This is a genomic window from Qipengyuania sp. GPGPB31, from assembly GCF_038396345.1.
Classification (GTDB): domain Bacteria; phylum Pseudomonadota; class Alphaproteobacteria; order Sphingomonadales; family Sphingomonadaceae; genus Qipengyuania; species Qipengyuania citrea.
The window spans coordinates 1,287,591-1,343,468 of sequence record NZ_CP149572.1 but is presented as its reverse complement, the minus strand read 5'-3'; the positions used below and the strand labels follow the sequence as shown (position 1 = coordinate 1,343,468).

The following is a 55,878-nucleotide window of genomic DNA, read 5'->3' as shown; positions in this document are numbered from 1 at the left end:
GAGCGGGAACCTCGCGGCCCCCGGATCGAGGCTGAGCAGCAGCGCGACCGGGCCTTCGCCCACCGGCAGTTCGATCACGCCGACATTGCGCACTTCGACCAGCCCGGCGGTGTGGGGCGGGGGCGATCCGTGCAGCCGGTCGCTGCGGCGCGCGATGGTAACGGCATCGTCGCCCACCAGCACCGCGCCGCGATCGATCAGCGCCAGCGCCAGCGCGGACTTGCCGGCGCCCGGCGGGCCTTCGATCAGCAGGACCTGTCCGTCCACGACCACTGCGCTCACATTGGCAAGGACCTGCGTGCTCATCGCTTTTTGGGCAGGCCGAGTTCGAGGCACGCGCCGCTCTGGCCGTCCCTCCGCGACGTCGCCAGCAGCGTGCCGTCATGCGCTTCGGCGATGGTCCGCGCGATGGCGAGGCCCAGGCCCGAATGGTTGCCGAAGTCTTCTTCTGCCGGGCGATCCGAATGGAAGCGCTGGAACACTTTCTCGCGCTTTTCCTCGGGGATGCCCGGTCCCTCGTCGCAGATGGTCAGCGTGATCCAGTCCTCGCGCTGCACGATGTCGGCCCAGATCCGCCCGCCCGGCGGCGAAAAGGACACGGCATTGTCGAGCAGGTTCTGGATCACCCGCTCGAGCCGGACGGGGACGCCCATGACCCTCGCCGGGCGGTCGGCGCCGGATATCTCGAGCTGACGCCCTTCGTTCTCGTCCCGCGCGGCGCGGTTTTCGGCGATGGTGCACAGCAGCTGCGCGAGGTCGACCGGTTCGAACTCGGTGCGAGACATTTCCGCGTCGATCCGGCTGGCATCGGAAATCTCGGTGACCAGCCGGTCGATCCGGCGGACGTCATGCGTCGCGATCTCGAGCAATTGCGCGCGCAGCGCCGGGTCTTCGACCTTGCCCAGCGATTCGGTGGCGCTGCGCAGCGATGCGAGCGGGTTCTTGATTTCATGCGCGACGTCGGCGGCGAAATGTTCGACCGCGTCGATCCGCTGGCGCAGGGCAGCGGTCATGTCGGAGATCGAGCGCGCGAGCATGCCGATTTCGTCGCGTCGCTGCGGCAGTCGTGGCACTTCGACCTGCCGGTCGCGGCCCTGCCGCACGCGCACCGCGGCCTGCACCAGTTCGCGCAGGGGCCGCACGATCGTCTGCGCGAGGAACAGCGACAGCAGGGTCGAGATAACCAGCGCCAGCAGCACGATCAGCGCTACCGTCGAACGCGCCTGCCGCACGCTTTCGGTGATATCGACCGGATTGCGCGTGAGCAGCAGTGTGTCGCCCTCCAGCCCCACCGGCGCGGCGGCATTGATCACATGCGTCCCGTCGGGGGCATCGCGCAGCACGATCTGCGTGAGGCTGTCTTCGCGGGCGCGGGTCAGTTCGGGCCAGTCGGCGGCGTCATCGGTTTCGGGCTCGACGTAATCGGGCAGCGAGGGCGCACCGACCACGCGGTCGAACCAGCGGTCGAGCTGCAAGGCGAAGGCATCCTGGTCGACCTCCTTGGCCTGCGGCAGCGTGAAGCTGGGCGGGGCGAGCCTGAAACTGTCGGCTTCGAGCTTCCCGTCGGGGCCGTAGACGCGCAGGCGCAGCCGCTGTTCCTTGCCGATCTGGATCAGCAGTGCTTCCTGCCGCTGCGGGGTTGCCCCGGCCAGCGCTTCGGCAGTGATCTGGGCTTCAACGAGGGCCAGCTTGAAGCGTTCGTCGAGCAATTGCTTGCGATAGGCGTCGACATAGATGACCCCGCCGCCAAGCAGCACCAGCGGCAGGACATTGACGAAAAGGATTCGGCTGGTGAGCGACAGGCGGCGCGACCAGCGCAGCTTCTCGATCCGCGGATCGCCTTTGAGGACACTGCCGGTTTCGGACATGGTGGGCGTCCGGATCAACCTTCGTTGAAACTGTAGCCTGCGCCGTACAGCGTCTCGATCGCGGAAAAGTCCGGGTCGACGCTGCGGAACTTGCGGCGCATGCGCTTGATGTGGCTGTCGACCGTGCGGTCGTCGACGAAGACATCGTCGGGATAGGCGGCATCCATCAGCTGGTTGCGGCTCTTGATCACGCCGGGGCGTGCCGCGAGCGCTTCGAGCAGGAGAAATTCAGTCACCGTCAGCGACACCGGTTCGCCGTCCCATGTGGCATGGTGGCGGGCAGGGTCCATGAACAGACGCCCGCGTTCGAGCACTTCGCCGGGCTTGTCGTCGAACTGTTCCGACAACAGCAGCGGGTGATCGCCGCCGCTGCGGCGCAGGATCGCGCGAATGCGGGCCAGCAGCAGGCGCAGGCTGAACGGCTTGGCGATGTAATCGTCCGCGCCCATTTCGAAACCGGCCTGCTCGTCGGTCTCGTCATCCTTGCTGGTCAGGAAGATGACCGGCAGCGGCGATTGTTCGCGCAGCCGGCGCAGCAATTCCATCCCGTCCATCTTGGGCATCTTGATATCGAAGATCGCCAGATCGGGCGGGTTCGACAGCAGTGCGCCCAGCGCGGCTTCGCCATCCGAATAGACGCGCGTGTCGAAGCCTTCGGCCTGCAGCGCAATCGAGACGGTGGTGAGGATGTTGCGATCATCGTCGACCAGCGCGATGACGGTGCGGTTTTCGTCGCCCCTGGGGGCCGTTTCTGCGCCGGTGACTTCCATCGTTCGGACCTAGCCGCAATGGCCGGGCAAGACAACGCGGCGCGAATTCTTCGCCGCTACTCGCGGTGCGGGCACCGGTTTGACGTCGAGGCCGGGGATGACTATTGCCTGCCGGGAACCTCACGCATTCGTATGCGCGAGCGATTCCCGGACGAACCCGCATCCCGCGCTGGAGAATTCAGTGACCTTTTCGCTTTCCCATTCGCTTGCCGACCAGGGCATCGAGACTTCCGCCACCATCCATCCCAACCTGACTTCGGAAGAGCTGACCGCCGCCGCGCTGGAGCGCAGCGAGGGCCGCCGCGCCAAGGACGGTCCGCTGGTGGTCGAAACGGGCAAGCACACGGGCCGCAGCGCGAAGGACAAGTTCATCGTCCGCAACGCCGAAACCGAAGACACCGTATGGTGGGACAACAATGCCTCGATGACGCCGGCGCATTTCGCCGCGCTCAAGGAAGATTTCCTCAGGGCGGTGGCGGACAAGGGCGAGCTTTTCGTCGCCGACCTGTTCGGCGGCTCGCAGCCCGAGCACCGGGTCAACGTGCGCGTCATCAACGAACTCGCGTGGCACAACCAGTTCATCCGTACGCTGCTGGTACGTCCGACCGAAGCCGAGCTCGATGGTTTCGTGCCCGAATACACCATCATCGACCTGCCCAGCTTCCAGGCCGACCCCGAACGCCACGGCACGCGCAGCGAGACCGTGATCGCGGTCAATCTCGAAGAGAAGCTGATCCTGATCGGCGGCACCAAATATGCCGGCGAGATGAAGAAGAGCGTCTTCGGCATTCTCAACTACCTGCTGCCCGCCAAGGGCGTGATGCCGATGCACTGCAGCGCCAACATCGGCCCCGACGGCAAGACCGCGGTGTTCTTCGGCCTGTCGGGCACCGGCAAGACCACGCTGTCGGCCGATGCCAGCCGCACGCTGATCGGCGATGACGAGCATGGCTGGTCGGATACGGCGGTCTTCAACTTCGAAGGCGGTTGTTATGCCAAGATGATCCGCCTCAATCCCGAGGCCGAGCCGGAAATCTACGCCACCACCAAGATGGAAGGCACCGTGCTCGAAAACGTCGTGATGAACGATGCGGGCGAAATCGATCTCGACGACAACAGCCTCGCCGAGAACACCCGCGGCGCCTATCCGCTGTCGTCGATACCGAACACCAGCGAAAAGAACCTCGGCCCGATCCCGTCTAACGTAATCATGCTGACCGCCGATGCTTTCGGCGTGCTGCCTCCGATCGCGCGGCTCACGCCCGACCAGGCGATGTATTATTTCCTCTCGGGTTATACCGCCAAGGTCGCGGGCACCGAAATCGGCGTGACCGAACCGGAAGCGACTTTCAGCACCTGCTTCGGCGCGCCCTTCATGCCGCGCCACCCCAGCGTTTACGGCAACCTGCTCAAAGAACGCATCGCCAAGGGCGGGGTGCAGTGCTGGCTGGTCAACACCGGCTGGACCGGTGGCAAGTACGGTACCGGCAGCCGGATGCCGATCAAGGCCACCCGTGCGCTGCTCAATGCGGCGCTCGACGGGTCGCTCAACGACGCCGAATTCCGCAAGGACCCCAACTTCGGTTTCGAAGTGCCGGTTGCGGTCGCGGGCGTCGATACGGGCATTCTCGACCCGCGGTCGACATGGACCGACAAGGACGAATACGATCGCACCGCGACCAAGCTGGTGCAGCTTTTCGTCGACAATTTCGAACCCTTCGCAGCGCATGTCGACCAGGGCGTGCGCGATGCAGCGCCGAGCAAATCGGTCGTTGCCTGATCCGGATACACCCCGCTTGGGGGTGAACGAGTTGGAGAGGAGACCCCCGGCCGCGGCGACGCGGACCGGGGGCTTTAATTTGCAGCGGCGCAGGCGCGCGCAAGAACGCGAGCGCCTGGACGGGTTGGTGCCTTGCTCAGTGCAGCTTGGCGCGGATGCCGCGCGAACGCCTCCGCCGGCGCATTACTCTGGCCGATCCGCCTCGTCGCCATCCTCTGCCTGCTGCGGTTCCTTCTCGGCCACGGACCTGGCGATGGAGCTAAGGGCCCGGGTCAGATCGACAACCGGCTGCCGCCGCCACGGCGTGCCTTCTTCGGCGTTCTCCAGCTGGTCGAGCAGCACCTGCGCCTGCCGAGCAGCGCTGCCACCATGCGGGTTGGCTGCGACCGGTATGAGATACTGGCGCGCGGCCGCGATATTGCCGATCTTCGCATGCATCAGCGCCGCATTGACTGCCAGACCGTGATCGAACGGCGCAAGCTGCGCCGCGCGGTCGAGCGCGTGCCTGGCGGTCTCGCTGGGCTCCACTCCGCGCTCGGTGAAGCTGCGATAGTAATGGATCAGCGGTAGCGGGTGGTCATTCTCCAGGCGGTTGAGCGCCGTGAAGGGCTTCATCGCTTCCTTGTAGGCCGCCGTTTCGTCCTCGGCGTCCGCGGCCTGGGTGAACAGTGCGTAGCCCTTCTGGACATAAGCGTTCTTGCGCGCTGGATCGATCGCGATCGCCGCATCGGCCGCTGCGATGGCGGCATCAAGATTGCCCGCGTCGTACTCGGCTTCCGCCAAGGCCGCCAGCACACCCGCGTCTCGCGGATAGTCCGCCGCAACCTCGCGCACATCGGGGAGCAGTTCGAGCGCCTCTTCACGGCCGACACCACGCTGCGAACGGATACGTAGCGGCATCATTTCGGCCTCGCCATCCGACAGGCGGCGGACCGTCACTGGATTGGTCGGCAGCATATGGGCCGGCAATGTGTACACCTTCATCCGCCGCTGAGCGATATAGCGATCCAGATCCTTCTGCAGCGCATCCAGATCGCCGAACGCCGCCACTGCCGCCTCGGTCTGTTCGGAGCCCGCCATTATCAGACGGAGGTATTCGGTCATTTGCCCGGCGCGATCCTTGGCAAAATAGAGGTAGTGAAACAGCGCCCATGCGCGGCCATAGTAGGCGTCGAAGCGGCGGCTTTTGTTTTTCGCATACAGTTCGGGATCGATCAGCTCGTGAACGCTGACGTCGTTGGCAAGGTAGAGTTCTGCAGCGCGGTGATAGGCTGGGCGACCGATCGCGATCCCGCCATCGTTATCGAATTTTGCCGAGGCATAGAATTCCGCCGCGCCTTCATTGACCCAGCGCGGCAGTGCGCTCGATGTGCGCGACATGAGATAGTGATGCGCGTATTCGTGTAGCAGGATGGTGACCGAGATGTCGGTCTCGCGCCCACGCATGCTGATCCTGGGCACGAACGCACGCGAAGATCCCGCGCGCGGAATATAGAAGCCCGCCACATTGTTCGATTTGTCGCTGGCCAGCTTGCGGAGCCTGCCCTCGCTGCCGACGACGAAAATGGTCAGCCGGTTGGACGGGCTGGGGACCGTGTTCTCGCGCATCTGAAGCACGTTGAGCGCCGCATGATAGCGCTCCAGCGCTTCCCCGAATTCCTGCAGGTCCTGCCAGCGATCATCGGCATAGATAACAAAATGATCCGATTCGGCGACATGCCAGTCGGCCTGTGCAGGCAAGGCGAAAGATAGCGCTGCGATGGCAGCGACAAGTCTGAACATGGTTGCGACCCCCTGTCGTGTTGTTGCTGCCGTCAGCCTAGCGGCAGGGAGCCGCATTTCCATGACAAATGCGTCAGCTGCGTGCTGCCGCGATATAGCGGTCGACGTTCTTTTCGAGCACATCCAGCGGCACGTTGCCGCCGAGCACGACCGCGTCGTTGAACGCTTTGAAATCATAGGCCTGGCCCAGTTCGCGCTGCGCCCGTGCGCGCTGGTCGACGATACGGCTGTGTCCCAGCTTGTAGCCGGTCGCCTGGCCCGGCCAGCTACAATAGCGATCGACCTCGCTCTCGACCTCGGCGGGCTTGCTGCCATTGCGCGTGACGAAGAAATCGACCGCCTTCGCGCGGCTCCAGCCCTTGGCGTGCAGCCCGGTATCCACCACCATGCGGCAGGCGCGAAAGGCGAGGCTTTGAAGATAGCCCAGCCGGCCGACCTCGAACCCGTCATAGGCGCCCAGTTCGTCGGCGATCTGCTCGCCATAGAGCGCCCAGCCTTCGCTGAACGGGTTGAAGGCGAGAATCGAGCGGATCAGCGGCAGCCGGTTGGAGTATTCGCCTTCCCAGACGTGGCCCGGGATCGTCTCGTGATAGGTGAGGTCGGCGAGGTCGTATTTGCGGTGCAGGTCGGTGGTGCGCAAATTGATCCAGAACCGCCCGGGGATGCTGCCGTCCTTGCTGCCCGCGCCGCCATAGGCGCCCGGCGCGCCGACTTCTTCGGCCGGCGGGATGCGGCGCACTTCCATGTTCGGATCGACCAGCGTGTTGAAGGCGCGCGGCATCTGCGCCTTGATCCACTCGACCCGCTCGGCGATGAAATCCATGATCTCGGTGCGGCCCGGATCGCCCTCGGCGAACTTGTAACGTGGATCCTGCGACAGCGCCTGCATGCGCTCGCCCACCGAACCGCTGGTATAGCCGATGCTGCGCAGGATCGGGTCCATGCGCGCGTGGAGCGCGGCGAGTTCGTCCAGCCCCTGCTCGTGCACCTCGTCGGGCGTCAGCCGCGTGGTGGTGCTCGAACGCAGGGCCCAGGCGTAAAATTCGTCGCCGCGCGGACGCGCGGACATGCCCGGCGCATCGCTGGCGACCGCGCGTTCGGCGCGCAATTCCTCGAGCTGCCGCGTCAGCGCTTCGGCAATCGGTCCGGCTTCGAGGATCGCCGCGCGATTGGCGTGGCTTTCGGGCATGCCCGCGGCCTGCAGCTTGCTGCGCAGATCGGCGGCGAACAGTTCGCCCTTGCCCGCGCTGGCGATGGTCTGCTGCATCTGCCCGATCGCCTTGTCGAGCAGGAAGGCAGGCGGCACCACGCCCATGGCGCGCGCCGCGCTGATGCGCGCCAGTTCGCCGTCGAAGGTGGTGGGCATCTGCTCCATCCGTTCGATATAGGCGTCGGCATCGTCGCCGTTCTCGACCTTGTGGTTCGACTGCATGAAGCGCGGCAGCGCCAGATATTCGCCGACGTTCTGGATCACGACATAAGGCGCGGTGCGCCAGTTGCCGACGGGCGTATCGCCATAGGGCAGGGCAAAGCCGTCGAGCGCGAGATCATAGGCGCTTTCGACCACGTCGAGGCTGGTCAGGGTTTCGCTGTCTAGCCCCTCGCGCGGGAAGGAGCGGACATGCGCGAGGTCCTGCCGCAGGGTTGCGGCATAGGCCTGCTGGCCGGCGGGCGACTGGTCTTCGAGCCGGCCGCGCAGATAGGCATGGCGGCCCGTGTCGACGCCCAGTGCGGTCGCCCGCTCGGGTTCGTGTTCGAGCAGGTTGTACCCCACGACTTCGAGCAGGCGCTGCGCCCCGATGACACGCGCCTGCGCAATCGCTTCGGGACGCGCGCTGGCGGCGCATCCGGAAAGCGCCAGGGCGGAAGTGGCGCCAAGCCCTGCGAGGGCCTGGCGACGGGTGATGGAAAGGCTGGTCTGGGTCATGCGCGAAGGTGTGCTGCCCGCGCGCAAGCCTGTCAAATCAATCGCGGAATTCGGCAGGTACCTGGCCGCCATTGGCGCCGAGTTCGTTCATCACGCGGCGGTGCAGCCAGACATTGTCTTCGGCGCTGCCGGTGTAATCCACGCGGCCCAGCTCGCCGGCCAGCGCCTTGCGGCTCTCGTAATCGGAATCCACCCCGATCAGTTTCATCAGGTCGACGATCGACGTGCGCCAGTTGAGGCGGTCGGCCCCGGGCATGTTGTCGAGATTGCTCTCGATATCGACCATCGGGCGGGCCTTCGGCTCGACCACCGGCGCGTCGGCCCAGGCATTTCCGGTCGGCTTGGGCCGGGGCGTTTCCTGCGCCTCGGCATCGCTGCCGAAAATCGCGTCCTTGATTCTGCCGAAAATGCTCATCGTGCCGTCTCCTTTGCTATTGCGAACGGGCCAGTCCCCGGCCTGTTCCGCGGAGACGGCGTGCAGTGGCGGCTTGCAGTAGAGTGGGGGCCGGGTATGGAACCGCCATGCTCGATGCCGTCCTCTCGATTACCGTCCTCGCTGCCATCCTGCTGGTGATCGGCGCGATCTTCCTGTGGCGGCGGACGGGGGCAACGAGGAACGCGCTGCTAATGGTGCTCCTCGCCGTGGTAGCGCTGGCGAATGTGGCGATCTGGGTGCTGCCCGACGCGGGCGGCGACGCCCCGCTCGACAAGCTCGAGCAGGGCTCCCGCTGAACAGTCGCGGCTATTCGGGCAGCTGCCACAGGACCGCGCCGTCGTAACTGCCGGCGACAGCCTCGCCGCCGGCACCGCGCGCGGGTTCGAACCGGGCGCGCTTTGCCACCAACTGGCAGGTCGCCGTATCGAGTTGCGCATGACCGGTCGACCCGGTCACGGTGCATCCGGTCACGCGCCCGTTCGCGGCAATCTCCAGCCTGAAGCGCGCCAGCCCGGTCATTTCGCGCCGCATCCATGCGGGGCGATAATCGGCAGACGAAAGCCAGGCGGCAGGATCGTTGCGCGGCTTGGCGGCGACGGGATCGAAGCCGGGGACCGCGCCGGGTTTGGGCAAGTCGAGCCCGAGGCCCTGGCGCGGGCTTGGCAGCGGGGGGATGATCAGTGGGGCGGTTTGGAAGCGCGGCTCGGCAATCACCAGATCGCGCGCGGGCTTGGGCGCATGGATCACGGTATCGTTCTGCTGCGCGGGCCTGGGTGCGGCCGGCTCGGGCGGTTTCGGGGGCGGCGGCGCGACCGGAATGTTGGTCGCCCCGATCCTGGTGACGATATCGGGCACCGTGCCGGTAACCGTCAGTCCCGCGACGAGGATCGCGCCGATCGCGGCATGAACCCCGATCACCGCGGCCATGCTGGCAGGCGAGGGCCGGTGGCTGTGGTCGACATAGGACATGATGTTGCTCCTCTTCCATTGCGGAAGGCTTGACCGCCTTCTCATGAAGAGAATGTTACAACATAACGGCCGTGCGCCAAGCGGTTTCGCGTTGCATTACGCAACCTTAGCCGTTTCGAAGGCAGGGTGCGGCCCGTCTCGAGGCCGCCGGGATCACTTGATCGGGCAGCTCGGATCGAGGCGGAAGTCGAGGTAGTTGTCGACCGACTTCATCAACTCTTCCTGCTCGTTTTCGAAGAAGTGGTTTGCGCGCGGGATTTCTTCGTGATGCACGGTGATGTGCTTCTGCGTGCGCAGTTTCTCGACCAGCTTGGTGACCGCCTGCGGCTGCACGACCGTGTCCTGCGCGCCGTGAACGAAGATGCCGCTCGCGGGGCAGGGCGCGAGGAAGGAGAAGTCGTACATGCTCGCCGGTGCGCCGATCGACAGCCAGCCGCGAATTTCGGGGCGCCGCATCAGCAGTTGCATGCCGATCAGCGCGCCGAAGCTGACCCCGGCAACCCAGGTGACCTGTGCTTCGGGGTGAACCTGCTGGACCCAGTCGAGCGCGCTTGCCGCGTCGGACAGTTCGCCCACGCCATTGTCGAAGCTGCCCTGGCTGCGCCCGACGCCGCGAAAGTTGAAACGCAGCGTGGCGAAGCCGCGGTTGACGAAGGTCTTGTACAGACGCTGCGTGATCTGTTCGTTCATCGTCCCGCCGCCCTGCGGGTGCGGGTGCAGGATCATCGCCACCGGCGCGCGCGGGCGCGGGGCGGGAGAGAAACGGCCTTCGAGGCGGCCTTCGGGGCCGGGAAAGATCACGGTCGGCATGGGAGGTGTACCCTAAGCAAATGTCGAAGCGCTTGCGCCGGATAAGGCTTTGCGCGAGGTCGCGCGCTATATAGGGTTTGTCCATCAAATCGCAATCATTTCGAGCACGTACCATCGCGAACCGCATCTATCTCGATCACGCCGCCACCACCCCGCTGCACCCCGCGGCGCATGCAGCGATGGAGGAGGGGCTGGCGCACTGGGCCAATCCCTCGAGCCCGCACGCCGAAGGGCGCAAGGCACGCCGCTTGCTGGAAGATGCGCGCGAGCGCGTGAAGAAGGCGCTGGGCTGGGACGGCGAGGTCATCTTCACTTCGGGCGCAAGCGAGGCGGCAGCGCTGGCGCTGGGCCATGCCAAGGCGGGCGCGCGGCTCGTCAACACGGTCGAACACGATTGCATCCTCCAAGCCGCACCGCAGGCGGAGCAATTGCCCGTCCTGGGCAACGGCGCGGTCGACCACGAAAACCTCGCCGAAGCGGTGTGGCGCGAACGACCGCTGGTGGCGGTCCAGCACGTCAATTCGGAAACCGGCAACCGTCAGGACCTGGCTGCCATCGCCGCGATCACCCATGGCGAGGGCGGTTTGCTGCTGGTCGATTGCGCGCAAAGCGCGGGCAAGTTCGATCTGCCGCCGTGCGACATGGCGATCGTCTCGGCGCACAAGTTCGGCGGGCCGATCGGCAGCGGGGCACTGCTGGTGAAGGATTATGCCATGCTCGAACCCTTGGGCGGGCAGGAACGCGGCTACCGGCGCGGGACCGAGAACATGCCTGCCTCGCTGGGCATGGCTGCAGCGCTCGAAGCCTGCGCCGATGGCTATCTCGCACCCGATGTGCTCGAACCGCTCGATGCGCTGGCCGGAGAATGCCGCCGCATCGGCGGGACATGGCTGTCCGATCGGCTGGCGGATCCGACCCGCTACATCCGCGCGATTGCCATGCCCGCGATGAGCGCCACTGCGCAGGTCATGCGGTTCGACATGGCAGGCATCGCGATCAGCCAGGGATCGGCCTGTTCGAGCGGGACGATGAAGACCAGCCGCGTGCTCGAGGCGATGGCGCTCGATCCGGCCATCGCCGCCAACACCATCCGCGTGTCCTTCGGCTGGAGCACCACCCGCGCCGAGGTGGAACGCTTTTGCGCGGTCTGGCTTGAACTGGCGGATGCCTAGCCCGGGCCGTCCTTGCAGCGAAACGTCGGCCCGGCGGGGCCTGCGCAAGGACATCCGGGCTCGCTTCGCTTTGTCCGCAATCACTGTATGAGACCGCAATGATCTACCTCGATTACCAGGCCACCACCCCGCTTGCGCCCGAAGCGCGCGACGCGATGATGCGCTGGCTGGACGGGCCGGGCGGGACCGGTTTCGGCAATCCGCACAGCCCGCATCGCATGGGACGGCAGGCCAAGGCCGCGGTCGAAATGGCCCGCGACCAGGTTGCCGCGCTGTTCCCCGCGGGCGGGAAGGTGATCTTCACCAGCGGCGCGACCGAGGCGATCAACCTGGCAATCCGTGGCAGCGGAACGCAAGGCACCGTCTCGGTTTCGGCGATCGAACACGCCGCGGTGCTCGACACCGCGCGCGATGCCGGGCCCTGCCATGTCCTCAATGTCGCCAGGGACGGGCAGTGCAACACCCGGCAGGACCTGCCCGCAGATACGCGGCTGGTCTGCCTGATGCAGGTCAACAACGAGATCGGGACCATCCAGCCAACGGTCGAATGGCACCGCAAGGCGAAGGAGAACAACGCGCTGTATTTCTGTGATGCGGTGCAGGCCTATGGCAAGATCGAAGTGACCGGCGCCGACATGATCGCGGTTTCGGCGCACAAGTTCCACGGCCCCAAGGGGGTCGGCGCGCTGTGGGTGCGCGACGGGGTCGACCTGCACGAAGTCCAGACCGGGGGCGGTCAGGAATTCGGGCTGCGTTCGGGCACGGTGTCCCCCGCGCTGGTCGCCGGTATGGGCGCTGCCGCCGCCGAGGCGCGCGACCGGATGGCGCAGGATGCCGACCATGTCGAGGCGCTGTGGCACCGCGCGTGCGAACTGTTCGACGGCTGGGAGTTCAACGGCAGCGAGGACGCGCGCTGGCACGGCAATCTCAACATCCGCCGCGACGGGCTCGATGTGAACCGGCTGATGAGCGACGTGCGCGACGTGATGTTTTCCGCCGGGTCCGCCTGTGCCAGCGGATCGGGCCGCACCAGCCATGTGCTCGAGGCGATCGGCTGTTCGAAGGCGCAGGCCAAATCGTCGATCCGGCTCGGCTTCGGGCGCTACACCACCATGGAAGAGATCGAGGAAGCGGCCGGCAAGATCAACGCCGCGGCAAAGGAGCAGGGACTGTGAAGGTCGAGTTCGAAACCGCCCGCGGCGAAACGGTGACAGCCGAGGCGCAGCCGGGCGACAATCTGTTGCGCGTCGCGCAGGCGGCAGGCCTGCCGCTGGAAGGGACCTGCGAAGGCCAGATGGCCTGTTCGACCTGCCATGTGATCGTCGCGGACGAATGGTTCGCGCGGCTGGACGCGGCCAGCGAGGAAGAAGAGGACATGCTCGACCTGGCCGCGGGCGTTGCGCGGACGAGCAGGCTGTCTTGCCAGATCGATCTCGCGCCCGATCTCGACGGTCTGAAAGTGCGGTTGCCTGCCGAAAGCTACGACATGAGCCGCTGACCCAAGCGCGCGCTTGGGCCTGCGCCTCCTTGTACAGGGGGTTCTAGCCCTGCGCTTCGTCTGCGCGCGTCAGGTCCATCCGCACTTCGCGTTCGCGCGGGAAATAGGCGGGGGCCGGTTCGCGGTCCGCCCCTGCATCGAGTTCGGAGGCCACCTGCAGCATCCGTTCGCGCAGGCGGCAGTGCATCGCCCAGCCGCACTTCGGATCGGCCGCGCGGGCCATGAAGCGCACCGTCATTGCGCGCGCATTCTGCGCCACGACTTCGCACTGGGAATCGCCTGGATCGATCACGTCCTCGTCATTCTCCACGAAGTCGCGGAACGGCTCGCGCAAGGCGTCGACATCGGCCCGGTTGTCGAGTTCGAGTTCGACATGCATCATCAGGCTGGCGTCTTCCTTGGTCCAGTTTTCAAAGCTGTCATTGGTGAAATCGCTGACCGGTGCGATCAGGCGGCGTTCGTCCCAGGTGCGCAGGCGCAGGTGGGTGAAACCGATCTTCTCGACATAGCACCATTGCCCGTCATAACGGATTGCATCGCCGATGCGGGCGGTCTGGGCAAAGGCGATCTGGACGCTGGCCATGATGTCGCCCAGCACCTTGCGCGCGGCAAAGGCCAGCACGAGGCCCAGGATGCCCGCCGATGCCATGATGGAAAAGCCCAGCGTGCTCGACAGATTGCTCGCGACGAGCAGGAAGCCGATGCCGGCCAGCAGAATCATCACCGTGATGATGCGGCGGATCGCGCTCATCTTGGTGTAGAAATTGCGATCGGCGTTGTTGTCCGGCGCTTCGAGTTCGTCGGTACGCTGCGAAGTGGCGAAATCGAACAGCGCTTCGATTACTGACAGCGCGATCCCGATGATCGCGGCAATGATCAGCACCAACTGAAGCGGGTCGAGCAGGTCCTTCACCGGCCCCGACAGGCGGAAGAAAGACAGGCGGACGAGCGCGAAAGTCCCCGCGAAGGCCAGCAGGGTCGCGGGCAGGTGGATCGCCTGGAGCACGCCGTAAAGCTTGGAATCCTCGTCCTGCCGGCGGCGCAGCCGGCTGATCGCGAGATAGGTCAGCGCAGCCGCCAGCGCGCCCGCGAACAGGATCAGCGGCAGCGCAATCACTTCCCACCAAGCGAGCGTCCAGAACGCCTGCTCGCGCAGCGCCGGCGGCAGGCTCTTCTCGAACTTGCTGGGGCCGTAGACCGCATAGAGCGCGGGAACATTCTCCACCGTCTGGCGGCTGAACACCCACACCGGTTCGCCGCCCGGGGCCTGCACCCGCGCCAGCCGGATCGGGACCGTGCGGTTGGACAGTTCCAGCTGGCCGATGGTGAGCGAACGCCGCGCGACCCCGGACATCGGGTCCTTCGAAGTCGTGGTGGTGTCGACTGCATCGGGGCGGTCGGGCAGGGTGGCCCAGTCGAACGCGACCGAGCGGTGCATCAGGTCGTAAAGCTGCGCGGTCAGCTGTTCGGGCTGCCGCTCTGCCGGGTCGACATTGGCCAGGTCCAGCGCGGCGCCCGCGCGGGCCCAGTCTTCCTTCTCGCCCGCGCGCATGAAGCTTTCCATCAGCCCCATCGGCGTATCGAGATCAAGCGGGGTCTGTGCGGACCCGGCCGCGTTCTGCAGCTGCTCGACCTGATAGACGAAGGGTTCGGAATCGGATGCGACCGTGCGGCCCGACTGCGCGGCGGCCTGGACGGCAAACAGCGCGCAGATCAGCATGACGAGGGCGCGAGTGAAGCTGATGTGATGTTTCCCCATGCGGCCCCAATGCATCACGCGCGCGATCGGTCCCGGCAAACAAAACCCCGCTGCGCGAACGCAGCGGGGCCATGCTGTTGATATCGGATGGGTTTAGGCGGCTTCCAGCTGCCCATCGGCGACGCTTTCGCCCAGCATCTCGATCAGTGCCTTGCTGAAGGCGGGAATGTCGCCGGGGTTGCGGCTGGTGATGATCTTGCCGTCCTGCGCAACTTCCTGGTCGACCACATTGGCACCGGCATTCGTGAGGTCGGTGCGGATCGAAGGCCAACTGGTGACGGTCTTGCCCTTCACGACATCGGCTTCGGCCAGCAGCCAAGGCGCATGGCAGATCGCGGCGATCGGCTTGTCGGCCATCGCGAACTCGCGCACGATTGCCACGGCGCGTTCGTTCATCCGCAGGATGTCGGGGTTGATCTGGCCACCGGGGAGCAACAGCGCGTCATAGCCTTCGCAATTGGCGACATTGTCGACCGTCTTGTCGACCGCGACGCTTTCGCCCCAGTCCTTGTCGTCCCAGCCGCGGATCGAACCTTCCTCGAGGCTGACGACCTCGGTTTCGATACCGGCCTTCTCGAGATTGGCTTTCGGCTTCATCAGTTCCGACTGTTCGAAGCCATCGGTGGCGAGGATCATTACGCGCTTTGTCATAGGTAAACTCCGTGATTTGGTGTTGCCCATGCAACGCGTGGGGAAAGCGCACCGTTCCGTGCTTCTAGGCGGGCCGTGGCGGTGATAGGGCAGATCGCATGGCCGCCAACGACACCACTCTCGACAGCGAGAAAGACCCCTTCGACGCGATCGTCGATGCGCCCTTCGACAGTGCGCTTTCGGAACGCTATCTCGTCTATGCGCTCTCCACCATCACTGCCCGGTCGCTGCCCGACCTGCGCGACGGGCTGAAGCCGGTCCACCGCCGGCTGCTGTGGACCATGCGCCAGCTCAAGCTCGATCCTTCCAGCGGCTTCAAGAAATCGGCCCGCGTGGTGGGCGAGGTGATCGGCAAGTACCACCCGCATGGCGACACCGCGGCCTATGACGCGATGGTCCGCCTCGCGCAGGATTTCTCGCTGCGGTATCCGCTGGTCGAAGGGCAGGGCAATTTCGGCAATATCGACGGCGATAACGCCGCTGCCTACCGCTATACCGAAGCGCGCCTGACGAAGACCGCGATGCGGCTGATGGAAGGCCTCGACGCGGGCACGGTCGATTTCATCCCGACCTACAACAACGAGGAAGAAGAGCCGGAGATCATGCCCGGCCTGTTCCCCAACCTGCTGGCCAATGGCGCCAGCGGCATTGCAGTGGGCATGGCGACCAATATCCCGAGCCACAACGTCGCCGAGATCGTCGATGCCACGCTCGAGGTGATCGACAATCCGCATGTCGAACACGCGCGGCTTATGGAACTGTTCAAGGGGCCCGATTTCGCCACCGGCGGGATCGTCGCCGAAAGCGCGGCTACAGTCGCCAATGCCTATGAAACCGGGCGCGGCAGCTTCCGCGTCCGCGGGCGCTTCCACGCCGCCGAAGCCGAGAAGGCCGAGGATCGCGAAGCGGGTATCGAACGCACCGGCGGTGGCCAGTGGCAGCTGGTGATCAGCGAAATCCCCTACCAGGTGCCCAAGGGCAAGCTGATCGAGCAGATCGCCGCTGCGATTGGCGACAGGAAGCTGCCGATCCTCGAGGATGTGCGCGACGAAAGCGACGAGCAGATCCGCATCGTGCTGGTCCCGCGCAGCCGCAATGTCGATCCCGACCTGCTCAAGGAAAGCCTCTATAAGCTGACCGATATGGAAACGCGGTTCGGGCTCAACCTCAACGTGCTCGACGCCAGCCGCACGCCGATGGTGATGGGGCTGAAGGAACTGCTGACCAACTGGATCGGCAGCCAGATCGACATCCTGCAGCGGCGCAGCCAGCACCGGCTCGACCAGATCGCGCGGCGGCTGGAACTGGTCGAAGGCTATATCACCGCCTTTCTCAACCTCGACCGGGTGATCGAGATCATCCGTTACGAGGATGAGCCCAAGGCGGTGATGATGGAAGAGTTCAGCCTCACCGACCGGCAGGCGGAAGCCATCCTCAACATGCGGCTGCGGTCCCTGCGCAAGCTGGAGGAGATGGAACTGCGCGGCGAGAAGGACGAATTGCTCAAGGAACAGGACGGGCTCGAGAAACTGCTTTCCAGCCCGGCGCGCCAGCGTACGCGGCTGAAGCGCGAGCTGGGCGCCCTGCGCAAGGAATACGACCCCGATACCGCGCTGGGCCGCCGCCGGACGTCGATCGAGGAAGCCGCCCCCGCAGTCGAATTCAGCATGGACGCGATGATCGAGAAGGAACCGGTCACGGTGATCCTGTCGCAGAAGGGCTGGGTGCGCGGCGCCAAGGGGCACCTGCCGCTGGACCAGGAATTCAAGTACAAGGAAGGCGACGGCCCCGGCTATGTGCTGCACGCGCAGACCACCGACAAGCTGCTGCTGGCGACCGACAAGGGCCGGTTCTTCACGCTGGGGGCGGACAAGCTGCCCGGCGCGCGCGGTTTCGGCGAACCGGTGCGCAACACGCTGGATATCGATGCCAGCGCCCAGATCGTCGCGGTGATCGTCCACCGGCCCGGCCAGCGGCTGCTGTTGGCCGCCGATACCGGCAAGGGCTTCGGCGCGACGACCGACGACCTGCTGGCGGAAACCCGCAAGGGCCGGCAAGTGGTCAATCTGAAGGGCGATGCCCGGCTGGCGGTGGCGCGGGTGATCGACGCGGCGCACGATCACGTCGCCGTGGTCGGCGACAATCGCAAGCTGGTGGTCTTCAATCTCGAGGAGCTGCCGCAATTGTCGCGCGGGCAGGGCGTGACGCTGCAACGGTACCGCGATGGCGGCTTGTCCGACGCGATCACCTTCACGCTCGACGAAGGGCTGAGCTGGACGATGGGCGGCAAGGAAGGCCGCACCCGCACCGAAGGCGAGATGTGGCAGTGGAAGGTCGCGCGCGGCGGGGCGGGGCGGATGCCGCCGCAAGGCTTCCCGCGGGACAATACGTTCGATTGAGGTTGGTCGAGTGCCGCAAGCTGGCGGCGCACGCCGCTAGCGCACGCAGAACAGACCTATCCAACAAAAAGCCGGAGACGATCGCTCGTCCCCGGCCTTGTTGCGACCCGGTAAAGGGCTACGGAATTATTCGCCGGTGCTTTCGGCAGCCGGAGCCGATGCGGCCATGGCGGCATCGATCTGTTCGTTGGTCAGCAGCGCCATCAGGCTGCCGTCGGGGGCCGCAGCGAAATGTTCGCGCAGCAGCGTGATCTTGTTGGCTTCGTCACCGCCGCGGGCGATGATGACATTGTCGCCTTCGATCTCGAGCACGGTGCCGAGCGGGGCGTTCTTGGCAGTCACGGCTTCGGCGCCGACAACCAGCGCGGCGTCGCGCTTGGCCATGGCTTCCTGCTGCGCAGCCTGCAGCATGCCGACGATCTGCGCCTTGGTGGCGTTCAGCGTCGCGCCGTTTTCACCGGTGCCGAAAGCGGCAGCGGGAACCGGGGCCTTCATGCCGTCGACCACAAGGATGGCGGTTTCGCCGTCCACGGTTTCGACCGTGCCGATTTCTGCGCCGTCATTGCCGTAAACGGTGGTGCCGGCAGCGACGCTGGCTGCAGCTTCCTGGGCGACGGCCACGCCGGGGGCGACCGCGGCGGTGGTGGTGAGGGCGGCAGCGGCAAGGGCCAGCTTCGCGATTTTCATACTGCAACTCCAAGGCTTGTTTTGTGGATTACGCGGTTCTCCCACACGCGAGACGCGCGATCGAACCGATCAAACTGGAAAGAGCTGGCGAGAACGGGGTCCTGCGCCATCGGTAATTCCCCGCTGGGGAACCGGGACTCTATTTCACGGTCGGCTTTTTTTGCAACCGCGTGGCCCTTATGCTGCAATGCACCTTAAGCCAGGCTGAAGTCGCCGCGGGGCCCGCGTTCAGCTGCCCGCCAGTGCCCGGTCGAGCAGCTCTTCCACCCGCGCGCGCGGCGGGAAGCGTTCTTCCACCCACAGCGCCTCGACCTCCTGCAGGATCCGCGCGACCTCGGGGCCCTTGGCGACCCCGCGCGCGACGATCTCGCCGCCCTTGAGCGGGAAGGCGGGCGCCTGCCAGCCAAGCATGGGTGCCGGATCGGCGCCCGTTATCAGCAGCCGGTCGAGCGCGCAGTCGGCGCCCACGCGGTAGGCGAGGCCGCGCGGATGTGCGCCATCCTGCGCGCTGCGACGAGCGACGCAGACCAGCCGGTCGCGCTGCTTGCGCGACAGGCGCAGTCGGGCGGCAACGGCTTCGGCGACGGGAACGATCGGCGGCAGCAGCGCGGCGAGGCGGCGCATCGGGTCGGCCGGGATGCCAGCGCTATCTTCGGCTGCGATCAGCCGGCCGAGCTGGTCGATCTCGCGCGTGCCGCATTCGGGGAGCACTTCGGGCAGGACACCCAGTTCGCGCATGCGCGCCGCAGTGGGTGCCGGGTCGGGCAGCGCCAGCAGGTTCTGCAGCTCCCACCCTACGCGTTCGCGGCTCAGCCCCTTCAGCGTCGGGGCGAGCGCGGCACAGGCGGCACTGGCTTCGGCGTCCCAGTCGTCGCCGAAGCGTGTGGCGAAGCGGAAATAGCGCAGGATCCGCAGGTGGTCCTCGCGAATGCGGGTTTCGGCATCGCCGATAAAGCGCACGCGGCGTGCAGCCAGATCGCCCAGCCCGCCGAAATAGTCGTCGATCGCCAGCGTTGCGGGATGCGCGTAGAGCGCATTGATGGTGAAGTCGCGTCTTGCGGCATCATCCTTCCATTCCTCGCTGAAGGCGATCGTCGCGCGCCGGCCATCGGTCTCGACATCGCGCCTCAGCGTGGTGATCTCGACATTGCCGTCATCGAACATGGCGGTCACCGTGCCGTGGTCGATCCCGGTCGGGATCGTGCGGATGCCGGCAGCCTTGCAGCGGTCGATCACGGCGGCGGGCAAGTGGCGCGTCGCGGCATCGATATCGTTGCTGGCGTGGCCCAGCAGCGTATCGCGCACGCAGCCGCCCACCCAGCGGATATCCTCCGCGCCCAGCGCCGCCACCAGCCGGGCGAGGCTGTCGCGCCGGGTCCATTCGGCTTGGGGCAGGTGCGTGGTGGTCACTTACGTATCCGTTCGAGGCTGGCCGGCTCGCGGCGTGGTGTGCGCGCCGATTAGGTCATGCACGGCGCGGCCACAAGCGCGCGGCGCGACGCGGGAGGCAGGCGCTCAATCGAACCAGGCCACGCGGCGCGACAGGTTCCAGCAGATCGCCGCGGTGACGCCCCAGATCCGGTAGCCGTCATGGTCCATTTCCAGATAGTCGCGCTGCGCGCCCTGCCAGAACACCGAATTGCGCTGCCACAGCTGCGCGTCCATCAGCTTGTCGAGCGGGCATTCGAACCAGCTTTCGACCTCGCGCGGGTCGGGGCGGATGGGCAGGTCGTGCGGCACCGTGGCCAGCACCGGGGTGATATCGAAGCCCGTGCCGGTCTGGTAACGGTCGGTGGTCCCGATCAAACGCACCTGTTCGGGTGCGATCGCCAGTTCTTCCCACGCCTCTCGCAGCGCGGCCTCGACCGCCGTTTCGCCGTGGTCCAGCTTGCCGCCGGGAAAGGCGACCTGCCCGGGGTGGTCGCGCATGGTGCGCGGGCGCTGGGTCAGCAGGACGGTGGGGCGGGGCTGTTCGGTCACCGCGATCAGCACCGCGGCATCCGCGGTGCGATCGGCATCGGCAAAGCGGCTATCGGTCAGCAGGTCATCAAGGTCGCGCGTGTGGCCGTATTCGAACAGCCGGGTCAGCCGGTCGAAGATCGCGCTCATGCGGGTCGGAGCGAGAAGGTTTCGCCGCCGCTGGTCACTGTCCAGTCGTCACCGCGCTCCAGCGCGATACGGGCCAGCTGTTCATAGGTCGAGCGGTTGAGCCGCGCCTCGCAGCCGCGGCGGACATGCAGGTACAGCGCGGGGCTGTCGGGATCGCCCGATGCGCGGATGCGGTTGTCGGGGCCCGCGACCACCAGTTCGTCGGTGTTGAGCCGGAAGGCCAGATCGCCTTCCGCCTGGCTGACATCGGTGGCGATGAAGCAGGCATCCTCCACCTCGATCGAGAGCTTCTGGTAAGGGACCACGAGCCAGTAGCCGCCATCCTCTTCGCGGTTGAGCAGGCCGGCGAAGGCGCGGACCATGGCGGGGCGTTTGATCGGCGAACCATCGTGATACCAGGTGCCGTCCGCGGCGATCCGCATGTGGCTGTCGTCGGCCGCTTCGGGCGACCATTCCTCGACCGGGGGCAATTTGCGATCGGCCACCGCCTGCGCGATCTGCGCGAGCGACATTCGGGCGAGTTCGGGGGGCGGGGTGTAGGGCACGGTACGAGCGATGGCAGAACACTCCCGCTCACTCAATACCCCGTCGCCCCCGCGCAGGCAGGAGCCCAGAGGGCTTCATGTCAGCTCATCCGGGGCGGCTATCTGGATCCCTGCCTGCGCAGAGATGACGGCGCAAAGATGGCGTCTGTTCGCGGCTGACTGCGTCAGACGCTGCGCAGCCGAGGGAAGCGCGGGTGCGCTTCATGGCCGCATCAGGAAGGCCACGGCCCCAGCATGCCTTCATCGGGCAGGATCGCCGGATTGCCCGAGCGCGCCAGCAGGCGGTGTTTCTCGTACGGGCCGGGGCAGTGCCAGCCCTGCGTATGGTCGGCGATGAAGCCCCAGCGGTCGTAATAGTCGGGATCGCCGATCATCACCTGCGGCAACGGGGCCGCGCCCTCTTCGAACCCCGCGTCGATCGCGCCGAGGCTGGCGGCCATCAGCGCCTTACCGAAGCCTTCGCCCTGCCGGCCGGGCATGACCGCGACGGGGCCGACCATGATCAGCGGGTGCGCGCGCCCCTTGGGGTCGGTCAGCGCCACCGGCCACAGCTGGATGGTGCCGACGAGGTAATCCTCGTCGTCGAGCGCGGCGAAGCTCAGCGCCTCGAGCCAGTCGGCGCCTTCGCGGATGCGATAGGCGGTACGCGCATGGCGGCCCTCACCGAAAGCGGTGTCGAGCAATTGGTCGACCAGCGCGGGATCGATCGCGGCAAGGGGGACGAGCGTCGCCATGGGGCGCGCCGATTAGGGGCGCTGGCCGGCCAAGTCGATATAATTCGCCTTAGCCGGGGCGAAGTTCGAGCAGTCGGCCGCCGTCGCCATCCTCGAGCACCCACAACGCGCCATCGGGTCCTTCGACGATCTGGCGGATGCGTTCACCCATGTCGTAACGCGCCACTTCGCGGGCGCTGTCGCCATCGGTCGCCACGCGGACGATCGCCTCGCTCTTGAGCCCGGCGATCAGCAGGTCCCCGGCCAGTCCGTCGAACAGCGTGCCCGAATAGAAGACCATGTTGCCGGGCGCGATCACCGGGGTCCAGTTGACCGCGGGCTTGGCAAAGCCGTCATCCGCCGAATGGTCGGTGATCGGATCGCCGTCGTAATGGACGCCGTTCGACCGCTGCGGCCAGCCGTAATTGGCGCCCTTGCGGACCACGTTGAGCTCGTCGCCGCCCTTGGGGCCGTGTTCGATTTCCCACAATCGGCCCTGCGCGTCGAAATCCATGCCCAGGATGTTGCGGTGGCCCATCGACCAGACATCGTCCAGCGCCCCGTCGATCGCGCCGTCGCCCGCGGGTGTCCCGTCGAGCTCGAGCCGGACGATCTTGCCCAGATGGCTCTGCCGGTCCTGCGCGGGTTCCATCTTCTGGCGGTCGCCGCTGGCAAGGAAGATGTGCTGCCCATCGGGGCTGAAGGCGATGCGGTGCGAATAATGCCCGCGCCCGGTCACCTTGGGGGTCTGGCGCCAGATCACGGCGAGATCGTCGATCCGGCAGCTGTCGGCCAGCGGGCAGGACAGTGTGCCGCGCCCGAGCGCCGCGCCGCGCGTATCGCCTTCGCCGGCTTCCGCCCAGGTCAGGTAGATCGTGCGCGTGCCGACGGCATTCGCGCTTTCGCCGGGCAGGAAGGCGACCTCGCCCAGACCGCCCTGGCCGCCATAGTCGACTTGCGGCAGGCCGCTGACAGTCATCAGCCGGTCCTGCGCCGTATCGTAGACCTTGGCCGTTCCCGGCTTCTCGGTGATGAACAGCATCGACGTGCCGGGAATGAAGGCCGAGGCCCAGGGTTCGGAGAAGCTGCCATGCTCGGCAATCGCGAAATCGCCGTCCCATGCGCCCGCCGGGTCGCCCGCGGCAGCGCCCTGCGCAGGCGGGCTATCCCCTGATCCGGCGTAGCCGCAACTTGCGGCAAGCAGCAGGGGCGATAGGGTGAGGGCCCAGAAAGGTTTTGGGATAGAGGTCCGTTTCATGTTCAGTGCAACTCCCCAGAATGGACTTGGTGCCGCGCCGTTGGTGGTGGGCGTCGACGAGGCCGGGCGCGGCCCGCTGGCAGGCCCCGTTGTCGCAGCCGCGGTCGTGCTGTGCAAGCCATGTCCGGGCGGGCTGGACGATTCCAAGAAACTGTCGGCCAAGCGCCGCGGCGCGCTGGAACCGCAGATCCGCGCGCGCTGCGCATGGGGGCTGGCCGTGGTGGAACCGGCGGAAATCGACCGGCTCAACATCTTCCACGCGACCATGCAGGCAATGACGCTGGCGGTGACGCGGCTGGTCGATGCGCTGGCGTGCGAACCCGATGCGGTGCTGATCGATGGGAACATGACCCCGCACGGCCGCAACCCCGCATGGCGCTGGGCGCAGGCCCGGCCGATCGTCGGCGGCGACGGGAAGGAACGCTGCATCGGGGCGGCCAGCATCCTGGCCAAGGAATATCGCGACCGGCTGATGCGCGAAGCGGCGCGGCAGCACCCGCATTACGGGTGGGAACGCAATGCCGGCTACGGCACGGCGGAGCATCTCGAAGCGCTGCGCACGCGCGGACCCACGCCGCTGCATCGGCGCAGTTTTGCGCCGGTGGCGCAAGTCGATCTGTTTGCGGAAAGCGCGGCCTCGGCGGCCTAGGCGCTCGCTTCGGCTTCTGCTTCGGCGGCCTTGGTCGCGGCAATCTTGCGGCGCTGTTCGGCCACTGCGCGGGCCTGGTCGGCAAGCGCCTGCCAGGTCGCTTCCGAGCGCAGCGCACGGTCGCGCACATTGCTCAGCGTCGCCGCCTCCGCATCGGAGGCAGCCTCTGCCGCACGCGCGGCATAGAATTCGTAAGTCTGGCTGGCCATTGGCGTCTCCGGAGGGGGTGCGGCGGGAAGGGGGCGTAAGGTGGTGCGCGCGCCGCGGCCCGTTGTGGGGCCGGCGGCGCGCGAACCGGAATGGAATCAGTCGGCAGCCGAGAGATTCACGGCGCTGGCCTTGCCATTGCGGCCGGTTTCAACTTCGTAGTTGAGGCGCTGCTCTTTATCGAGCGAGTGCATGCCGGCGGCCTGGACGGCGCTGATGTGGACGAAGCTGTCGTCCGAACCGTCGTCGGGCTGGATGAAGCCATAGCCCTTGTCGGTGTTGAAGAACTTTACGGTTCCGGTCTTGCTCATGATGGTTCCTTTCGAGAACGCGAGAGGTTGCCGCGCCGCGACATGCGGTGCGGTCGTGCGTCAAATCGTCCGATGAAAGGAAGTCGTCGTCTGGTTTGCGCCGGGGCCACTGAAGGCAAGCGGCGGTCGTCAAAATCCGAAGTCCGTCGCAAATTTCGACGTCAGCGGCATCCTTGTAGCAGACATGTGCGGCATTCCCTAATCATTTAATCCGCTGCCCGATTGAGTCCTGCGCGCCACACCGCACCATCTAGAGTCCTGCGAATCCACGGGGACTCAATATCTTGTGACGGGCACCTTCTGTTCTTTCTGCAAAGCCGGCGAACCCGCTTCGCGCCGTCCAATTTGGCGCTTGACCGCGACTCCGTTTGGACTCACCCTGTGGATAAGTCAGGACAGGGAAGCATATCATGGGGGTCATCGAGACCACGAAGAGTCGCGTCAAAGCGGCTGTAAAACCGGCGCAAACGCCGAAGGAACTGCTCCCGCTGGGGCAGATCCTCGATGGCGATTGCGTGGCCGCCATGCGCCGGCTTCCCGATGCGAGCGTGGACCTCGTCTTCGCCGACCCGCCCTACAACCTTCAACTCGGGGGCGATCTCAACCGGCCCGACGGCAGCCATGTCGATGCGGTGACCGATCACTGGGACCAGTTCGACAGTTTCAAGATCTACGACGATTTCACCCGCGAATGGCTGACCGAGGCCAAGCGCGTGCTCAAGCCCGATGGCGGGCTGTGGGTGATCGGCAGCTATCACAACATCTACCGCGTGGGCGCGATCCTGCAGGACCTGGGCTTCTGGATCCTCAACGACATCGTCTGGCGCAAGTCCAACCCGATGCCCAATTTCCGCGGCACGCGCTTCACCAATGCGCATGAAACGCTGCTGTGGTGCAGCCAGGGCGAGAAGGCCAAGTACCACTTCAACTACCGCGCGATGAAGACGCTGAACGACGAATTGCAGATGCGCAGCGACTGGGTGCTGCCGATCTGCAACGGCGCCGAACGGCTGAAGGAGGGCGGCCACAAGGTCCACCCGACGCAGAAGCCCGAAAGCCTGCTCTACCGCGTGCTGCTCTCCACCACCGAGCGCGGCGACGTGGTGCTCGATCCCTTCTTCGGCACCGGCACCACCGGCGCGGTGGCCAAGCGGCTGGGGCGCGAATGGATCGGCTGCGAACGCGAAGGCAATTACCGTGACGCCGCGATCAAGCGGATCGAGAAGGAACTCCCGCTCGATGAAAGCGCGCTCACCACGATGCAGGCGGGCCGCAGCGCGCCCAAGGTGGCCTTCGGCGCGCTGGTCGAAAACGGCTTCATCAAGCCCGGCACCAAGGTGTTCGACAAGAAACGCCGCTGGACCGCGACCGTCCGCGCCGACGGCTCGCTCGCGCATGAGAAACAGACCGGCAGCATCCACGGCCTCGGCAAGGAACTGCAAGGCGCGCCCAGCTGCAACGGCTGGACCTTCTGGCACTACGAAGTCGAAGGAGAAGCCAAGCCGATCGACGCCGCGCGGCAGCTGTATCTGCTCGCGGTGGAGGACTGAGAAGTTCCGGGCAGGGTCGGCAAGCGGCTGGGCGGCGAATTCGAACTGCCAGCCCGGGTAGATCGAGAAGATCCGGCTGCTCGTGGGCAAACAATCCAGCTGTTCGTCGCTCCGGGACCCCGCTTTCTTGCGGGCGGGCGCGATGTCTGCATGGAGCGGGACCCCGGATCAAGTCCGGGGCGACGGCGGTTGGAGGGCAGTGGATCAGCCGGCGCATCAGACCAGCGTTTCGAATAGGTCCTCCCATTCAGGATTGGTCTTTTCGATCAACTCGAATTTCCACTGGCGGCGCCACCGCTTGATGCGCTTCTCGAAGGTTATGGCTTCGTCGATGGTATCGAAGCGCTCTGCCCAGACGAGGCGGTGCAGCCCGTAGCGCTTGCAGAAGTCCGATCCGATGTCTTCGCGGTGCTGCGACACTCGAGTGGCGATGTCCGAGGTGACCCCGACATACAGCGTGCCCCGGTAGCGGTCCGTCATTATGTAGACCCAGCCGCCGAATGGTCCGCTATCCATATGTAAGGGTTGAATAGAGATGCGCCGGGTGGTCAAGGCAGAGCGATCAATTGATCGTCGCCCCGGCCTACGAGCCGGGGTCCCGCTTTCTTGCTTTTTGGTCGGAGCTCGGAAACGTAGCGGGACCCCGGATCAAGTCCGGGGCGACGACAAATTGCGGCGTGACGTCTGTCCTACTCCTTTCCAACCCGCTAACACCTTGCGCATGATCCAGCGCTTCAAAGCTTCCGAGCCGCTTCGTCTCCCGGCGCACAACCACTCCGCGCCTTTTTTCACATTGGACCGTGTAACACCCGGTCCATGTCGCGGTGTTTGCCCTGGGGAAGTCCAACAATGAGCGGTCAGGTCTACATTCGCCCCATCGGCTTCGTCCCCGGTCCGCAGTCCGAGCACGGCAATGCCATCCGGCTGGCAGGCACCATGGTCTATGCCAGCCGCTTCGCGGTAATCCAGCGGCGAGACGGCGAGGTGGTCGAGCGCTGGCTTGCCGCGCCCGATACCATGGCCGAAGCGCTCGGCCGCCTGCCCGAAGAGCTTGGCGCCGAAGGCGAGGCGCAATGGGCCAATCTGACGCTCGCGCATCCGCCATTGCAACTGGGGGCGCGGACCGTACCGCTCGACCAGCCGCAGGTGATGGGCATCCTCAACGTCACGCCCGACAGCTTCAGCGACGGTGGGCGCTTCCTCGACGATGCCGAGGCAGGCCGTGACCACGCCGCCGCCATGGTCGAAGCGGGGGCAGCGATCATCGATGTGGGCGGCGAAAGCACGCGCCCGGGTGCCAAGCCGCTATGGGAAGGCGACGAGATCAAACGCGTCGTTCCCGCGATCGAGGCCTGCGCCGGCATGGGCGCGGCGGTCAGCGTGGACACGCGCAAGGCGGCGGTGATGGAAGCCGCGCTGGAAGCGGGCGCGCATCTGGTCAACGACGTCTCGGGCCTCGCGCATGATCCGCGTAGCGCCGAAGTGGTCGCACGCGCCGGCTGCCCGGTGTTGCTGATGCATGCGCCCGGCGCGGCGGGCGAGGACCTGCATGCGGGCGGGGACTATGCCAGCGTGGTGTTCGACGTGTTCGACGCGCTGCGCGCACGGCGCGATGCGGCGCTCGAAGCGGGGATCGCGGCGCAGCACATCCTGCTCGATCCGGGCATCGGCTTCGGCAAGAGCCTGGCGGAGAACCTCGCGCTGATGAACGCGCTGCCGCTGTTCCACGCGCTGGGCCACCCGCTGCTGCTGGGGGCCAGCCGCAAGCGGATGATCGGCGCGCTGTCGAAGGAAGCGCCGGTCGAGCAGCGGCTGGGCGGCAGCGTGGCGCTGGCGCTCGACGGGCTGCGCGCGGGCGTGCAAATGGTGCGGGTCCACGATGTCGCCGAGACGGTGCAGGCGCGCAATGTCTGGCGCGGCCTGCGCGATGCCGCGCTGACCGACTTCGCCGACTTGCCCGCCTAGGCGCCCGTCTAGCTTCCGGGCGAAGCGGCGCTGCCCGCGAGCAGGCCGCCGTCGAGCGTGAGTTCGGCGCCGGTCATATAGCCGCTGTCGGCGCTGGCGAGGTAGACGCATGCCGCGGCTACCTCTTCGGCCGTGCCGAAGCGCTTTAGCGGCGTGTCGGCGACCAGCGCGGCCATCTTCGCGTCGCGGTCTGGCCCGTCGCCCAGCATCGGCTCCCAGATGTCGGTGAGGATCGCGGCGGGGTGGACCGAGTTGCAGCGGATCGCCCAGCCTTGCTGCGCGGCGTAGAGCGCGACCGACTTGCTGTGGTTGCGCATCGCCGCCTTGCTCGCGGCATAGGCCGCTGCGCCGGGAATGCCGACGAGGCCCGAGCGCGAGGACATGTTGATGATCGACCCCGTGCCCTTGGCCTTCATCGCGCGCAGGGCATAGCGGCAGCCGAGGAAGCAGCCGTCGGTGTTGACGCCGTGCACGCGGTGCCATTCGGCCAAGCTGGCGTTCTCGGGGTCATGCGGCGCGGGGCCGTCCTCGAACCCGGTGATCCCGGCGTTGTTGACCAGCACGTCGATCGCGGGGAAGGCCGCGGCCAGCGCGTCCCATTCGGCTTCGCTGGCGACGTCGAGGCGGTGGAAGCTGCAACCGAGCCCGGCGGCAGCTTTCCTACCTTCGTCTTCGTCGATATCGGTCAGCACGACGCGCGCGCCTTCGGCAAGGAAGGCGGTGCAGATCGCCTTGCCGATGCCGCGTGCGCCGCCGGTGACCACGCACAGCATGTCGTCGAGCTTGCCCATGGCTACGGGCTAGTCCGCTCAGGCGGCGCTGTCGATGCCGAGTTCGCTGAGCTTGCGGTAGAGCGTCGAGCGGCCGATGCCGAGCCGGCGCGCGACTTCGGTCATCCGCCCGCGGTAATGGCCGATGGCGAGGCGGATGATGTCGGCCTCGATCTCTTCCAGCGGGCGGACGTTGCCGTCGTCGGTATAGAGCAGCAGGCCAAGGCCGCGTGCCCGGCTTTCGCCGCGGTCGACCTCGTCACCCAGCATCTCGGCCAGCTGCGGGAAGCTGTGCGCGGTCAGCGCCTCGCGCTGTTCGAACACGCAGGCACGGAACAGCGCGGCCTGCAGCTGGCGGACATTGCCGGGCCAGTCGTAGCCTTCGAGCAGGCTCAGCGCGCTGTCGGCGATCGAATGGTGCTTGAGCCCGGGCTGTTCGCCGAACTTGGCGAGGAAATAGCGGGTCAGCGCGGGGATGTCGCCCAGCCGCTCGCGCAGGGGCGGCATGCTGATCCGCGTGGCGGACAGCTGGTCGAACAGCGCCTGCGAGAACTGGCCCGCCGCCACGCGGTCCTCGAGCACGTGATCGCTGGTGGCAAAGACGCGCAGGTCGATCTTGAAGCCATGCGCGGCGCCGGTCGGGCGGACGATCCCGGTGGCCAGCACTTCGGCAAGACGGTTCTGCTGCTCTTCGGGAATGCGGTCGACATCGTCGAGGATCAGCGTGCCGCCGTCGCATTGTTCGATCAGTCCGCTCTGGCGGTCGAAAGCGCCCGCGAAAGCGCCCTGCTCGTGGCCGAACAGCAGCGATTCGAGCGATGCTGCCGGCAGGCCGCCGCAGCGCACCATGCGCAGCTCCGCCTTCGCGCGGGTGCTGGCGGCGAGCATCGCGCGGGCGACCATGTCCTTGCCGGTACCGCTTTCGCCTTCGACCAGCACATGGGCATGGCCGCGCGCCGCAGTCGCCGCCTTGGCCAGCGCGGTCCGGAACGGGGCGGCGGTGCCGACCATGCCGTCGAAATCGACCGGGTGGGGCAGCTTCTCGGCCAGCGGCTGCAACTCGGCGTTGGGCCGCGCGCCATAGGTGGCATCGGCCAGCGCAGCGAGCAGGCGGTCGGGATCGACCGGCTTGATGAGATAGTCGGTCGCGCCCGCGCGCATGGCTTCGACTGCCAGCAGCGGCGAGGTGTTGGCCGTGAGCATCAGGAGGGGGACATCGGGGCGCGCCGCGCGCAGTTCGCGGATCAGTTCGCACGCCTGGTCGCCCGGCACCCACTGGTCGAGCAGGATGGCGGTAACTTCGCCGCCGCCCGGCGATGCCAGCATTTCGAGCGCGTCTTCGCCTGTCGCCACGGTCAGCGTACGCCATCCTTCGCGCGCGGCAAGCGCCGACACCAGCCGGCCCTGGGCCGGCTCGTCGTCGATCAGCATCAAGAGGCGCGATCGCTGTGTCGCCATATCTCTCGCCATTCTCCCCAGGGACATGCGGGCCTGAAGCACGTCCGCGTGAAAGCCCATTACCCCGATAGCGTAAAGAGGCGATTAAGCCTGTCCCATCGGGGACGCGCAAACAGCGGGGCTTGAGCAGCGCGCACCTCCGCGATAGACCCGCCGCGATATCAATTCCACACAGGGAAATCGCATCATGGAATCCGCCAACGACCACAAGGCGCACAACCGGACCTACGGTTCGTTTATCAGCATGCTCAAATGGTCCGTCCCGCTGATTGCTGTCATCACGCTGATCGTCGTCATCTTGATCGCCGAATAACCGGATGGCGCTACGCATCGCGGTTCTGAGAGAGCGCGCGTCGGGCGAGAGCCGGGTCGCGCTGACACCCGAAACGGCGAAGAAGTTCGTCGCTCTCGGGGCTGTGGTCGCAGTCGAGGAAGGCGCTGGTCTGGGCGCCGCCCTCACCGATGGCGCCTTTGCCGAAGCGGGCGCCGAAGTCGGCCCCGCCGCTGCAGTGGTGAAGGATGCGGATATCGTGCTGGGCGTCCAGGCGCCCGACACGGCCGCGCTTGCCGGAGCAAGACGGGGGGCTTGGGTGGCGGCGACATTCGATCCGTTTCGCGAAAGCGCGCGGGTCGCGGCCTATGCCGAGGCGGGCTATGAGGCGCTGAGCATGGAATTCATGCCGCGCATCACCCGCGCGCAGAGCATGGATGTCCTCTCCAGCCAGTCGAATCTCGCCGGCTACAAGGCGGTGCTGACTGCGGCCAATGTGTATGGCCGTGCCTTTCCGATGATGATGACTGCCGCCGGCACCGTGCAGGCGGCCAAGGTGTTCGTGATGGGCGTGGGCGTGGCGGGCCTGCAGGCGATCGCGACAGCCAAGCGGCTTGGCGCGCAGGTCTCCGCCACCGATGTCAGGTCGGCGACGAAAGAGCAGATCCAGTCGCTCGGCGCCAAGCCGATCTTCGTCGAGAATGTCGCGGGCATCGAAGGCGAGGGCTCGGGCGGCTATGCCACCGAGATGAGCGACGAGTACAAGGCCGCGCAGGCAGAGCTGGTCTCCAGCCATATCGCCAAGCAGGATATCGTCATAACCACTGCGCTGATCCCGGGCAGGCCCGCGCCGCGGCTGATCTCGGATGCGCAGGTCGCGAGCATGAAGCCCGGCAGCGTGATCTTCGACCTAGCCGTTGCGCAAGGCGGCAATGTCGAAGGCTCACGTCCCGACGAGGTGGTCGAGAAGCACGGGGTCAAGATCGTCGGCTATTCGAACACTGCCGGACACCTGGCAGCCGATGCTTCGGCGCTGTTCGCGCGCAATCTCTACAACTTCCTGTCCGCCTTCTGGGACGAGGAGGCCGGCAGGCCCGTGCTCGATGAGGAAATCGGCGATGCCGTGCGGCTGACGCAGGGCGGCAAGATCGTGAACGAGAGACTGACCACGACGTAATCCGGGCCCGGGGAGGGGCCGCACATGGACTTCATTTCGATCCTGTCGATCTTCGTGCTGGCGTGTTTCGTCGGCTATTACGTGGTCTGGTCGGTCACGCCCGCGCTGCACACGCCGCTGATGGCGGTGACCAATGCTATCTCGAGTGTCATCATCGTCGGCGCGCTGATCGCGGCGGCCGAAGCCGGTAGCCCGGCGGCGAAATGGCTCGGGCTAGCGGGTGTCGTGCTGGCTAGCGTCAATATCTTCGGCGGCTTCGCGGTGACCGCGCGCATGCTCGCCATGTACAAGAAGAAGGAGAAGAAGTGATGCGGCTTGCGCTCTTCTCCGTACCCATTGCAACGCTATCTGCGCCTGTTCAGGCCTGTATCGATATCATGAACGATGGGGGTATTGCGATCCGAGCAATCCGAATTCCCAGTTCGCCGAGGGGGCAAGAGTCGCTGCTATGCATGCTGCGGAAACCCAAACGGCAGCGGTGAACCCGTGGGTGGCGCTCGCGTATCTCGTATCGGGCGTCTTCTTCATCCTCGCGCTGCGCGGCCTGTCGTCGCCCTCGACCAGCCGGACGGGCAACCGCTTCGGCATGATCGGCATGCTAATCGCGGTGGTGACGACGCTGGTGACGCATGTGCCGACCTCGGACCTTAGCGACTATGAGGTCATCAGCGTCTTCGGCCTTGGCGAAATTCTGATCGCCATCGCCATCGGCGCGATTATCGGCATCACCATAGCCCGCCGCATCGCCATGACCGCGATGCCCGAGCTGGTCGCAGCGTTTCACTCGCTCGTCGGTCTCGCCGCAGTGCTGGTGGGCTGGGCGGCCTACCTCAATCCCGGTGCGTTCGGCCTGCTGGTCGATGGCGGCATTGGGGCGGTTTCCAAGGTCGAGATGGGCCTCGGCATCGCCATCGGCGCGATTACCTTCTCCGGCTCGGTCATCGCCTTTGCCAAGCTTTCAGGGCGGATGAGCGGATCGCCGATCCTGCTGCCTGCGCGGCACGTCATCAATCTCGGCACGCTGGCGGCGATCATCGTGCTGACCGCGCTGTTCGCGATGGCCGGCCCTGCCGAGACCATGCCGCTGATCGTCGCGATGACCGTGCTCGCCTTCCTGATCGGCTTCCTGCTGATCATCCCCATCGGCGGGGCGGACATGCCGGTCGTGGTGTCGATGCTGAACAGCTATTCGGGCTGGGCCGCGGCGGCGATGGGCTTCACGCTCGGCAACAGCGCGATGATCATCACCGGCGCGCTGGTGGGCTCTTCGGGCGCGATCCTCAGTTACATCATGTGCCGCGCGATGAATCGCAGCTTCCTCAGCGTAATCGCGGGCGGCTTCGGCGCGGAGGACGGCGGGGCGGCAGGCGGCGAACCGCGCGAACAGCGCCCCTACAAGCAGGGCAGCGCGGCGGATGCGGCCTTCATGCTCGAACAGGCGGAGAAGGTCATCATCATCCCCGGCTACGGCATGGCGGTGGCGCAGGCGCAGCACGCGCTGCGCGAGATGACCGATATCCTCGAGGAAAAGGGTGTCGAGGTGAAGTTCGCGATCCACCCGGTCGCGGGCCGCATGCCCGGTCACATGAACGTGCTGCTCGCCGAAGCATCGGTCGATTACGACAAGGTGTTCGAGCTGGAGGACATCAACAGCGAGTTCGCGCAGGCCGATGTCGCCTTCATCATCGGTGCCAACGACGTGGTCAACCCCGCGGCGAAAACCGACAAGTCCTCGCCCATCTACGGCATGCCCGTGTTCGACGTGGACAAGGCCCGGCAGGTCTTCTTCATCAAGCGCAGCATGGGCGGCGTCGGTTATGCCGGGGTCGATAACGACGTCTTCTACATGGATCAGACGATGATGCTGCTGTCCGATGCGAAGAAGATGGTCGAGGAAATCGTGAAGGCGCTCGACTGAGGTGAAACGCATCCTGATCGTTCTCGCGCTGCTGGCCGTCGGCGGGGTCGCCCTGTGGGCGACCATCGGCGGCGGATTGCAGGATACCGCGGAGGGCCGGCTGGAGGATGAATTCGTCGCACGCGGCCTGCCGCAGCCGATGGCCGGGTGCATGGCCGAGCGCATGGCGCAGCGGCTGTCGGTGCTCCAGCTGCGCAAGCTGGAAAACCTGCGGGCGCAGGAAGGCGAACGCGCCATACCGCTGAGCATTGCCGAATTCCTCGAACGCATCCGGCGCGTGGACGATGGCGAAGTGCTCGAGGTTGCCGCGAGTTCAGCCGCGGTCTGCGCCTTCGCGCGGGGCTGAACCGCACCCGCTTGCAATCGCCGTCCCTTGCGGCACAATGGGTTGCAAGGGAGAGACTCATGACCATCAGACTGTCGATCGCCGCCGCGCTGCTTGCAGGCGCGGCGCCGGCCATTGCCGCCACGCATTCTATCGTGCCGGGGGACGGCGCGCAGGAAGCCCTGCAGGAAGCGCTGATCCTTGCCGAACCGGGTGACGAGATCGTGCTCGCTGCGGGCCGCTATACGCTGACCGATGGTCTCAGCCTCGATGTCGACGATGTGACCGTACGCGGCGCAGGAATGGACGGCACCGTGCTCGACTTCACCGCCCAGCAGGGCGCGGGCGAAGGGCTGCTGGTGACCAGCGACGGCGTGACGCTGCGCGATTTCGCGCTCGAGAACCCGAAGGGCGACGGGGTGAAATCCAAGGGCGCGGACAATATCGTCTATCACCGCATCCGCGTGACCTGGACGCGCGGTCCGCATCCCGAAAACGGCGCCTATGGCGTCTATCCGGTTGAAAGCGACGGCGTGCTGGTCGATGGCGTCAAGGTCACCGGCGCATCGGATGCGGGCATCTATGTCGGCCAGTCGCACAACATCACCGTGCGCAATTCGATTGCCGAGGCCAATGTCGCCGGGATCGAGATCGAGAACAGCCGCAACGCGCTGGTCGAACACAATGTCGCCACGCGCAACACCGGCGGGATCCTGGTGTTCGACCTGCCCAATCTGCCGGTGATGGGCGGCGGCAATGTAATCGTCGCCAACAATCTGGTGATCGCCAATGATACGCCCAATTTCGCGCCGCCGGGCAATATCGTCGCGGGCGTGCGGCGCGGCACCGGGATCATGGTGATGGCCAACGACAAGGTGCTGATCGAAGACAATATCCTGTCGCGCAATCCGACCGCACCGATCATGGTCATCGCCTACACGCAGGAGTTCGAGGACGAGCGGTACAATCCCTTGCCGCGCGACGTGGTGGTGGGCGAAAACCGTTATGACGGCGGCGGCTACGATCCGCAGCTTGAGGGTGCGGACATGCTGCTGGCAGCCTTCGGCGGCGAACTGCCGCCGGTGCTGTGGGATGGCCTCGGTTCGCTTTCGGCGGTCGAGGGGACCGCGGGGTGGAACCTCAACCTGACCGAAGCGGGCAAGGGCCTCGGCGCGGCGCAGCCCGGTCCGCTGGCCGTGGGCACGCCCGGCCAGCCATTCGACCGGAGCGGCATCGGTGCGCCCACAGCGCTCGAACAAAGGCTTGGCGGATGAAATCCTTCGGATGGCTTGTCTGTGCGGTCGCAGCGCTCTCGGGCGCGATGATCGCGCGGGCGGCCCCGCCGCAGCAGGCAGCCGTCAACGATGCCGCGATCATGGGCGATGGCATGCCGCGGCTGCTGTCGGACTACGGGTTCTTCGACGACGCAGGCGCGCAGTTGCCCGTGGCCGGGGTCCATCCATATCGCCTGAACACGCCGCTCTATTCCGATGGCGCTGAGAAACTGCGGTTTGTCTACCGCGCAGCGGGCACGCAGTTCGGCGCGCAGGGTGAAAGCCTGCTCGACCTGCCGGTGGGTACGGCGCTGATCAAGACCTTTGCCTTCGGCGAGGGCAGCGAACGGCGGCTGATCGAAACACGCGTGCTGCTGCACCGCGCCGACGGCTGGCTGGCGTTGCCCTATCTGTGGAATGACGAACAGACCGATGCGCAGCTGGCGGTGGTCGGCGCGCGGATCGATCTGACCACCCCGGCGGGGCAGGCGATCAGTTACCGCGTCCCCAACAAGAACCAGTGTAAGGAATGCCACGGGCTGAGCGGTGAAGTGGTCCCCATCGGTCCCAAAGCGCGCAATCTGTCGCATGCCTGGTTGAGCCGGATGGTCGCGGGCGGGCACCTCGATACCATGCCGCAGGATGCCGACCAATTGCCGCTGTGGGAGGAGCGTGAAAGCGCGCCGCTGACCGCCGCTGCGCGCGCCTATCTCGACGTGAACTGCGCGCATTGCCACCAGCCCGGCGCGACCGCCTCAAACAGCGGGCTCGACCTGAGGTGGGAGCAGCAGGCGCCCGAGGCGCTGGGGATCGGCAAGCGACCCGTGGCGGCCGGGCGCGGGGCGGGTGGCCATCTGTTCGATATCGTGCCCGGATCGCCCGACGCGTCGATCCTCACCTATCGCATGGCCAGCCCGGAACCCGGCGTGGCGATGCCCGAACTGGGCAAAGCGACGGTTGATGAAGAAGGGCTCACCATCGTGCGCCGCTGGATCGAGGAGATGGCACCGTGAAATGGTTCTGGCGCATTCTGGGCGCTCTGGCGCTCGTACTTCTGGCCGCGTTCTTCATTCTGCGCGTGCCCGACACCGACCCGGCCGAAATGCAGGCGAAATACGGGGCCGCCCCGTCGCGCATGCTCGCGGTCGGGGATGGCCGGCAGGTTCATGTCCGCGACGAAGGCCCGCGCGATGCACCCGCTATCGTACTGCTGCACGGATCCAACGCCGATCTGCATACGTGGCAGGCATGGACCGATGCGCTGAGCGCGGATTACCGCGTGGTCCGGTTCGACCAGCGCGGTCACGGGCTGACCGGCCCCGCTGCCGATGCCGACTACAGCATCGAAGCCTTTGCCGGCGATATCGATGCGGTCGTCGATGCGCTGGGGGTCGAGCGGTTCGTGCTTGCGGGCAATTCGATGGGCGGTGCGATCGCCATGCAATATGCCATCGCCAGTCCGGAGCGGCTCGACGGGCTCGTCCTCGTCGATGCCAGCGGGGCCCCGATCGAGCGCAATGCCGATGGCAATATCGCCTTCAAGCTGGCTGCAATGCCCGGCGTGGGCAGCGTGATGAGCCAGGTCCTGCCGCGCTCGCTGGTCGAACGCAGCCTGTCGCAAAGCGTCTCCAACCAGAAGATCGTCACCGGTGAAGCGGTCGACCGCTATTGGGAACTGGCGCGCTACCCCGGCAACCGCGATGCCACGCGCGCGCGTTTCTCGACCCCGCGCAGCGCCTTCTCGGCCGAGCAGGTTGCCCAAACCGATGTGCCGACGCTGGTCATGTGGGGCGAAGAGGACAAGCTGATCCCCTACGAAGCGGCGGGCTGGTACATGGATCACCTGCCCGATGCGACGCTGGCCGCCTATCCCGGGATCGGCCACCTGCCGATGGAAGAAGCCCCCGAGCGCAGCGCTGCCGATCTGCAACAATGGCTTGCCCGGACGCTGTCTTCGCGAGATACGCCGCAAGACGGAACCGGCGTATGACCCGCCCGTTGTAAGCCCTCGATACGCGGGCCAACCGCGGTCGCTGGTTATCAGGGTGAAAAAGGGACAGACGCTTGCGCAAGCTCGGCATTATCGGGGGTATGAGCTGGATCTCGACCCGCGCCTATTACGAACGCATCAACAAGTTCGTGCAGAAGCGGTCGGCGCCGATGGCCAGTCCGCCGTTGCTGATCGAAAGCCTTGATTACGCACCCATTGCGGCGGCGAAAAATGCCGACGACTGGGATGCGATCGCGGCGACGCTGATCGAATCCGGACGCCGGCTGGAAAGCGCCGGGGCCGAAGCGCTCGTCGTTGCTGCCAATGCCATGCACAAGGTGTACGACCGGCTGACCGAAGGCGTGTCGATCCCGGTGCTGCATATCGCCGATGCGGTGGGGCAGGCGATGGAAGACGCTGACTGCAAGAGCGCGGCGCTGCTCGGCACGCGCTTCGTGATGACCGAAAGCTTCTATCGCCAGCGGCTCGTCGGGCACGGGGTCGACCTGCTGCCCCCCGATCCGGGCGATGTCGAACTGGTTGACGGGATCATCTACAAGGAATTGATGCTGGGCCGCGTCACTCGCGATGCCGAACGCGCGCTCAAGACGGTCATCACCATGAAGGAAAAGCAGGGGGCCCAGGCGATCGTGCTGGCCTGTACCGAGCTGGAACTGGTGGTCGATACCGATGCCAATGTCCTGCCGGTGTACGATTCCACCGATATCCACTGCCGCGCCGCGGCCGACTGGATCCTCGGCTGACAGCGCCCGCGCGGGGCCCCGGCTCCGCGCGCGCACATTCTGCCGAAAACCCCGCGGGTTCGCATTTCGTTCACGTTGTCGCCCCGCGGGCGAACACCTAAGCCTCTGCGCGCATGCACAGAGCTCCCTACGCTTCCGATCCCGCCGCCAGCCGCGGCCGTGAATTCCTCGAGGAACGCGAAGGGACGCGCGGGCCGCGCAGCGAATTCCAGCGCGACCGCGACCGGATCGTTCATTCGATCGCCTTCCGCCGCCTGCGCTCGAAGACGCAGGTGTTCATCGCGCCCGATGGCGACCACTACCGCACCCGGCTGACACACAGCATCGAGGTCGCGCAGATCGGCCGCGTGCTGGCGCGCGAGCTGGGCCTGGACGAAGACCTCACCGAGGCGATCTGCCTGGGGCACGACATCGGGCACCCGCCCTTCGGCCATGCCGGAGAGACCGCGCTCGAGGAAGCGATGGTCGGCGCGGGCGGTTACGATCACAATGCGCACGGCCTGCGCACGCTGGCGCGGCTGGAAAGCCCCTATTGCGACCACGACGGGCTCAATCTGACCTGGGAAACGCTCGAGGGTCTGGCCAAGCACAATGGGCCCGTGTCCGCGCCGGGCTGGGCCCTGGAAGAAATCGACCGGGCTTTCCCGCTCGAGCTGTCGACCTGGCCCTCGCTCGAGGCGCAGGTCGCTGCGATTGCCGACGATATCGCCTATGACAATCACGATATCGACGATGGCCTGCGCGCGGGCTTCCTCGATCTCGACGACCTGCTCGCGCTCGACTGGCTGGCCGACCAGTGGCGCGCGGTCGAGAAACGCTTTCCCCATGCCCCGCGCGACCGGCAGCTGCGCGAACTGGTGCGCACGCAGATCGGGCTGATGGTCACCGACCTGCTGATGCATACGCGCGAGCAGGTGAAGGGCGTCGGCAGCGCCGCCGAAGTCCGCGCGGCAGGGCGCCAGCTGGCGGCTTTCTCGCCCGCGATGCGCGAGCATGAACGCGTGCTCAAGCGCTTCATGTACGACCGGCTGTATTACCACGAGGAACAGATGGAAACGGCCAGGCGCGCGCATGACGTCATCTCGCGCCTGTTCGCCGCCTACCACCGGGATCCGGCCACCATGCCCGAGGAATGGCGTGTGAGCCTGCCCGAAAGCGAACCGCAGCGCAGCCGCCATATCGCCGATTTCATCGCCGGAATGACCGATCGCTTCGCCATCACCCAATGCGCCCGCATCTATGGCAGCATGCCCGAAGGGCTCAGCAATGTCTGACGCGGTGCGGATCGGCCTCATCGGGGCCACCGGCCTGATCGGCGCGGGGGTGATGGCGCAATGCGTGGGGCGCGAGGATGTGCGCCTGACCGGGATTGCCCGGCGCGAGGCGCAATTGCCGCGCGGTATCCGGATGGAACTGTTCGTCGCCGATCCCCCCAATTGGGGCGACGTGATCGAAGCGGTCAGGCCGACCGCGATCATTTGCGCGCTGGGCACGACGTGGAAGAAGGCCGGTGCCGACGAGGCCGCGTTTCGCGCGGTCGATCGCGATCTGGTGCTGGACACCGCGCGGACCGCGCAGCGCCTCGGGGTCGAACGTTTCGTCCATGTCAGTTCGGTCGGCGCCGATCCGCACGCCCGGGCCTTCTACCTCCGCGTGAAGGGCGAGACCGAGCGCGAACTGGCGAAGGTCGGTTTCGCGCGGCTCGATATCCTGCGCCCCGGCCTGCTGCGCGGCACGCGTGCCGAGGAAGACCGGCGGCCCGCCGAACGGTTGGGGATCGCTGCTGCGCCCTTGGCAAATCTGCTATTGCACGGCAGGCTGCGCCAGTATCGCGGGATCAAGGCCGAGATCGTCGCGCAGGCTGCGCTGGCGCTGGCCAAACGCGCGGCGCGCGGCCGGTTCGTGCATGACAATGACGCGATCAGGGCTGCCGCCCGGACGCTGCCGCAATTGGGACGTGAGGCGCTGTGATGACGTGGGAAACGGTATTCGGTACGGCAAACCTGCTCGCATTTGTGATGTGGGCGGGGCTTATCCTCTTGCCGCGCTGGCCCGCATTGCTCGCAGCGGTGCTCTATGCCGGCGTGGGTGTGCTGTGCCTGGCCTATAGCGCCGGACTGATCGGTATCCTGACCGGCGCACTCGCTGCGGGCGGCGGCGATGCGCCCGCCGATTTCACCAGCATCGAAGGCGTCCGCGGCATCTTCGCCAGCGATGGCGGGGCGACGATCGGATGGATCCACTATCTCGCTTTCGACATGTTCGCCGGATTGTGGATCGCGCGCGATGCGGATGCGAAAGGCTTTTCGCGCTGGATCCAGGCGCCGATCCTGTTCGCCACCTTCATGGCGGGGCCGCTGGGGCTGTTGCTGTGGCTGGCCATCCGCGAGCGACGGGCGCGGGCCGGCGGGCGCTGGCAATAGGACGCGGCGAATCGGGTTGCGCAACGCAACCCATCTGCCATGATGATCCCAACTGCTGAAAACAGCGGAGAGGATCTATGGCAGAACACGAAAAGCTCACCTTCGATGAGCTCATCAGGCACTGGGCGAAGGAAAAACCCGATCAGGTCGCGCTCGAGCAGGAAGGCAGCGCGCTGACCTTCGCCGAGCTCGAGGATCGTTCGCGCAAGGTCGTGGCGATGCTCCGCGCGCGCGGACTGGAAAAAGGCGACCGGATCGCCTGGCTGGGAAAGAACGCGCGCCACTATTTCGAACTGTTCTATTCAGCCGCGCGGCTAGGGATCGTCATGGTGCCGATCGGCTGGCGCCTCGCCGCTCCCGAAATAGCCTATATCCTCGGCGACACCGGCGCGAAGCTGCTGTTCATCGACGAGGGGTTCGGCGAACTGGCGGACAAGGCCTGCGGCCAGATGGATGCCGCGCCGCCGATCGTCGACACGCCGACCGCCAGGGCCGAGATCGCCGCTGCCCAGCCTGGCGATTTCGCCGCCGCCGGGGCCGACGATGCCGTGCTGCAGCTCTATACCTCAGGCACGACGGGCAATCCCAAGGGCGCGGTGCTGACCAACGCCAATCTGTTCTCGCTGCGCCTGCCCGCCGAGGAAGCGGCGCAGCCGTGGTCGAGCTGGGACGAGGACGAGGCGATCCTCATCTGCATGCCCTGCGCGCATATCGGCGGGACCGGGCTGGGGATCATGGCGATCGCTGCCGGCATCCGCGCCATCGTGCAGGCCGAGTTTACTCCCGACGGGGTGCTCGATGCGTTCGAACAGGGCATCACGCGGCTGTTCATCGTGCCCGCCGCGCTGCAAATGGTGGTGCAGCATCCGCGGGCGAAAGACACCGACATGTCGGCGGTCAAATACGTTATGTATGGCGCCGCGCCGATCCCGCTCGACCTGCTGCGCGAGGCAGTCCAGACCATTCCCGGCGCAGGCTTCCTGCAATGCTACGGCATGACCGAGACGACCGGCACCATCGCCATGCTCCCGCCCGAGGATCACGCGCTCGACGGCAATCAGCGCATGCGCAGCGCGGGCAAGGCGGTGCCCGGGGCCGAGCTGAAGGTGGTCGGCGAGGACGGCGGCGAACTGCCCTGCGGCGAAGTGGGCGAACTGATCTGCAAAAGCCCGTCGAACATGATCGGGTACTGGAACCTGCCCGATGCCACGCGCGGCGCGCTGAAGGACGGCTGGATGCACACCGGCGATGCCGCCTATATGGACGAGGACGGCTACGTCTATATCCAGGACCGGATCAAGGACATGATCATCTCGGGCGGCGAGAACGTCTACCCCGCGCAGGTCGAAAGCGCGATCTACGGTCATCCGGCCGTGAGCGAGGTGGCGGTGATCGGCGTGCCCGACGAAACCTGGGGCGAAGCGGTCAAGGCCTGCGTGGTGCCCAAGCCGGGGACCACGGTCGATCCCGATGACATCATCGCCTTCACGCGCGAGCGGCTGGCCGGGTTCAAGGTCCCCAAGACGGTCGAGGTGATCGATGCGATGCCGCGCAACCCCAGCGGCAAGATCCTGCGCCGCGAATTGCGTGCGCCGTTCTGGGAAGGGCGCGACAGGCAGGTCAATTGAAACGCCACGCGCCCGCTACCGCGCGCAATTCGCAGCCGCTGGCCGAAGTGCTGGCGCGCGAGCTGCCCGCCAGCGGGACCGTGCTCGAGATCGCCAGCGGCAGCGGCGAGCACGCGGTGTTCATGGCACGCCGCTTTCCCGCGCTCGACTGGCAGCCGAGCGATCGTGATGCCGAGGCGCTGGCCTCGGTCGATGCCTGGGCGGCGGAAGCGCGGCTGGCCAACCTGCGCCCGGCGATCGCGCTCGACGCTGCAGCGCCCGATTGGCCGATCGTGAGTGCTGATGCGCTGCTGTGCGTGAACATGTTGCATATCAGCCCGTGGGACGCGGCGGTCGGGCTGTTTGCGGGGGCGGGGCGGGTGCTGGGATCCGGCGCGCCGCTCGTGCTCTACGGCCCCTTTGTCGAGCCGGATGTCGAGACCGCGGCTTCCAACCATGCCTTCGACCAGTCGCTGCGCCAGCGCGACCCGGCCTGGGGCCTGCGCTCGACCGCCGATCTCGACCGGCTCGCTGCCGGTCACGGCATGACCCGCACGGCGCGCTGCGCCATGCCCGCGAACAATCTGGTGCTGATCTATCGCCGCGACTGAGCGCGGGGGAAGGTGGCGCTGGATAGCCGAGCGCGCGTCAGGCGAGCCTTCCCGCCTCTTTCCGGATCAAGCCCGCCAGCTTTTCAATTCGTGCGGAGCGGCGCCTTCGTTTCAATTCCACCAGATGCAGTTCGAGGAAGCTGGGCTGCGCAAACTGCGCGGTCGCCAGTTTTTCCCGCGCCGGGTAAGCAAGAACCCCGCTGCGAGGCAGGATCGCATAACCGAGGCCCCTGGCAACCGGTTGGGGGATCTGCCCGATCTGGTTGACGAAGCTGCGCACCTGCAGCCGGTCCGTACCGCGATAGTCCTTGGCAAAGTTCGCCCCCAGCACCGCATCGGCATAGGCCGCGGCATCCGGGTGCCGGATAAAGCCGAGCGACTGCAACTGGTCGAAGCCGGGCAGGCGCCCGGCCCATTCACGCGGCAGGATCAGATCGAGCGGTTCGGCGCCCAGATATTCCGCGGCCAGCCGGGGATGGCGCGGGGCCCCCGCTATCACGCCGACATCGTAGCTGCCCGACAGCACTCCTGCGACAATGCTGTCCTCCGGCGCTGCCGTGAGGCGGGCGGAAATGCCGGGCGCCTGAGCCATCCAGTCCATCAGTGCGGGATAGAGCAGCATTGCGAAACTGCCCGAACTCGCCACGCTGATCGTGCCGCGATCTTCATCGTCACCATCGAGACTGTCGAGGAAGTCGCGTTCCTCGCGCCACCGCATGCGCGCCATGGCGAGCGTCTTCTCGCCGGCATCGGTCAGTGCGAAACCCGGCGCATCGCGTTCGACAAGCGGCACGCCCAATTGCTCCTCGAGCTTGGCGATATGCTGCGACATGCCCGGCTGGGTCATGTTGAGCCGCTCGGCAGCGCGCGTGAAATGGCGTTCCTCGCACAGCACGGTGAAGGACTTCAGCCATAGCGAATTGAGTTCTCTCATAATTCTGTATTATCATATCTATGAGAGATAATAATTTCTATTTCTGGGGCGCTGGGGCAATATCGGTCGGGCCAACGATCGAAAGGATCCCCCATGAACGTATCCCCCAAGGCCTTCTCGCATATCGGTCTGTCGGTCCCCGACCTGGACGCCGCGGTCGCATTCTACACCGAAGTTCTCGGTCTCTATACCATCATGGAACCGACCGAGGTGTTCGAGGATGACAGTCCGATCGGCGTCATGTGCACCGATGTGTTCGGCCCCGACTGGAAGTCGCTCAAGATCGCGCATCTGGCCACGGCCGACCGCGTGGGCATCGAGATATTCGAATTTCCTGAAAACTACGCCCCAGACGACAATCTGGACCACAAGCGCCACGGGACGTTCCACTTCTGCGTGCAGGATCCCGATGTCGAAGGACTGGTCGAAAAGATCGTCGCCGCCGGCGGCAAACAGCGCATGCCGGTCCGCGAATATTACCCGGGCGAGAAGCCCTATCGCATGTGCTATGTCGAAGACCCCTTCGGCATCGTCTTCGAAGTCTACAGCCACAGCTACGAACTGACCTATTCGGAAGGCGCCTATTCCTGAGTAGGATAGCGGGCGGGGCTGTCACACCGTCCCGCCTCTGCCGGCTCCTGTCCCACCTGCCGCTGCGGCTGGATATGAAAACGCCCGCCGGTGGGGCGGGCGTTTTCGTGTGGGGTTTTGCTTGCGCCTCAGGTGGCGTCGTCGACCGTGTTGGCGGCGGATTGCAGGTCGTCGCCCGCACCGCGCACGGTGTTGCAGGCGGCGGCGGTCAGCGTCATCGTGGTAATGCCGAGGGCAAGCAGAATTTTCTTGGTCATCGTCGTTCCTTCCCAAAGGGCTCCCAACGCGGGGTGCGACAGGTTCAACGGGTCATGCTTCCTTCGGTTCCGCCAGCGCCCGGCGCGCAAGGCCCAGCCGGTGTTCGCGCCAGGCGATCAGCAGTCCGGCCCCGACCACCAGCGGCGCGCCGATCCAAAACGAGGCGGGCGGCAGATTGCTGAAAACCAGCCAGCCGAACAGCGTAGCCCAGACGAGGCCCGAATAATCCATGACGATGACATTCGCGACCATGCCGTAGCGCAGCGCCGCAGTCAGCAGGACCTGTCCCAGCAGGCCGATGACGCCGCAGGCGAGCAGGAGCAGCCAGTCCTCCAGCGGATGCGCCTGGCCGACGAACGGCATCGCCAGAGCGAGCACGGGCACCGAGAAGAGCGAGAAGTAGAAGACGATGGTGAAGGGGTGTTCGGTGCGCCCGAGATCGCGCAGCTGGACCGAAATCAGCGCGATCATCAGCGCGGCACCAAGCGCGATCGCGGCCCCCAGCAATGGCAGTTCGCCGCCCCATGGCTGTGCGATCACGACGACGCCGGTGAAGCCCAGCGCCACCGCGCTCCAGCGCCAGACCCCGGTCGGTTCGCGCAGCACCAGCGCCGACAGCACGACGGCAAAGATCGCCGAGCTGTAGTTGAGCGTGGTGGCAACCGCGAGCGGCAGCAGCGTGGCCGCGCCGAAATTCATCGTCATGCCGACCATGCCGAAACCCGAACGGCGCAGGTGCGATCCCATCCGCGCGGTCTTGAGCGTGCCGAGTTGCCGCCGCAGCGCGAACCATCCCAGCAGGATCGGAATGGTCGGCAATTGCCGCCAGAACATGATCTCCGCGAGGTGGATGCCGCGTTCGCTGGCGAGCTTTACGCAAGCGAGCAGTCCGGCCAGCACCAGCGCCGCCGCCAGGCGCAGTCCCAGCGCGAGCAGCGGGCGGTTATGGGGATGGTCGCTTTCGGGCTGCATCGCCTGTGGCGGGTAGAGCAGCCATGGCTCAGTGCAAGCGGGAGATTGAAGCCGCCGCCCGGCCGGCCCATATGCCCGCACTGTGAAAGAACCCGAATTCCTGCTGTTCGCAAGCGATGCCGAACTGGCCGCCTACTGGGGCGCGGCCTGCATAGCCGCAGCACTTGCTTGCCTGCTGATGGAACGGCGGCGGATGAAGCGGGCCGAACTCAACCGCGTCGGCTGGATGCCGTGGACCGGGCTGTTCCTCGCCTTGGCGGTCATCGGTGGCGGATTGCTGGCGGCCGCAGTGCCGGCGATCCTGCAGGGCTAGTCGCAGGCGTCACCTTCGCGGCCGAAGGCGCTCGGCGATTCCCGAAGTTCCCTAGAGGCACGCCTCGAGATAGGCCTGGTCGAAGCCGAACTGGCGCGCTTTTTCGAGCGTATAGGGGCGCAGGCCCGACGAGCGGTATTCGCCCATGATCTTGCCGTCTTCGCCCTCGTCCAGATATTCGAACTTGAACAGTTCCTGCGTCACGATCACGTCGCCTTCCATCCCGATGACCTCGGTGATGTTGGTGGTGCGGCGCGAACCGTCGCGCAGGCGCTTGACCTGGACGATGATATCGACGCTTTCGGCGATCTGGCGGCTGATGGCTTCCTTGGGAATCTTGATGTCGCCCATCAGGATCATGTTTTCCATACGGCCAAGGCATTCGCGCGGGCTGTTGGCGTGCAGCGTACACATCGAACCGTCGTGGCCCGTGTTCATCGCGGCGAGCAGGTCGAAACATTCCGCGCCGCGAATTTCGCCCAGGATGATGCGGTCGGGCCGCATGCGCAGCGCGTTCTTGACGAGATCGCCGATGGTTATCGCGCCTTGGCCTTCGAGGTTGGGGGGCGCGTTTCGAGCGGCAGCCAGTGCGGCTGTTGCAGGCGGAGTTCGGCGGCGTCTTCGATAGTCAGCACGCGCTCGCCCGGGTCGATCATCTTCGACAGCGCGTTGAGCATGGTCGTCTTACCCGAACCGGTACCGCCCGAGATGACGATGTTCATCCGGCATGCGCCCGCGATCTTCAGCGCGGTGCACATCTTTTCCGACATCGAACCGAATTCCTTGAGCATGTCGAGGGTGATCGGTTTCTCGGAGAACTTACGAATGGAGATCGCAGTGCCGCGCAGTGACAGCGGCGGAACGATCACGTTCACACGCGAACCGTCTTTGAGGCGGGCATCGGCAAGCGGTGTGGTCTGGTCGACGCGGCGGCCAACCTGGTTGACGATGCGCTGCGCGATCTGGAACAGATGCGTCTCGTCGCGGAACTTGATCGGCGCGATGACGAGCTTGCCGTTCTTCTCGATATAGGTCTGGTCGGGGCCGTTGACCATGATGTCCGAGACATCGGGATCGTTGAGCAATTCCTCCAGCGGGCCGAAACCGAGCAATTCGTCGACCAGCACCTTCTCGAGCGCGAACTGCTCGCGCCGGTTCAGCGTGACCTTCAATTCGGCCAGCACTTCCATGATGATCGGGCGGAATTCCTCCGACAGTTCATCCTTGGTCAGCGTGGCGGCCGCTTCGGGATCCACGCGTTCGAGCAGACGCGGGAGCACCTGCTCCTTGATCTTGTGGACGCTGGCTTCGAAACCGCCGACTTCGCTCTGGCCCGAATGGGTCGTGTTCATCCGCTCCGCGAGGCGCGACATCGCATCGCCGTTCGCGGAGGCGGGTGCCGCGGCTTCGGGCGCGTCGGTCGGCAGCGGCGGAAACTGTTCGCCGCCATCGTCGGGTTCGGGCGATTTCGGGGACGGCGTCGGAGTGCCGCCGCGCATGGGCTTGGCGACTCCGAATTGCGGACGTGCACCGGCATTGATCCCTGCCGGCCCGTTTTTCCGTCCGAATGCGCTCATTGCCGAAAACCCCCGAGGAAATACTTGATTGGTTGGGTGAACCTTGTCCGGATATGACAAAGCTCGTCTCTCGAAACAGGGTAAATAGGCTGGAAACCTTGATTAAACGCTAATGCCCGGCGGCGCATGCGCGCCATGCCCAAAGCGCGGCGAAAACGCGCGTTTCGCCCGGATGGGCGTGGCCGAACGCGGAAAGATTGATTGCTGGACGAGAACCGCTAAGTCTCGCCGCAAGCAAGTGCGGAGAATTGAGTTAATGTGCGGAATTATCGGTATCGTCAGTTCGGAGCCGGTCGCCGACCGGCTGGTCGACGGCCTGCGCCGCATGGAATACCGCGGCTATGACAGCGCCGGCGTGTGTACGCTCGACGATGGCAAGCTGATCCGCCGCCGCGCGGAAGGCAAGCTGAACAACCTCGTCGCCGAACTCGCTGCCAATCCCGCCCCTGGCGACATGGGGATCGCGCATACGCGCTGGGCCACGCATGGCGCTCCGACTGCGCAGAACGCACACCCGCATGCAACCGATCGCGTCGCGCTGGTGCACAACGGGATCATCGAGAACTTCAAGGAACTGCGCGCCGAATTGCAGGCAGACGGCCGGACGCTGGAAAGCGACACCGACAGCGAGGTGGTGGTCCATCTCGTCTCGCGCGAAATCGAGAACGGCAGCAGCCCGCGCGAGGCCGTGGCGCAGGTCCTGCCGCGCCTGCGCGGCGCCTTCGCGCTGGCGATCGCCTTTCGCGACCATCCCGGCATGCTGATCGGCGCCCGCCGCGGGTCACCGCTGGTGGTCGGCTATGGCGACGGCGAAACCTATATCGGTTCCGACGCGCTGGCGCTGGCGCCGCTAACGCAGCAGATCAGCTATCTCGAGGAAGGCGACTGGGTGGTCGTCACCCGCGAAGCCGCTGAAATCCACGATGCCGAAAACCAGCCGGTCGAACGCGAGATCCAGACCTCGGGCGCCTCGGCCGCAGCTGTCGAGAAGGGCAATTACCGCCACTTCATGCAGAAGGAGATCTTCGAGCAGCCGACCGTGGTCGCGCAGACGCTCGGATCCTACCTGCGCCAGTCGGACAATTCGGTCGCGCTGCCACAGTTCGATTTCGACCTGTCGCAGATCAAGCGCGTCACCATCGTGGCCTGCGGCACGTCCTTCTATGCCGGAATGGTCGCCAAATACTGGTTCGAGCAATTCGCGCGTGTCCCTGTGGACATCGATGTCGCCTCCGAATTCCGCTATCGCGAACCGGTCCTCGAAGAAGGCGGTCTGGCGCTGTTCATCTCGCAAAGCGGCGAAACCGCCGATACGCTGGCGGCGCTGCGGCACTGCAAGGAGAACGGCCAGACCATCGCGGTAATCGTCAACGTACCCACCAGTTCGATGGCGCGCGAGGCGGACCTGCTGCTGCCGACGCATGCCGGGCCCGAAATCGGCGTTGCCTCGACCAAGGCTTTCAGTTGCCAGCTGGCGGTGCTAGCCGCCCTGGCGGCGCATATGGCGGTCACCAAGGGGCTGATGAGCCGCGAGGAAGAGCAGGAGGTGGTCGGCCACCTGCTCGAAGCCCCCGCCGCGCTCAACGCCGCGCTCGATCACGATGACGATATCGCCAGCATGGCGCATCTGATCGCGCCGGCCCGCGACGTGCTCTATCTGGGGCGCGGACCCGACTATGCGCTTGCTTTGGAAGGTGCGCTGAAGCTCAAGGAAATCAGCTATATCCATGCCGAAGGCTATGCCAGTGGCGAGATGAAGCACGGGCCGATCGCGCTGATCGACGACAAGGTGCCGGTAATCGTTCTGGCACCGTCCGGGCCCCTGTTCGAAAAGACTGTTTCGAACATGGAAGAAGTGCGCGCGCGCGGCGGGCAGGTGGTGCTGATTTCCGACGCCGATGGGCTCGAGCAGGCGGGCGAGGGATGCCTCGCCACGATCGAGATGCCCAAGGTCCATCCGCTGATCGCGCCGCTGGTCTATACGATCCCGGTGCAATTGCTTGCCTATCACGTCGCCTGCGTCAAAGGTACGGATGTCGATCAGCCGCGCAATCTGGCGAAGTCGGTAACCGTCGAATAGGCCCGGCAATTCGCTGTCTGCGCGGATTTCGCTAGAGGCCTTTACCGGGAGCTAAGACTTTCCCGTTAACCGTGCTGCGGTGACCGACCAGGCAACAACACAGAAAGCAAAAGCGGCGTCGCTGTCGATCAGGCAAGCCATCGGGTTCGAAACGCCCGAGGGCACCAACTGGTCGCTGGTTCACGGCCAGCAATATGCCGTCCTCAAGGACCGCGTTGGCGCGCGGGTGCTGCTGCACCTGGTCAGCTTCGCGCTCGTCGTGTTTACCGTTTATCAGACCGTCCCGGTTGCCGCGCTGGCAGCTTGGGGTCTGGGCCTGATCTCGGCGGTGCTCTATTCGGCGCGGGCCGATATTCGGCTGGGCGATGCCGACAGCCGTTCGATCTCGGTCACCGAAATGGAATCGCATGCGCTGACCACTGCCGCGAAGGGCGCGATGTGGTCGGTCGGTCTCATCCTGTGCGCGGTCTATGGCCAGCTCGGCGATACCCTGCTGGCCTGGACGATCGCGGCAATGCTGGTTCTGGCCAGCAGCGCCAGCCGCTATGGCGCGCCGCTCAGTTCGATAACCTTCGCGCTTGCGGCAGGTGTCGGCGGCCTCATCGCCAGCCTGATCGATTTCCACCCGATCCTTGCGACCGTGGTTGTCCTGTCCACGCTGCTCGCCGTGTTCGGCGTGATCGAAAGCGCGCGCGTATCGGTAGCGGTGCGGCTGGCAGAAGCGGCGATGCAGGAAAAGAGCGAAGTGGTCTCGATGCTGCTGCGCGAATTCGAGGAAGGTCAGGCCGACTGGCTGTGGCAGGTCGATACCGGCCGCCGGCTCAGGTCCGTCTCGCCGCGTTTTGCCTTTGCCCTCGGACGCGAGCCGGCGGAAATCGAAGGCGGATCGTTCCTCCAGCTGATTTCGGGCGATTGCTGGCAGACCGGACGCTTTCCGCAAAGCCTGCACGACCTTGCCGACAAGCTCAAACGGCGCCAGAACTTCTCCAATCTCGAAGTCAAGGTTACGATCGGCGGGCAGCAGCGCTGGTGGGAGCTTTCGGGCACGCCGATCGTCGACGACCGGGGCCGCTACCAGGGTTTCCGCGGTGTCGGGTCGGATATCACCGAACAGCGCGAATCGTCGGAAAAGATCGCCTACCTCGCGCGCTACGACACGCTGACGCACCTGCCCAATCGGCGGATGCTGAACGAGGCGCTGGGCGAAGCGCTCGAGCATGCGGCGGCATGGCGCTCGCGCTGCGCGCTGCTGATGATCGACCTCGACCGCTTCAAGGGCATCAACGATTCGCTCGGCCATCTGGTCGGCGACCGGATGCTGGCGGAAGTCGCGTCGCGGCTGAAAGCGCTGGTCCGCGACGGCGAAACCTGCGGCCGGCTAGGCGGCGATGAATTCGCCGTAGTCCTGCGCGAAACGAGCGACCGCAGCCGGATCGACACGCTGGCGCGCGAAATCATCCAGCGCCTGTCCGAACCCTACCAGATCGAAAACCACACGCTCTACGTCGGCGCCAGCGTCGGATCGGCGATCGGCCCGCGCGATGGCCGGACGGTGGAGGAATTGCTGCGCAACGCCGATCTCGCGCTGTACCGCGCAAAGGACGAAGGCGGCGGGGCTCACCGCGAATTCGAACCCGCGCTGCATGCGAATGCCGAAGAGCGACGCCTGCTCGAAAACTCGCTCCGCCATGCACTCGCACGCGACGAATTCATGCTGCATTACCAGCCGGTGGTCGATGCGACGACCGAGGAAGTGGTCAGCTTCGAAGCGCTCATCCGCTGGAACAGCCCCGAACACGGTTTCGTCAGCCCGGCCAAGTTCATTCCGCTGGCCGAAGATACCCGCCTGATCGTTCCGATCGGCAATTGGGTGATGGAACGCGCCTGCCTCGAAGCGGCCGAGAACTGGCCCGAACACATGCGGGTCAATGTCAATGTTTCACCCGAGCAATTGCTCGAAACCGATTTCGTCGGCTCGGTAGTACGCGCGCTGTCGCAAAGCGGGCTCAACGCCAAGCGGCTCGAGATCGAAGTCACCGAAAGCATCTTCCTGCGCGATGCCAGCATTGCGCGCGAGGCGCTGGAACGGTGCATGGCGCTGGGATGCTCGATCGCGCTCGACGATTTCGGCACCGGCTATTCCTCGCTCGGCTATCTGCGCCGGCTCAAGTTCTCGACCATCAAGGTCGACCGCTCGTTCGTGCAGGGGGCCGCGCAACAAAGCCCCGAATCGCTGGCGATCATCCGCGCGGTCGTCGCCATGGCGGACAGCCTCGGCATGACCACGACGGCGGAGGGCGTCGAGAACGACGAAGAAGCGCAGATGATCCGCGAACTGGGCTGCACCAAGATCCAGGGCTACCACTTCGGACGCCCGATGCCGGCCGGGGACGTGCTGGACGTTATGGCCCGCCAGACAGGAAGCCCGCGCGCCGAAAGCGCCTGATCAGGCGTCCGCGAGCGAGCGGAGCGCGTTTTCGAACAGCGCCAGCCCGTCGGTTCCGCCATGTGCCGGATCGACGGCGCGTTCGGGGTGCGGCATCATTCCCAGGACATTCCCCGCAGCATTGAGCACGCCGGCAATGTCGCGCCGCGAGCCGTTGCAGTTCTCGACATAGCGGAAGGCGACGCGACCTTCGCCTTCGAGCCGGTCGAGCGTATCCTCGTCAGCAAAGTAATTGCCGTCGTGATGCGCCACGGGAATGTCGATGGTCTGGCCGCTGGCAAAACCCGCGGTGAACAGGGAAGTGCTGTTCTCGACCGTCAGCGGGACGGTCCGGCAGATGAAGTTCTGGCTGGCATTGCGCATCAGCGCGCCGGGCAGCAGCCCCGCCTCGGTGAGCACCTGGAAGCCGTTGCACACGCCCAGCACGGGCACGCCGCGTTCGGCCTGCTGCTTGACTCCGCGCATGACCGGGCTGTTCGCCGCCATCGCGCCCGAACGCAGGTAGTCGCCATAGGAGAATCCGCCGGGCAGGGCGATGAAATCGAGCCGCTCGGGCAGTTCGGTATCGGCGTGCCAGACCCGCTGCGGGGCAGAGCCCGTAACTCGCTCGATCGCCACCGCCATGTCGCGGTCGCAATTGGAACCGGGGAAGGTGATGACGGCGGCGCGCAGAGCCATCAGCCGACCTTCTCGATGCGGTAGTTTTCGATCACCGTATTGGCGAGCAGCTTCTCGCACATATCGGTCAGCGCCGCGTCGCTCGTGCCATCGGCCACTTCGAGTTCGATCAGCCGGCCCACGCGAACATCGGCAACCCCGTCGAAACCAAGCCCTTCGAGGGCATGGTGGACGGCGCGGCCCTGCGGATCGAGGACGCCGGGCTTGAGCGAAACATGGACGCGGATCTTCATCGAGCAGGCCTTTCGTGTTGGCGCGCCTATGGCGCAGCACCCGCGCGCATTCAAGCCCGCGCGCATGCACAGCGGGGAAGGTTGCAAGGGTGGCATATGCGCGGCGGATTGTAGCGCGATTGCAACATTTGCAATCAATCTGCCGCAACCCTGAGCGTCGCACGCCAATTTCCTGCGCAACCTGCTATCGGATGCGCACGGCGATCGTGCCGCTTCCCTCCAAATGCCCGCCCCCATGTGCGCGCTCAAGCAGGAATTCCCCTACATGACCATTCGATCCACCGCTGCCCGTTTTCTCGGCGCCAGCACGCTCGCCTTCGCGGCGTTCGCTGCGCAACCCGCCCTCGCGCAGGATGTCGATGCCGCAACCTCCGGCACCGCAGAAGCCGGCGCGGGCCAGCTCAACACGATTATCGTGACCGCCAACCGGCGCGAGGAAAACCTGCAGGATGTCGCGGTTTCGGCGGCTACGCTCGATGCCGACACCGTGCGCACGATCTTCGATGCCGGTGCCGAAATCACCGCGCTGGCCGCGCGCGTGCCGGGTCTGTTCGTCGAAAGCTCGAACGGCCGCGCGGCCCCGCGCTTCTATATCCGAGGGCTCGGCAATACCGATTTCGATCTCGCCGCCTCGCAGCCGGTCTCGGTGGTGATGGACGATGTCGTGATGGAGAACGTCACGCTCAAATCCTTCCCGATCTTCGACGTCGAGCAGAATCGAAGTGTTGCGCGGCCCGCAGGGCACGCTGTTTGGCCGCAACACGCCCGCCGGCATCGTCAAGATCGATACGGTCAAGCCGGGCGATGAGTTCGCGGTCGACGGTTCGGTCAGCTACGGCAGCTTCAACAGCGTTTCGGCCGATGGCGGCGTCACGCTGCCGCTCGCACCCGGCGTGGTGTCGCTGCGCCTTTCGGGCCTGTGGCAACAGCGCGACAATTGGGTCGACAACGGTTTCACCGGCGAGGAAGACGTCTACGGCGCCTACAGCGAAGTGGCGGGCCGTGCGCAGCTGCTGATCACCCCCGGCGACCGTCTGTCGGTCCTCGGCAGCTACTCGGTTCGCGACCTCGATGGCCAGTCGACGCTGTTCCGCGCCAACATTCTCGGCCCCGGCGACAACGAGCTGAACGACAATTACGACCGCGACACGGTGTTCTACGATGCCGGCGGGCGCAACGATGCCGCCTACAAGGCCGAGATCGCGACTGCCAAGGTCGATTACGAAGCCGATTTCGCGACCTTCACCAGCATCACCAGCTGGGCCAACAGCGAAGGCCGCAGCCGCGGCGATATCGACGGGGGCAATCTCGTCACCGGTCCGGGCTTCATCCCGTTTCCCAGCGACACGCAGGATTCGATCGATCTCGAGCAGTTCACGCAGGAAGTCCGCATCGCGTCGGCTTCGAATGGCCCGGTGCAATGGCAGGTCGGCGGCTTCTATTTCGACAGCGAATTCGATGTCACCACGATCGGCTTCGACTTCCCGCCGCCCGTGACCGTCAACCACACCAACGAAAGCTGGGCGGTATTCGGCCAGGTCACGGGTGAGATTACCCCCGCGCTCAAGCTGACCGGCGGCCTGCGCTATACCGAGGACGAGAAGGCGTTCGCAGTGACGCAGACCTCATTCATCTCGGGCCCGGGTGCGCAGGAACGCAGCGTCAAGGACGAGCGCATCAGCTGGGACCTCGCCGCATTCTACGATGTCGGCGCCGACGCCAGCGTCTACGCGCGCGTGGCGAGCGGTTTCCGCGCGCCGACCATCCAGGGCCGCGACGTGGCCTTCGGTTCGCCGCCGTCGATCGCGACTTCGGAAAAGATCATGAGCTACGAAGCCGGGTTCAAGTCCGAATTGGCGGGCCGCAGCGTGCGTCTCAACGGCGCGGTCTATTACTACACCATCGACGATCCGCAGTTCACTGCGGTCGGCGGTGCGGGCAACCTCGTGCAGCTGGTCAATGCCGACCAGGGCCGCGGCTACGGTTTCGAACTGGACAGCGCCTTCCAGATCTCGCCTGATTTCCTCGTCACTGCAGGCGTCAGCTGGAACAACACCGAGATCCAGGACGATACGCTCGCCGTGGGCATCTGTTTCCAGTGCACCGTGACCGACCCGACCGTGGTCCTGTCGGGCAACACCCGCGCGCTGGTGGACGGCAACCCGTTCCCCAATGCGCCCGAATGGATCGCCGACGTGACCGCGCGCTACGGCGTTCCGGTGGGCAATGCGGGCGAGATCTTCGCCTTCACCGACTGGGCCTACCAGGGCAAGACGAACATCTTCATCTACGAAAGCGCCGAGTTCAACACCAACAACCAGATCGAGGGTGGGCTGCGTGTCGGCTATGCCAAGCTCGACGGGACCTTCGAAGTCGCCGCCTTCGTGCGCAACATTCTCGATGCCGACAATGTGAAGGGCGGCATCGACTTCAACAACAACACCGCCTTCGTCAACGATCCGCGCGTGTTCGGTATCTCGGCCCGCGTCAGCTACTGAGCGGGGAAGGAAGACCGACAGAAAAGGGCCGGGGGGAGCGATCCCTCCGGCCCTTTTTCTATGCCAATGTCGCGCCGCCCGGCTTGCGCCGGGTGCGGCTGACCGCGTTACTTCTTGGGCTTGGACGGCGTCCGCAGCCGGCCGCGATGCGCGCTCATGTCGAGCACTTCGCCCGGGCCGCTGTCTTCGTTCTGCAGCAGGCCGAGACGCCGCGCGACTTCCTGATAGGCTTCGCTTTCGCCGCCCATGTCGCGCCGGAAGCGGTCCTTGTCGAGCTTTTCGCCGGTGTTGATATCCCACAGGCGGCAGCCGTCGGGGCTGATCTCGTCGGCCAGGATGACGCGGCTGTAGTCCCCGTCCCAGATACGGCCGAATTCCAGCTTAAAATCCACGAGGCGGATATCGATCGCGCTGAACATGCCCGACAGGAAATCGTTGATGCGGATCGCCATGCTCGACATGTCCTGCAGCTCTTCATGGCTGCACCAGTTGAAGCAGGCGATTTCCTCTTCGGAGACCTTGGGATCGCCCAGCGAATCGTCCTTGAGGCAATATTCGATCAGCGTGTGCGGCAGCAGCTCGCCTTCCTCGATCCCGAGGCGCTTGCTCAGCGTTCCCGCAGCCACGTTGCGGACCACCACTTCCAGGGGGATGATCTCCACCTGGCGCACCAGCTGCTCGCGCATGTTGAGGCGGCGCATGAAATGCGTGGGGATGCCGATGTGCGACAGCCGCGTGAATACATATTCGCTGATGCGATTGTTAATCACGCCCTTGCCGTTGATAGTGCCCTTCTTCTCGGCGTTGAACGCAGTCGCGTCATCCTTGAAATACTGGATGATCGTGCCCGGTTCGGGGCCTTCGTAGAGGATCTTGGCCTTGCCTTCGTAGATCT

The 55,878-nt window shown here is 65.8% G+C and carries 56 protein-coding genes and 1 pseudogene (2 of these 57 running past the window's edge); 29 read left to right on the top strand and 28 right to left on the bottom strand.

Features of this window, described 5'->3' with window-relative positions; translation table 11 throughout:
- The 3 genes in view from WKH79_RS06890 to WKH79_RS06880 are tightly spaced (at most 14 nt apart) and all read right to left on the bottom strand, a layout consistent with a single transcriptional unit that may run on beyond the window.
- A protein-coding gene (locus WKH79_RS06890) for a serine kinase (protein ID WP_341860023.1) crosses the window boundary here: on the bottom strand, positions 1-306 show its 5' portion. 141 nt of this gene lie to the left of the window's left edge; 306 of the gene's 447 nt are visible here — the first part of the coding sequence; its start codon is at positions 304-306; its stop codon lies off the left edge, out of view.
- Positions 303-1,868: a stimulus-sensing domain-containing protein gene (locus WKH79_RS06885; RefSeq protein WP_050599843.1), complete on the bottom strand. Its 1,566-nt coding sequence runs from the start codon at positions 1,866-1,868 to the stop codon at positions 303-305. Before WKH79_RS06885 ends, WKH79_RS06890 begins: the two co-directional genes overlap by 4 nt.
- Before the next feature lie 14 nt (positions 1,869-1,882).
- The gene (locus WKH79_RS06880; protein WP_050599842.1) at positions 1,883-2,638 is read right to left on the bottom strand and encodes a response regulator transcription factor; all 756 of its coding nucleotides are present in this window, start codon (positions 2,636-2,638) and stop codon (positions 1,883-1,885) included.
- Positions 2,639-2,819: 181 nt separating this feature from the next.
- Between WKH79_RS06880 and WKH79_RS06875 the strand changes: the two genes are divergently transcribed.
- Positions 2,820-4,418, top strand: coding sequence for a phosphoenolpyruvate carboxykinase (locus WKH79_RS06875; RefSeq protein ID WP_341860022.1), 1,599 nt, complete (start codon positions 2,820-2,822; stop codon positions 4,416-4,418).
- Positions 4,419-4,601: 183 nt separating this feature from the next.
- Here the strand turns inward: WKH79_RS06875 and WKH79_RS06870 are convergent, their stop codons facing one another.
- The 3 genes from WKH79_RS06870 to WKH79_RS06860 form a co-directional block, all read right to left on the bottom strand.
- The gene (locus WKH79_RS06870) at positions 4,602-6,200 is read right to left on the bottom strand and encodes a DUF1570 domain-containing protein (RefSeq protein ID WP_341860021.1); all 1,599 of its coding nucleotides are present in this window, start codon (positions 6,198-6,200) and stop codon (positions 4,602-4,604) included.
- A 73-nt stretch (positions 6,201-6,273) separates the two neighbouring features.
- Positions 6,274-8,127: a DUF885 domain-containing protein gene (locus WKH79_RS06865; protein WP_341860020.1), complete on the bottom strand. Its 1,854-nt coding sequence runs from the start codon at positions 8,125-8,127 to the stop codon at positions 6,274-6,276.
- 37 nt (positions 8,128-8,164) lie between these two features.
- Positions 8,165-8,542 carry a DUF3597 domain-containing protein gene (locus WKH79_RS06860; RefSeq protein WP_230833868.1) on the bottom strand — a complete coding sequence of 126 codons (378 nt, stop codon included), beginning with the start codon at positions 8,540-8,542 and terminating at the stop codon, positions 8,165-8,167.
- A gap of 107 nt (positions 8,543-8,649) precedes the next feature.
- On the opposite strand from WKH79_RS06860, the gene WKH79_RS06855 reads away from it, so the two are divergent.
- Positions 8,650-8,859, top strand: coding sequence for a hypothetical protein (locus tag WKH79_RS06855; protein WP_050599838.1), 210 nt, complete (start codon positions 8,650-8,652; stop codon positions 8,857-8,859).
- A gap of 10 nt (positions 8,860-8,869) precedes the next feature.
- Here the strand turns inward: WKH79_RS06855 and WKH79_RS06850 are convergent, their stop codons facing one another.
- Positions 8,870-9,532, bottom strand: coding sequence for a TonB family protein (locus WKH79_RS06850; RefSeq protein ID WP_341860019.1), 663 nt, complete (start codon positions 9,530-9,532; stop codon positions 8,870-8,872).
- Between the two features lie 153 nt (positions 9,533-9,685).
- Complete coding sequence (locus WKH79_RS06845; protein ID WP_050599836.1) at positions 9,686-10,342, bottom strand: alpha/beta hydrolase; 657 nt, start codon at positions 10,340-10,342, stop codon at positions 9,686-9,688.
- Between the two features lie 77 nt (positions 10,343-10,419).
- Between WKH79_RS06845 and WKH79_RS06840 the strand changes: the two genes are divergently transcribed.
- The 3 genes from WKH79_RS06840 to WKH79_RS06830 all read left to right on the top strand — a co-directional run bounded on the left by WKH79_RS06840 (position 10,420) and on the right by WKH79_RS06830 (position 13,012).
- The gene (locus WKH79_RS06840; protein ID WP_341860018.1) at positions 10,420-11,514 is read left to right on the top strand and encodes an aminotransferase class V-fold PLP-dependent enzyme; all 1,095 of its coding nucleotides are present in this window, start codon (positions 10,420-10,422) and stop codon (positions 11,512-11,514) included.
- Positions 11,515-11,612: 98 nt separating this feature from the next.
- On the top strand, positions 11,613-12,689 hold the full coding sequence (locus WKH79_RS06835; protein ID WP_341860017.1) for a cysteine desulfurase family protein: 1,077 nt from the start codon (positions 11,613-11,615) through the stop codon (positions 12,687-12,689).
- Positions 12,686-13,012, top strand: a complete 327-nt coding sequence (locus WKH79_RS06830; RefSeq protein WP_050599834.1) for a 2Fe-2S iron-sulfur cluster-binding protein — start codon at positions 12,686-12,688, stop codon at positions 13,010-13,012. Before WKH79_RS06835 ends, WKH79_RS06830 begins: the two co-directional genes overlap by 4 nt.
- Positions 13,013-13,055: 43 nt before the next feature.
- On the opposite strand, the gene WKH79_RS06825 is transcribed toward WKH79_RS06830, so the two are convergent.
- Entirely contained in the window at positions 13,056-14,786 is a 1,731-nt protein-coding gene (locus WKH79_RS06825) for a mechanosensitive ion channel domain-containing protein (protein ID WP_341860016.1), read from the bottom strand.
- A gap of 78 nt (positions 14,787-14,864) precedes the next feature.
- Complete coding sequence (locus tag WKH79_RS06820) at positions 14,865-15,422, bottom strand: type 1 glutamine amidotransferase domain-containing protein (RefSeq protein ID WP_341860015.1); 558 nt, start codon at positions 15,420-15,422, stop codon at positions 14,865-14,867.
- Between the two features lie 98 nt (positions 15,423-15,520).
- On the opposite strand from WKH79_RS06820, the gene parC reads away from it, so the two are divergent.
- On the top strand, positions 15,521-17,821 hold the full coding sequence (parC, locus tag WKH79_RS06815; RefSeq protein WP_341860014.1) for a DNA topoisomerase IV subunit A: 2,301 nt from the start codon (positions 15,521-15,523) through the stop codon (positions 17,819-17,821).
- 126 nt (positions 17,822-17,947) lie between these two features.
- Here parC and WKH79_RS06810 read toward each other — a convergent pair whose 3' ends face one another.
- The 6 genes from WKH79_RS06810 to WKH79_RS06785 all read right to left on the bottom strand — a co-directional run bounded on the left by WKH79_RS06810 (position 17,948) and on the right by WKH79_RS06785 (position 23,133).
- Positions 17,948-18,508: a hypothetical protein gene (locus tag WKH79_RS06810; RefSeq protein ID WP_050599830.1), complete on the bottom strand. Its 561-nt coding sequence runs from the start codon at positions 18,506-18,508 to the stop codon at positions 17,948-17,950.
- A 228-nt stretch (positions 18,509-18,736) separates the two neighbouring features.
- Positions 18,737-19,918, bottom strand: a complete 1,182-nt coding sequence (locus tag WKH79_RS06805; protein WP_341860013.1) for a CCA tRNA nucleotidyltransferase — start codon at positions 19,916-19,918, stop codon at positions 18,737-18,739.
- Positions 19,919-20,023: 105 nt separating this feature from the next.
- The gene (locus WKH79_RS06800; RefSeq protein WP_341860012.1) at positions 20,024-20,617 is read right to left on the bottom strand and encodes a CoA pyrophosphatase; all 594 of its coding nucleotides are present in this window, start codon (positions 20,615-20,617) and stop codon (positions 20,024-20,026) included.
- Positions 20,614-21,162: a DUF1285 domain-containing protein gene (locus WKH79_RS06795; protein WP_341860011.1), complete on the bottom strand. Its 549-nt coding sequence runs from the start codon at positions 21,160-21,162 to the stop codon at positions 20,614-20,616. The genes WKH79_RS06800 and WKH79_RS06795 overlap by 4 nt, the downstream gene beginning before the upstream one ends.
- A gap of 212 nt (positions 21,163-21,374) precedes the next feature.
- A complete protein-coding gene (locus tag WKH79_RS06790; protein ID WP_341860010.1) occupies positions 21,375-21,896 on the bottom strand; it encodes an N-acetyltransferase in 522 nt (173 codons plus the stop codon).
- Between the two features lie 49 nt (positions 21,897-21,945).
- Positions 21,946-23,133 carry a PQQ-dependent sugar dehydrogenase gene (locus WKH79_RS06785; RefSeq protein ID WP_341860009.1) on the bottom strand — a complete coding sequence of 396 codons (1,188 nt, stop codon included), beginning with the start codon at positions 23,131-23,133 and terminating at the stop codon, positions 21,946-21,948.
- Here WKH79_RS06785 and WKH79_RS06780 point away from each other — a divergent pair.
- Positions 23,132-23,782 carry a ribonuclease HII gene (locus WKH79_RS06780; RefSeq protein ID WP_160767240.1) on the top strand — a complete coding sequence of 217 codons (651 nt, stop codon included), beginning with the start codon at positions 23,132-23,134 and terminating at the stop codon, positions 23,780-23,782. The two genes, WKH79_RS06785 and WKH79_RS06780, sit on opposite strands and share 2 nt — an antisense overlap.
- On the opposite strand, the gene WKH79_RS06775 is transcribed toward WKH79_RS06780, so the two are convergent.
- Positions 23,779-23,991, bottom strand: coding sequence for a hypothetical protein (locus WKH79_RS06775; RefSeq protein WP_050599823.1), 213 nt, complete (start codon positions 23,989-23,991; stop codon positions 23,779-23,781). The two genes, WKH79_RS06780 and WKH79_RS06775, sit on opposite strands and share 4 nt — an antisense overlap.
- Before the next feature lie 96 nt (positions 23,992-24,087).
- Positions 24,088-24,300, bottom strand: a complete 213-nt coding sequence (locus tag WKH79_RS06770) for a cold-shock protein (protein ID WP_050599822.1) — start codon at positions 24,298-24,300, stop codon at positions 24,088-24,090.
- Between the two features lie 410 nt (positions 24,301-24,710).
- Here WKH79_RS06770 and WKH79_RS06765 point away from each other — a divergent pair, with 410 nt between their 5' ends.
- Positions 24,711-25,850: a site-specific DNA-methyltransferase gene (locus WKH79_RS06765; protein WP_063506243.1), complete on the top strand. Its 1,140-nt coding sequence runs from the start codon at positions 24,711-24,713 to the stop codon at positions 25,848-25,850.
- A gap of 216 nt (positions 25,851-26,066) precedes the next feature.
- Here the strand turns inward: WKH79_RS06765 and WKH79_RS06760 are convergent, their stop codons facing one another.
- Positions 26,067-26,366 (bottom strand): GIY-YIG nuclease family protein, encoded by a 300-nt coding sequence (locus WKH79_RS06760; protein WP_341860008.1) that lies wholly within the window; start codon positions 26,364-26,366, stop codon positions 26,067-26,069.
- 333 nt (positions 26,367-26,699) lie between these two features.
- On the opposite strand from WKH79_RS06760, the gene folP reads away from it, so the two are divergent.
- Positions 26,700-27,815 (top strand): dihydropteroate synthase, encoded by a 1,116-nt coding sequence (gene folP, locus WKH79_RS06755; RefSeq protein WP_341860007.1) that lies wholly within the window; start codon positions 26,700-26,702, stop codon positions 27,813-27,815.
- Positions 27,816-27,823: 8 nt separating this feature from the next.
- Here folP and WKH79_RS06750 read toward each other — a convergent pair whose 3' ends face one another.
- Entirely contained in the window at positions 27,824-28,606 is a 783-nt protein-coding gene (locus WKH79_RS06750; RefSeq protein ID WP_230833883.1) for an SDR family oxidoreductase, read from the bottom strand.
- An 18-nt stretch (positions 28,607-28,624) separates the two neighbouring features.
- The gene (locus tag WKH79_RS06745) at positions 28,625-30,043 is read right to left on the bottom strand and encodes a sigma-54 dependent transcriptional regulator (protein WP_341860006.1); all 1,419 of its coding nucleotides are present in this window, start codon (positions 30,041-30,043) and stop codon (positions 28,625-28,627) included.
- 187 nt (positions 30,044-30,230) lie between these two features.
- Between WKH79_RS06745 and WKH79_RS06740 the strand changes: the two genes are divergently transcribed.
- From WKH79_RS06740 to WKH79_RS06675, 14 genes are all read left to right on the top strand, one after another.
- Positions 30,231-30,356 (top strand): aa3-type cytochrome c oxidase subunit IV, encoded by a 126-nt coding sequence (locus WKH79_RS06740; protein WP_082835688.1) that lies wholly within the window; start codon positions 30,231-30,233, stop codon positions 30,354-30,356.
- 4 nt (positions 30,357-30,360) lie between these two features.
- On the top strand, positions 30,361-31,491 hold the full coding sequence (locus WKH79_RS06735) for an NAD(P) transhydrogenase subunit alpha (protein WP_341860005.1): 1,131 nt from the start codon (positions 30,361-30,363) through the stop codon (positions 31,489-31,491).
- Positions 31,492-31,515: 24 nt separating this feature from the next.
- Positions 31,516-31,800 (top strand): NAD(P) transhydrogenase subunit alpha, encoded by a 285-nt coding sequence (locus tag WKH79_RS06730; RefSeq protein WP_230833887.1) that lies wholly within the window; start codon positions 31,516-31,518, stop codon positions 31,798-31,800.
- Positions 31,801-31,939: 139 nt separating this feature from the next.
- Positions 31,940-33,409, top strand: coding sequence for an NAD(P)(+) transhydrogenase (Re/Si-specific) subunit beta (locus tag WKH79_RS06725; protein ID WP_230833888.1), 1,470 nt, complete (start codon positions 31,940-31,942; stop codon positions 33,407-33,409).
- A 1-nt stretch (position 33,410) separates the two neighbouring features.
- Entirely contained in the window at positions 33,411-33,755 is a 345-nt protein-coding gene (locus tag WKH79_RS06720; protein ID WP_341860004.1) for a hypothetical protein, read from the top strand.
- A gap of 59 nt (positions 33,756-33,814) precedes the next feature.
- Positions 33,815-35,008, top strand: a complete 1,194-nt coding sequence (locus tag WKH79_RS06715) for a parallel beta-helix domain-containing protein (protein ID WP_341860003.1) — start codon at positions 33,815-33,817, stop codon at positions 35,006-35,008.
- Positions 35,005-36,021, top strand: a complete 1,017-nt coding sequence (locus WKH79_RS06710) for an SO2930 family diheme c-type cytochrome (protein WP_341860002.1) — start codon at positions 35,005-35,007, stop codon at positions 36,019-36,021. The genes WKH79_RS06715 and WKH79_RS06710 overlap by 4 nt, the downstream gene beginning before the upstream one ends.
- Positions 36,018-36,998, top strand: a complete 981-nt coding sequence (locus WKH79_RS06705; protein ID WP_341860001.1) for an alpha/beta hydrolase — start codon at positions 36,018-36,020, stop codon at positions 36,996-36,998. Before WKH79_RS06710 ends, WKH79_RS06705 begins: the two co-directional genes overlap by 4 nt.
- Positions 36,999-37,072: 74 nt before the next feature.
- Positions 37,073-37,762, top strand: coding sequence for an amino acid racemase (locus WKH79_RS06700; protein WP_050599809.1), 690 nt, complete (start codon positions 37,073-37,075; stop codon positions 37,760-37,762).
- A 113-nt stretch (positions 37,763-37,875) separates the two neighbouring features.
- Positions 37,876-39,036, top strand: coding sequence for a deoxyguanosinetriphosphate triphosphohydrolase (locus WKH79_RS06695; RefSeq protein ID WP_341860000.1), 1,161 nt, complete (start codon positions 37,876-37,878; stop codon positions 39,034-39,036).
- Positions 39,029-39,733, top strand: coding sequence for an NAD(P)H-binding protein (locus tag WKH79_RS06690; RefSeq protein WP_341859999.1), 705 nt, complete (start codon positions 39,029-39,031; stop codon positions 39,731-39,733). Before WKH79_RS06695 ends, WKH79_RS06690 begins: the two co-directional genes overlap by 8 nt.
- Positions 39,733-40,185 (top strand): ABA4-like family protein, encoded by a 453-nt coding sequence (locus WKH79_RS06685; protein WP_341859998.1) that lies wholly within the window; start codon positions 39,733-39,735, stop codon positions 40,183-40,185. Before WKH79_RS06690 ends, WKH79_RS06685 begins: the two co-directional genes overlap by 1 nt.
- A gap of 77 nt (positions 40,186-40,262) precedes the next feature.
- Positions 40,263-41,813 carry a fatty acid--CoA ligase gene (locus WKH79_RS06680; protein ID WP_341859997.1) on the top strand — a complete coding sequence of 517 codons (1,551 nt, stop codon included), beginning with the start codon at positions 40,263-40,265 and terminating at the stop codon, positions 41,811-41,813.
- Positions 41,810-42,403, top strand: a complete 594-nt coding sequence (locus WKH79_RS06675; RefSeq protein ID WP_341859996.1) for a DUF938 domain-containing protein — start codon at positions 41,810-41,812, stop codon at positions 42,401-42,403. Before WKH79_RS06680 ends, WKH79_RS06675 begins: the two co-directional genes overlap by 4 nt.
- Before the next feature lie 37 nt (positions 42,404-42,440).
- On the opposite strand, the gene WKH79_RS06670 is transcribed toward WKH79_RS06675, so the two are convergent.
- Positions 42,441-43,337, bottom strand: coding sequence for a LysR family transcriptional regulator (locus tag WKH79_RS06670; RefSeq protein WP_341859995.1), 897 nt, complete (start codon positions 43,335-43,337; stop codon positions 42,441-42,443).
- A 93-nt stretch (positions 43,338-43,430) separates the two neighbouring features.
- On the opposite strand from WKH79_RS06670, the gene WKH79_RS06665 reads away from it, so the two are divergent.
- Positions 43,431-43,928, top strand: coding sequence for a lactoylglutathione lyase family protein (locus WKH79_RS06665; protein WP_063511666.1), 498 nt, complete (start codon positions 43,431-43,433; stop codon positions 43,926-43,928).
- A gap of 128 nt (positions 43,929-44,056) precedes the next feature.
- Here the strand turns inward: WKH79_RS06665 and WKH79_RS06660 are convergent, their stop codons facing one another.
- Together WKH79_RS06660 and WKH79_RS06655 are read right to left on the bottom strand one after the other, a co-directional pair.
- Positions 44,057-44,185, bottom strand: coding sequence for a hypothetical protein (locus tag WKH79_RS06660; RefSeq protein ID WP_255357748.1), 129 nt, complete (start codon positions 44,183-44,185; stop codon positions 44,057-44,059).
- A 52-nt stretch (positions 44,186-44,237) separates the two neighbouring features.
- Complete coding sequence (locus WKH79_RS06655; protein WP_341859994.1) at positions 44,238-45,158, bottom strand: DMT family transporter; 921 nt, start codon at positions 45,156-45,158, stop codon at positions 44,238-44,240.
- 82 nt (positions 45,159-45,240) lie between these two features.
- Here WKH79_RS06655 and WKH79_RS06650 point away from each other — a divergent pair, with 82 nt between their 5' ends.
- The gene (locus tag WKH79_RS06650; RefSeq protein ID WP_063506533.1) at positions 45,241-45,471 is read left to right on the top strand and encodes a hypothetical protein; all 231 of its coding nucleotides are present in this window, start codon (positions 45,241-45,243) and stop codon (positions 45,469-45,471) included.
- A gap of 51 nt (positions 45,472-45,522) precedes the next feature.
- On the opposite strand, the pseudogene WKH79_RS06645 reads toward WKH79_RS06650, so the two are convergent.
- Positions 45,523-47,048: pseudogene (locus WKH79_RS06645) on the bottom strand (CpaF family protein).
- Positions 47,049-47,304: 256 nt separating this feature from the next.
- On the opposite strand from WKH79_RS06645, the gene glmS reads away from it, so the two are divergent.
- Positions 47,305-49,128 (top strand): glutamine--fructose-6-phosphate transaminase (isomerizing), encoded by a 1,824-nt coding sequence (glmS, locus tag WKH79_RS06640; RefSeq protein ID WP_341859993.1) that lies wholly within the window; start codon positions 47,305-47,307, stop codon positions 49,126-49,128.
- A gap of 79 nt (positions 49,129-49,207) precedes the next feature.
- Positions 49,208-51,574 carry an EAL domain-containing protein gene (locus WKH79_RS06635; protein ID WP_341859992.1) on the top strand — a complete coding sequence of 789 codons (2,367 nt, stop codon included), beginning with the start codon at positions 49,208-49,210 and terminating at the stop codon, positions 51,572-51,574.
- Here the strand turns inward: WKH79_RS06635 and purQ are convergent, their stop codons facing one another.
- Together purQ and purS are read right to left on the bottom strand one after the other, a co-directional pair.
- A complete protein-coding gene (purQ, locus tag WKH79_RS06630; protein WP_341860097.1) occupies positions 51,575-52,246 on the bottom strand; it encodes a phosphoribosylformylglycinamidine synthase subunit PurQ in 672 nt (223 codons plus the stop codon).
- Between the two features lie 5 nt (positions 52,247-52,251).
- On the bottom strand, positions 52,252-52,485 hold the full coding sequence (gene purS / locus WKH79_RS06625) for a phosphoribosylformylglycinamidine synthase subunit PurS (RefSeq protein ID WP_320180622.1): 234 nt from the start codon (positions 52,483-52,485) through the stop codon (positions 52,252-52,254).
- A 265-nt stretch (positions 52,486-52,750) separates the two neighbouring features.
- Here purS and WKH79_RS06620 point away from each other — a divergent pair, with 265 nt between their 5' ends.
- Entirely contained in the window at positions 52,751-53,293 is a 543-nt protein-coding gene (locus WKH79_RS06620; RefSeq protein ID WP_341859991.1) for a TonB-dependent receptor plug domain-containing protein, read from the top strand.
- Positions 53,211-54,983, top strand: coding sequence for a TonB-dependent receptor (locus WKH79_RS06615; RefSeq protein ID WP_341859990.1), 1,773 nt, complete (start codon positions 53,211-53,213; stop codon positions 54,981-54,983). The genes WKH79_RS06620 and WKH79_RS06615 overlap by 83 nt, the downstream gene beginning before the upstream one ends.
- A 107-nt stretch (positions 54,984-55,090) precedes the next feature.
- On the opposite strand, the gene purC is transcribed toward WKH79_RS06615, so the two are convergent.
- A protein-coding gene (gene purC / locus WKH79_RS06610; protein ID WP_050599882.1) for a phosphoribosylaminoimidazolesuccinocarboxamide synthase crosses the window boundary here: on the bottom strand, positions 55,091-55,878 show its 3' portion. The gene runs 16 nt beyond the window's last position; 788 of the gene's 804 nt are visible here — the last part of the coding sequence; its start codon lies beyond the right edge, outside the window; it ends in the stop codon at positions 55,091-55,093.

Bases quoted from the DNA above. Each gene is read 5' to 3' on its own strand.
- WKH79_RS06885 (WP_050599843.1), bottom strand. From the start codon at position 1,868: ATGTCCGAAACCGGCAGTGTCCTCAAAGGCGATCCGCGGATCGAGAAG.
- WKH79_RS06880 (WP_050599842.1), bottom strand. From the start codon at position 2,638: ATGGAAGTCACCGGCGCAGAAACGGCCCCCAGGGGCGACGAAAACCGC.
- WKH79_RS06870 (WP_341860021.1), bottom strand. From the start codon at position 6,200: ATGTTCAGACTTGTCGCTGCCATCGCAGCGCTATCTTTCGCCTTGCCT.
- WKH79_RS06865 (WP_341860020.1), bottom strand. From the start codon at position 8,127: ATGACCCAGACCAGCCTTTCCATCACCCGTCGCCAGGCCCTCGCAGGG.
- WKH79_RS06860 (WP_230833868.1), bottom strand. From the start codon at position 8,542: ATGAGCATTTTCGGCAGAATCAAGGACGCGATTTTCGGCAGCGATGCC.
- WKH79_RS06855 (WP_050599838.1), top strand. From the start codon at position 8,650: ATGCTCGATGCCGTCCTCTCGATTACCGTCCTCGCTGCCATCCTGCTG.
- WKH79_RS06850 (WP_341860019.1), bottom strand. From the start codon at position 9,532: ATGTCCTATGTCGACCACAGCCACCGGCCCTCGCCTGCCAGCATGGCC.
- WKH79_RS06845 (WP_050599836.1), bottom strand. From the start codon at position 10,342: ATGCCGACCGTGATCTTTCCCGGCCCCGAAGGCCGCCTCGAAGGCCGT.
- WKH79_RS06835 (WP_341860017.1), top strand. From the start codon at position 11,613: ATGATCTACCTCGATTACCAGGCCACCACCCCGCTTGCGCCCGAAGCG.
- WKH79_RS06825 (WP_341860016.1), bottom strand. From the start codon at position 14,786: ATGCATTGGGGCCGCATGGGGAAACATCACATCAGCTTCACTCGCGCC.
- WKH79_RS06820 (WP_341860015.1), bottom strand. From the start codon at position 15,422: ATGACAAAGCGCGTAATGATCCTCGCCACCGATGGCTTCGAACAGTCG.
- parC (WP_341860014.1), top strand. From the start codon at position 15,521: ATGGCCGCCAACGACACCACTCTCGACAGCGAGAAAGACCCCTTCGAC.
- WKH79_RS06810 (WP_050599830.1), bottom strand. From the start codon at position 18,508: ATGAAAATCGCGAAGCTGGCCCTTGCCGCTGCCGCCCTCACCACCACC.
- WKH79_RS06800 (WP_341860012.1), bottom strand. From the start codon at position 20,617: ATGAGCGCGATCTTCGACCGGCTGACCCGGCTGTTCGAATACGGCCAC.
- WKH79_RS06790 (WP_341860010.1), bottom strand. From the start codon at position 21,896: ATGGCGACGCTCGTCCCCCTTGCCGCGATCGATCCCGCGCTGGTCGAC.
- WKH79_RS06780 (WP_160767240.1), top strand. From the start codon at position 23,132: ATGTTCAGTGCAACTCCCCAGAATGGACTTGGTGCCGCGCCGTTGGTG.
- WKH79_RS06785 (WP_341860009.1), bottom strand. From the start codon at position 23,133: ATGAAACGGACCTCTATCCCAAAACCTTTCTGGGCCCTCACCCTATCG.
- WKH79_RS06775 (WP_050599823.1), bottom strand. From the start codon at position 23,991: ATGGCCAGCCAGACTTACGAATTCTATGCCGCGCGTGCGGCAGAGGCT.
- WKH79_RS06770 (WP_050599822.1), bottom strand. From the start codon at position 24,300: ATGAGCAAGACCGGAACCGTAAAGTTCTTCAACACCGACAAGGGCTAT.
- WKH79_RS06765 (WP_063506243.1), top strand. From the start codon at position 24,711: ATGGGGGTCATCGAGACCACGAAGAGTCGCGTCAAAGCGGCTGTAAAA.
- WKH79_RS06760 (WP_341860008.1), bottom strand. From the start codon at position 26,366: ATGGATAGCGGACCATTCGGCGGCTGGGTCTACATAATGACGGACCGC.
- folP (WP_341860007.1), top strand. From the start codon at position 26,700: ATGAGCGGTCAGGTCTACATTCGCCCCATCGGCTTCGTCCCCGGTCCG.
- WKH79_RS06750 (WP_230833883.1), bottom strand. From the start codon at position 28,606: ATGGGCAAGCTCGACGACATGCTGTGCGTGGTCACCGGCGGCGCACGC.
- WKH79_RS06745 (WP_341860006.1), bottom strand. From the start codon at position 30,043: ATGGCGACACAGCGATCGCGCCTCTTGATGCTGATCGACGACGAGCCG.
- WKH79_RS06740 (WP_082835688.1), top strand. From the start codon at position 30,231: ATGGAATCCGCCAACGACCACAAGGCGCACAACCGGACCTACGGTTCG.
- WKH79_RS06735 (WP_341860005.1), top strand. From the start codon at position 30,361: ATGGCGCTACGCATCGCGGTTCTGAGAGAGCGCGCGTCGGGCGAGAGC.
- WKH79_RS06730 (WP_230833887.1), top strand. From the start codon at position 31,516: ATGGACTTCATTTCGATCCTGTCGATCTTCGTGCTGGCGTGTTTCGTC.
- WKH79_RS06725 (WP_230833888.1), top strand. From the start codon at position 31,940: ATGCATGCTGCGGAAACCCAAACGGCAGCGGTGAACCCGTGGGTGGCG.
- WKH79_RS06715 (WP_341860003.1), top strand. From the start codon at position 33,815: ATGACCATCAGACTGTCGATCGCCGCCGCGCTGCTTGCAGGCGCGGCG.
- WKH79_RS06710 (WP_341860002.1), top strand. From the start codon at position 35,005: ATGAAATCCTTCGGATGGCTTGTCTGTGCGGTCGCAGCGCTCTCGGGC.
- WKH79_RS06695 (WP_341860000.1), top strand. From the start codon at position 37,876: ATGCACAGAGCTCCCTACGCTTCCGATCCCGCCGCCAGCCGCGGCCGT.
- WKH79_RS06690 (WP_341859999.1), top strand. From the start codon at position 39,029: ATGTCTGACGCGGTGCGGATCGGCCTCATCGGGGCCACCGGCCTGATC.
- WKH79_RS06685 (WP_341859998.1), top strand. From the start codon at position 39,733: ATGACGTGGGAAACGGTATTCGGTACGGCAAACCTGCTCGCATTTGTG.
- WKH79_RS06680 (WP_341859997.1), top strand. From the start codon at position 40,263: ATGGCAGAACACGAAAAGCTCACCTTCGATGAGCTCATCAGGCACTGG.
- WKH79_RS06670 (WP_341859995.1), bottom strand. From the start codon at position 43,337: ATGAGAGAACTCAATTCGCTATGGCTGAAGTCCTTCACCGTGCTGTGC.
- WKH79_RS06665 (WP_063511666.1), top strand. From the start codon at position 43,431: ATGAACGTATCCCCCAAGGCCTTCTCGCATATCGGTCTGTCGGTCCCC.
- WKH79_RS06660 (WP_255357748.1), bottom strand. From the start codon at position 44,185: ATGACCAAGAAAATTCTGCTTGCCCTCGGCATTACCACGATGACGCTG.
- WKH79_RS06655 (WP_341859994.1), bottom strand. From the start codon at position 45,158: ATGCAGCCCGAAAGCGACCATCCCCATAACCGCCCGCTGCTCGCGCTG.
- glmS (WP_341859993.1), top strand. From the start codon at position 47,305: ATGTGCGGAATTATCGGTATCGTCAGTTCGGAGCCGGTCGCCGACCGG.
- purS (WP_320180622.1), bottom strand. From the start codon at position 52,485: ATGAAGATCCGCGTCCATGTTTCGCTCAAGCCCGGCGTCCTCGATCCG.
- WKH79_RS06620 (WP_341859991.1), top strand. From the start codon at position 52,751: ATGACCATTCGATCCACCGCTGCCCGTTTTCTCGGCGCCAGCACGCTC.